Source organism: Clostridium sp. AM28-20LB (assembly GCF_003480665.1).
GTDB classification, from domain to species: domain Bacteria; phylum Bacillota; class Clostridia; order Lachnospirales; family Lachnospiraceae; genus Otoolea; species Otoolea fessa.
Genome location: NZ_QUJN01000009.1, coordinates 1 through 57671 on the forward strand (window position 1 = coordinate 1; position 57671 = coordinate 57671).

Consider the following 57671-nt stretch of genomic DNA (forward strand, 5'->3'; position numbering starts at 1 on the left):
ATTTTTTCTTCTGAAAGTTCTCTTGCTATCTGATAAGGTCCTTTTCCCTCAATAGTCATGCGATAAATTCTGCGGACTACTTCAGCAGCTTCTTCATCAATAATCCAATGGTCGGGGTTTTCGGGGTCTTTCAAATAGCCGTATGGTGGGATATTACTTGTATGAGCGTTGCCGGAAGAACCTCTGGATTTCAGTACAGCTTTAATTTTCTTACTTGTGTCCCTGACAAACCACTCATTCATGATATTCAGAAAAGGGGCAAACTCACTGGTTTCTTGACGGTCACTGTCAATACCATTATTGATTGCTATAAATCGAACTTCCTTTTCTCTAAACAGAATGTCAGTGAAAAAACCTACTTGCAGATGATCTCTGCCGATTCTGGACATATCCTTGCAGATACAGGCAGTGATTTCTCCGTTTTTAACACCTTCAACAAGTCTGTTCCATGAAGGTCTGTCAAAGGTCGCTCCACTCCAACCATCATCGGTAAAATGAACAAGATTCGTAAAGCCATGTTTTATAGCATAATCTTCAAGCATTTGCTTTTGATGAACGATACTGTTACTCTCTCCAGCATTATCATCATCACGAGACAGTCTTTCATACAAAGCAGTAATGCCATTGCTTTTATCTTTTTTTCTTCTCATGCTGAACTCCTTTCTTCAATTCCTATCCACTCCTTACGCTCACAAAATATCACATCGGTAAAGTGTTTAGGGGGAGATGTTTTCCCTTCCTTGATTTCCGTGCCGCTGACGGTCATTTCGTCACCAACGGAAACAGAAGGGAGTGTCTGCACGTTTTCGTCGGATTTTGTCGAATCATTTTTCTGAACCAGAGCTTTCCATCCATCCTGCACAACAGTTTTGCCTTTGGTGGAAAACACGGTACCGCCACAGTCCAGCTCAATAACTGTCTCTGCGTATCGGTGCGGATCGCCAACAGCTACGCACAACCGATTCGAGATCAGTTGCAAAATTGCAAGTTCACCCTTGGGAAGTTCGCTCAGATTGCATTTCTGCAATTCTCTGGTCGGAATGATGGCATGGTGATCTGTGACCTTTTTGTTATTCACAACCTGCTCTGCATGAACTGGTATGTTATCCACATCCTCCACGGGGAATGTGTGGAAAGCCAGCTTTACGAGGTCGGTCAGGCTATGTGCCATATCTTCCGTCAGAAACCTGCTGTCGGTACGGGGATAAGTGACCAGTTTCTTTTCATAGAGGTTCTGCGTGTAGTCCAAGGTCTGCTGTGCCGTGTAGCCAAGCACACGGTTGGCTTCTCTCTGTAAACTGGTCAGGTCATAGAGCGCAGGCGGCTTTTCTGTTTTCTCCTTACATTCAGCTTTCTGAACGATTGCCACCGAACAGCTTTGTTTGACAGCTTCGGCTGCTGCCTTGGTTTTGAAGCGTTCGCTTGCAGCCGTAAAACCATCCAATCCAATCTGAACTGTGTAGAACAGTTCAGGCTTGAATGCGGAAATGGCAGCTTCTCGCATAACAGCCATAGCAAGGGTAGGGGTCATAACACGACCAACATTCAGGGTCTGCCCGTAAAGGGTCGAAAAAAGTCGAGTAGCGTTAATACCAACAATCCAGTCGGCTCGTTCTCGACACAGTGCTGCTTCATACAAAGCATCATATTCCGTTCCAGACCTGAGATTTTCAAAGCCCTCCTTGATTGCTACATCTTCCATCGAGGAAATCCAAAGCCGCTCAAACGGCTTTCTGCACCCGGCTTTGTGGTACACCAACCGAAAGATCAGCTCGCCCTCACGACCGGCATCTGTTGCACACACAAGACTCGCAACATCTTCTCTGGCCATGAGCTTTTTCAGAATCCCAAACTGTTTTTTCGTACCGGCAGAAACCTCATACTGCCAGTCCATCGGGAAGATAGGAAGGTCTGCATAAGCCCATTTGCTGTACTTCGCATCATAGACTTCCGGCTGTGCCAGCTCCACCAAATGCCCTACACACCAGCTGACCACATATCCGTTTCCCTCTAAGTAGCCATCCTCACGCTTGGCAGCACCTAACACTTTGGCAATACTCTGTGCAACCGAAGGCTTTTCAGCCAAAACTAATTTCATTTGCATCTGCTCCTTTCACAAAAAAATAAGCAGCCACACACCGTAGTGCATGACTGCTATGTAAAAAGTTCGGAAAGGATTTTTGCAACCTGATACAATTTTCTGTTCTACAATCTCCGTCATAATAAAAATATCTCCATCATTTCAAAAGAGAATGACGGAGATATTTCACCTTGCTTATTCTTGTAGCAACCAATCGGCTATATCGTGAATTTCGATTCCTTCATAGCTATATTGGGGATGTTTGGTTCTGGCAATAATCATTTTCGGATAAGCGTCTCGAATCTGAAGCAGAGGAGAGCATTCTCTCTCAAATGTTTCCTGCCCGGAAATGTTGTCGCTGACCTGAATATAAATCTTTTCGCTACCTCTCTGAGCAACAAAGTCGATTTCCTTTTGATAGAGCTTGCCGACATAGACATCATATCCACGGCGAAGAAGCTCGATACAAACAACGTTTTCATATACTCTGCCATAGTCTATATTTCTGCTTCCCAGTATTGCATATCGAATACCGCTGTCACACAAATAGAACTTTTCAGAGCTTTCAAGGTATTTCTTGCCTCGGATGTCGTATCTCTTAATATCATAAAATACAAAAGCATTGCACAAATACTTAATGTACTTGCCGACGGTTACATGATTGGTTGGAGTCTCATTTGCTGTCAGTAGCTGACTGACCTTATTCGGAGAAGTCAGGTTGCTGATATTATCCATAAGGAACTCGCTCAGACGTTGTAAAACCAAAGTGTCCGGGAGAGTATATTTCTGTACCAAATCCCTTGTAACAATCGTTTCGTAGACCTCTTTGATATAGTTTGTTCTGTCTTTTTCGGTTCTATAAGCATAGGAACCTGCTAAACCGCCCTTGATAGCGTACTCATCAAAGAGCTTATCTTTGTCACTAATATCATCATAATACTGGCAATATTCCTGGAAGCTGAAAGGAAACACATGAATTTCAATATAGCGTCCGGTAAACAGAGTTGCCAGATCTGCACTCAACAGGAAAGCATTAGAGCCTGTTACATAGATGTCGTATTTTCCCTTAGAGTACAGGCTATTGATTGCCAACTCAAACTTGGGGCACATCTGCACCTCGTCTACAAACAGGTAGTTCGTTTTACCTTCCTGATAATGTTCTTCCACATAGGCGTGTAAGGCATGGTATTCCTTGATTTCTTCATACGCCAAATCCATGAAGTCGATGAAGATAATATTGATGTTTTCAAAATTGCTTTTCAGATACGCAATATACGCCTGCATCAATTTGGACTTACCAGATCGACGAATGCCCGTGATGATCTTGATGTCAGGAGTACCATTCAGTTCAATGATTCTATCGAGATATTTTGCTCTCGTGATTGTTTTCATATAGTCACCCGCTTTCAAAAATTGAAGTTTTTTCATTTCTCGAAACCGCTTCGCTGTACTTATTATACTGTCTGCTAATAGTATATGCAAGATGTCACTTTCAAAAACGCAAATTTTTTTATTTTTTGAAAGCGGAAACTATGTAAAGGCAACCCGAAGGCTGCCCCAGGCATCAAGCCTATCCTGTTTACACAGGTTCATTATCATCTTCATCGACGGAGCTATCTGCATCATCGTTCTCAAACTCCGGATCGTACCCATAGTCCTCGTCATCGTCCACATAATCAGCATCTGGGTCAGGCTTTGCCGCTTCCTGTGCCTTCTTCTTTTCCTGGACTTTCTTAAATACGAAGAATCCACCACCACAGGCAAGCACAATCAGAGTAAGAATCGCCGGGAGCATATTTGTGGATTTCGGCTTTTCCTCCGGTGTCGGTTCTGTAATTTCAGGAACTGTTTCAACTACTTCCGGCTTTGTTTCCTCAACCGGCTTGGTGAACTCTGCAACTTCTTCCTCGTCCATCAGCTTGAGCAGGTCGGCTTCATCCACCTGATTCAGAAAATGCACGGTTTCCTCGCCCTTATCATCACGGTCAATGATGATATAGAAGTAGTTTCCGTTTTTGGTTACAGCGGTAATGAACTGCTTTCCGCTTTTCGTAGGCGAGCCAGCGTCATCAACCAAAGTCAGATTGCCGTCGGGAGTAAGCGGTAGCATCGGCTCCTCCGGCTCTGTTTCGGGAACTTTTTCTTCGACCGCAGGTTCTTCAGTCGCTACGCTTTCATCTACATAGGCAAATGCCGTTGTAGAAAACACGCCAAAACACATTGCACACGCCAGCAATGCGGCTCCAATTTTCTTAAATCTCATTCTGCGTTTCCTCCTCATTCATAGTATTGATCGTATCAGGCTTCGGAGCCATATCCGCAGCAAACATACGGAGCAGCTCGGAAAGCTGTTCGGGATTCAGGTTCGCAGCATGAACCATCTCATGGATTTCGGAATTTTCCTCCTCACGGTATCTGCGTTCCAGGTCTTTCACCTTAGCATCCCATTCTGCCCGTTTCTTACGGGCTTTTTCAAGGTCTGCACCTATTCTGTCTAACTTGGCACTCAATCGCCATCCCTCCTTTAGTTTCTGATTCTGCCGAAGCAGTAAAAATGCTGTTGCCAGTAATTCGATTCGATAGAAGCGTAGGAAATGGGGTTTCCGCAGTGGATCATCATACCATTGCCAACATAGATACCAACGTGTGATGCACCGGAGGTATCATAAGTGCCTTGGAAGAAAATCAAATCTCCCGGTTTGGCAGAGCTTTTCGGGATAATGTCGCATACGCCCATCAAACCGTTTGCGGTCAAACGACCAACACTCCAACCGTTTCCGCAGTGATTGATTACATAGGAAACAAATCCGGAGCAGTCAAAGGAGGTAGACGGGCTGCTGCCGCCCCACACATACGGGTATCCCAGATATTTTTCAGCTTCCCGAATCATATTGGCAAATCTTGTGTCTGTCAGCGCTTCGCCCGGAATATCATAATCGGTGTACTCGCCGCCAGGGGTGGCGTAAATGTCATTTCCGAAAATATCCGGTCTGTTGCCCCTTGTCTGAAGCAAAATTCTATATCGCTCCATATCATCTTCCGACAAGCCGGAATTTGAAATCACACTGTTCAAGCCCTTATTTCTGAGCTTCACATTCAGAATATAATATTCGTAATCTTCTTCCTCTGTTGTTGTCTCTCCCGTTTCGGGATCAGTAGAAGATGTTGTTCGTGTACGAATCTCTACTACTTCCGTCAGGGTCAGCTCATATTGTTGCTCAAATAGCCATTGCAGGGTAGCCTGCACCTCATCTCTGGTGTAATCCTCAAACTTCACCGTCAAATACGCCGCCAGCTCATAAGGATTGTGGTTGATTTCATCAAGGTCATACCGGTACTCGTCATATCCGCTATGAGTACGCTCGATATTATTGATTTTATTGCGGAGCGCAGCTTCCAAAGCCTTGTAATCATTGTCCGCACCAATAATATCTTCCTCTTTTGCAGTAAAAGAAGTTCCCAGAATGATCTGTGTGCCGCCTTGGAACATAGCCGAACAAGACGAGAACATCCCTGAGAGTATCATAAAAAGCAGTCCGGCAATCAAAACAAACAGAATCGTTTTAGAGTGTGTGGTGCAGAACTCCGTTACTCTTTCTGTGATGTTCTTGGCTCCCTGAGCTGCTTTGCCCGTTGCCTTGCCTGCACCCTTAGATGCAGAAGCCGTTGTCGAAGCGGTATTCTTACCGGCTTTGGCGGCAGCATATTCTTTCTTGATTGCCCTTTTCTGTTGCCAACGGGAAAAGGGATTGGAACCGGCATCGGGGTTGTCCTTTTTGAACTTCTCATACAGGGCATTTACATTTGCTTTATCTGACTTCTCAACCAGCTTTTCCGCCTTGTCGTAGGCTTTCAGCTTGTGACTGTAAACGGCATGATCGACGGTATAGACAGTGGATTCAACAGCCTTGGTCGTTTCCTGCACAGCCTGAACGCCGATATTATCATCCTCATATTCTGACACCGCCCGATGTGCTTTGGATGTGAGCGTGACTGCGGCACCACGGCTTGCCATGTGCTTTGCCACAGATGGGCGCTCGATTTCCGTAAACTCCGCTTTTTCAAAACGGAGCTTTGCTTTACGGGAACCGGCTGCATCTGTTTCCAGCTTTAGCTTCGGCTTTGCCTTTTTAGAAGCCAATTTGTCTGCCGCTTTTTCAGCCCTATCAACCGCCTTATCTGCACGGTCGGCAGCTTTCTTCACATGAGAATCTGCAAGGTCATCTTCGGTAAAACGGAGTCGTGTAGGTCTTTTCGCCATACATTACGCCTCCTTTTCCTGTGCCACCTCGTTTAACTTCGTGGTCATAATGCGATACAGTTCCAGATCTGTCGGGAATCGGTCAATGAACGGCAGAATCACATTGCCATAGAACAGAAGTCCTTCGCCCTCACCGGAGTTGGTTACATAGGACAGCTGATGCGGCGAAATGTTCAACCGCTGTGCCAGAATACTTCGGTCATCGCTTGCCTGATTCAGCATATAGATGAAATCAGAGTTTTCGAGGATGTTGGCAATCTCCGGGGAACGAAGCAGGTCTTTGACATTCTGAGTAATACCGGTCGGCAAGCCGCCCCATTTACGGAATCGCTTCCAGATTTCTACGGAATAGGTTGCCGTCTGTTCTTCCTTCAGAAGCAGATGGAACTCGTCAATATAATATCTGGTCGATTTACCGGCAGAACGGTTGGCAGTTACACGCCCCCAGACCTGATCCTGAACGATCAGCATACCGATTTTTTTCAGCTGATTGCCCAGCTCCTTAATGTCGAAGCACACCAGACGATTCTGAATATCCACATTGGTTCTGTTGTTAAACAGTTTCAGAGAACCCTTAACATAGATTTCCAAGGCGGTCGCTACATGGTGGGCTTCCTTTTCGTCCTGTTTCAGAAGGGCATCATACAAATCCTCAAGGATCGGCATATTCTCAGGGGCAGGATTGTCGAAATATCTCTGGTAAATCTGATGCACACAACGGTCGATAACCGTCTTTTCGATAGGCTGCAAGCCATCCTTACTGCCCATAATCAACTCACAGAGGGACAGGATAAAATCAGCTTTCAGTGCTACCGGGTTGTCATCCTCAGAGTAGTTCAGGTTGATGTCCATAGGGTTGATATAGTTGGTACTGGAGGAGCTGATTTTTACCACCTGACCATTGAACTTGTGAACCAGAGCCGCATATTCCGCTTCGGGGTCGCAGATGATAATATCGTCATCCGTAACCAGGAACGCATTGGTGATTTCACGCTTTGCGGAAAAGGATTTACCGGAACCGGGAGTACCCAGAATCAGTCCGTTGGGGTTCTTGAGCTTCTTTCTGTCCACCATGATAAGGTTGTTCGACAGAGCATTCAGCCCGTAATAGAGCGTTTCTCCACCATTCTGGAACAGCTCCTGCGTGGTGAAAGGCACAAAAATAGCCGTGGAACTGGTAGTCAGGCCACGACGAATCTCAATCAGGTTTTGTGCCAAAGGCAGGCTGCTCATCAGTCCGGATTCCTGCTGAAAATCCAAACGACGCAGATTGCAGTTATGCTTCTGGGCGATGCTCTGTGCCTGGAACACATTGTTCTCCAGTTCCTGCTCGGTGCGCCCGGTGTTCAGCACCAGAAATGTCACCATGAACATTCGCTCATTCTGGCTCTGCAATTCTTTCAGAAGTGACTTCGCATCTTTACCATAGGTAGCAAGGTCAGATGGGATAATGTCCATGTCATAGCCAGAACGCACAGCCTTTTTCTGTTCCTCGATTTTGGAACGGTCAAGCTCGGTGATGATTCTCTTGATGGTCTTAATCGCCGCAGTCTGGTCAACCGACTGGATGTGCATGGTCACGATCTGCGTGGATTCCATATCCAGAAAATCCGCCAGCATACGATCAGACAGGTCTGATGCCGTAATTGCCAGATAAGACATCGAACCGAAGATACTGCCCATCTGGAAGGTGCGGTTGGTCTTAAAGGCAAACGCCGTCGGAGCAATGAAGTCCTTTACGGACAGCCCGGATTCCACAAGATACTTCCAATCGAAGAAGAACTTATCATTATCACCCATGTGGAACATAGAGTGCATCAGATGCAGCCGCTCTTTGCCGTTCATGGTAGTGGCAATGACACCCAAACGCCGAAAGTTATTGAGCAGATCGTTTTCGATATGGTTGAGTCTCGGCTTTGCCTGCCGCATGGATTCGGCTTCAATGCCGAATGTCAGGTACTTGGTTTTGGTCAAGCCGTTGTTGCCCTGCGCCAACTGCTTTTTCAGCATCTGGCTATACTCGGCACGGACGGGATTGAAGCTGTCCTTCTTGAACGGGATACGGATACTCTTTTCAAAGCTTTCAGCATCGGTACTCAGGTTCATAAAGGAAAGCTCAAAGTGAATGGAGCTGTCAAAGAAATTCAGGAAACTGCACCACTCATCGAAGATGGCAGTCTTATCTTCCTGCTGTGCCAGCTGATAGTTGATGTCCTGAAACTGAATGGTCTTGGTGTAATAACTGTCAGTGACACGGCAGATGCCATCCGGGAACATTCTCTGAAAGGGAATGGACTGCTGTGCAGTCTGCGGAATACCGTTGTCCTTCTTTGCCCGTTCCACAACAGCTTTAATTTCTCGCTGCTGCTTCCGATTCAGATTTGCAGGCATTTTGATGTTTCTTGCCTGTGGCTTCTTTTTGAAAAACAATTCGTTCAACCTCCTTTTCCAGTTTGTACTGACGCATCAAAGCGTCATAATAGTTGTCCGTCTGATAAGGGCGAACCTTGGGACGAACGAATTTGGTCTGAATGAAGTGTTCTACAACCACTTCCAACGGCTGACTATCCTTTTCATACATTGCCAGAAAGAACAACGGTAACATGACGATCATCATGGACAGTGCTGCAAGGCTCACATTTCCGGTTGCTTTGACCAGAAAGAAAATCGGCACTCCGATGAGCGCCGCCGCACCAAAGCAAAGTAACTGCCGTTTCGTCAGATTGAAGAACACTTTTGTTTTTACCCTCGTCAGGTCACGAGGTACGGGAATATACGCTGCCAAACAATTTCCTCCTTCCCTTAGTGAGCGCTGAATACCCCCTTCGCAAGCGAACCAGTCTTAAACAGGGTGAAGCACAAAAGGACGGTGTAGCCCATAACACCCCAGATAGAACCGATGATGTCATCACTGAATGCGATAGACTGAATCAGCACCGCATAAATGCCCACGCAGATCATAATCAGGAATCCCTGGAATCCGATTGCAAACAGCGAACGCAGATAATTCTGTCCGATATTGCTCTGTTCTCTGTTTCCAAAAGTGGAAAGCGGAATCGGGGCAAGGCTGACCATCAGATAAATTTCAATCATTCGACCGTAGACGATCACAAAGATGATGATTGCCAAAGCGGACATCGTGACCTGCACGATAAAGGATTGCAGGAACAAGCCGAGCAAAGGACCCAAATCCATTGCCATCAGCGTTTCTTCCATTGTTTCCAATGCCGAAGCATCTATGGCAGTATTTCCGGATATGATACCGGCGCTTGCGTTTATAACGTGCTGTGTCACATCAAACACAGCCATCGTGATATTGAATGTGTTTGTGATTAACATGACCGCAACAAAAGTCTTGAACACCCATTTGAAGAAGATCCAGGTTTCAAAATTTGCCAGATTGTTGTGGTCAATAATCATCTGAATTAGCTCATAACAGGCAATGAAGGTCAGAATCAAGCCTGCGATTGGGATAATCACTGACTCGGAGATGTTTCGTACCATGGCAAAGACACCCGGCGAAAAATTCGCCGGGGTCATGCCAACGGAGGTTGCTATCTCGCCAACCTGGTTGTTGACGGACTCAAACATCCCCGACAGATTTCCCATAATAGCTGAAACGAGCATTTCTTTCAGCCAGTCTGTGATCTGTTGGAGTATGCTGTCCAAAGGCGATTACCTCCTTGTTTTGTGATTAACCGAACAGTCCGGAGAGCAGAGGTACAAGGGTGGTGCCGATGAGGGCAACACCGCCGCCAGCCATGAGCTGCTTCATGCCCTGGGACTTTGCTTGTGTGTGATAAAGAAGCATTAGAAGTGTAAAAAATTTTGCCGTTCCTATCCGGCACTTGGCCATTGTGTCGGATAGGTCGGGCGGTTATTCGGGCAAGTCAATCTTGCCGACAAAGCTGTAATAAATCTCAATGTCCTGCCTGCGGGTGCCGTTCTCGTCGTAGCTGCACTCATGCACCACGATTTTCTCCACCATTTCCCGCAAGAGGGTGGGGGTCAGTTCTTCAAAGGCAAGGTGCTTGCGGACAATGCCCATGAATTTCTCGGCGTTGACGGTAGCTGCCTGTGACTTGTCCAGTTCGGCTTGCAGGGCGGCGGCTCTCTTTTTCAGTTCCGCTTGCTCGGCTTCATAGTCCTGTGACAGTTCCATGAAACGCTCGTCGCTGATTTTGCCGTTTACATTGTCCTCATACAGCCGCTTGATAATGCGGCTCACTTCGGCAATGCGCTCCTGCGCCTGTTCAAGCTGCTTGGTGGCCGCAGCGGTCTTTCTCTTGCCGCCGATCTCGTTCTGCTGGACAAGCAGCTTCACAAAGCGGCTCTCATGCTTGGCGGCGTATTCGGTTACTTGCCGGAGATTTGCCAGGACACCGGCGGTCAACAGGTCGGTGCGGATAAAGTGCGCCGTACAGTCGCGGGTGCGCTTCTTATAGCTGCCGCAGATGTAGCAGTCCTGCTTGCGGTCTTTGTTCTGATACCGCTGCTGGTACAGCACATGGCCGCAGTCAGCGCAGAACAGCATACCGGAGAACAGCCCCACTTCATCGTAGCGGTTGGGGCGTTTGCGCTGCTTGCGTAACTCCTGCACACGCTCCCATGTTTCCGTGTCGATAATCGGCTCATGGTGGTCGTGGAAAATCGCCTGTTTCTCTATGGGGTTCTCCACGCTATGCTTGACCTTGTAAGAGGGTTTCTCCGTCTTGAAGTTCACCAGACAGCCGGTGTACTCCCGGTTTTCCAGCAGGTGGACAACGGTGTTGGTCGCCCATTTGCACTCATAGCCGGGGTGATAGCGGCGGGTGCTGCCCGTCCTGCGGTACTCCAGCGTCCCCGGCGTGGGGATTTGCTGCTCCGTCAGCATACGGGCAATCTTGGTCGGGCCGTTCCCAGCAAGGCAAAGCTGGTAAATCTGCCGCACCACCGGGGCAGCTTCCTCGTCAATGATGTAGTTTTCGTCCTCGTCCATGAGATAGCCGTAAACCGGCTTGCTGGTGACGGGCTTGCCGCTCATGCCTTTTGACCGTTTTACTGCTTTGATTTTCTTGCTCGTATCTCTCACCAGCCATTCGTTGAACAGATTTCGCAGAGGGGTAAAATCGTTGTCCATGCCGCCGTTCTCGCTGTCCACATTGTCGTTGACTGCGATAAACCGCACTCCCTTTTGAGGGAACAGCATTTCCGTGTAAAATCCCACCTGCAAGTAGTTGCGCCCTAACCGGCTCATGTCCTTGACGATGACCGTTCCCACTTTCCCGGCTTCAATGTCCGCAAGCATGGCTTGAAAACCGGGTCTTTGGAAGTTCGCGCCGGAATAACCATCGTCGGTGTACCAGCGCAGATTGGTAAAGCCGTTCTGCTTGGCGTAGGCTTCCAAAATCCGCTTTTGGTTGGAAATGGAATTGCTCTCGCCTTGCAGTTCGTCCTCGTGGGACAATCTCGGATAAAGGGCAGTAATGAGGTTTTGGGTGGCTTGTCTTAACATAAAATCCTCCGTTTCCGACAGCCAGCCCCACTATTCCGTAACTTCATTGTACCACGGGTGGGGGCTGGCTGTATAGCGGTAAAACTGTAAAATCTGCTTCTTTATGATTTGTTATATTGCTGGTTTTTGTGTAGCAGCGGCTTCCGCTTCCAGCACCCGCGCCATTTTGTCGGCGGCGGTGGTCGTGGTATCTTTCTTGAAATAGCCGGACACGACAAGGACGGAATTGCCCATGCGGATTTCCGTCACGCAGTCGGGGCGGCGCTCTTGTGGTTTCTTATCTGCCATAGGCAATACTCCCTTCAGCCAACGATCAGTTTCTTCATGCTCTCCATTTTCCGCTGGGCGGCTTCCTGCCGGAAGTTGTCGCCGGTAAAACGCACCGGGACACACATGGAAAGCAGACGGTCATAGATACGGGAATGGGCAGTGTCCTCCGGGTTTCGCAGTCCGTCCAGCGTGAGGTTGGTCGTGACAATCAGCGGCTTGCCGCTGCGGTAACGGCTGTCTATCACATTGAAAACCTGTTCCAGCCCATATTCGGTGCCGCGCTCCATGCCGAAGTCATCAAGGATCAGCAGCGGATAGCGGCAAAGGCGGGAAATGTACTCGTTGCGCCCCTCAAAGCTGGCGGCCAGGTCATTGAGGATAAGGGCAAAGTTCGTCATGTGGACGGGGATTTCTTTCTCCATGAGGGCATTTGCGATACAGCCCGCAAGGTAGCTTTTCCCGATTCCCACGCCGCCCCAGAACAGGCAGCCGATATTGTCGGCTCGCATATCCTCCCAATGCTCCACATACCGGCGGGCAAGTTCGGTCTGTGGGTTTCTGCCGTTGTCGTTCTCAAAAGTCCAGTCCCGCATGGTGGGGTCGGTAAAGCCCCGGCGTTTCAGTTCCTCCACGGTGTCCAGGTGCCTGCGCTGCTCCTCGGCGGCTTCACGCTCAATCCGCTGCGCCCTCTGGCAGTCGCACTCTGTCGGGTGGCGGTCAAGCCCAAACAATGCCTTGCCCTCCGGGAAGTAGGCTTCTTTGGGCTTGCGGCACTTGCCGCAGTACAGCAAACCGTCCTCGCCGGTGTAGTCCTCCTGCTCCGGCGTGGTGGCCGTCATATTCTCCAAAACAGCGTTGATTTCGTTCTTCATAAACTTTCGCCCTCCTTGCATGAGTAGTCGGGTATGCCCATTTTCGGGGCTTTCTTGGCTGCGTCCTCCTGCGCCCATTTGTAGATCGTGGCGGCATGGCTGTGGTATCGCTTGCCGCTGGACGCGATATGGCAGGATAGCCGGTCAATGTAGTAGTTCCATTTGTCGGGCAGGTCTGCTTTCAGCCCGTCCAGTTCTGATTGGGTCAGTAAGACATTTTCATACCGGCCATAGGCGGCGGGGGTGGGCTGTCCCGTGTCTAACTCTCGCTCTCTCTCTTTTTCTATCTCTATCTCTTTCTCTATCTCTATCTCTGGCGGACAAATGTCCGCTTGATATGGTGGACATTTGTCCGCCCCAGCTTTTGGCAAGGCTTTCTGTCCCTGCAAAGCCAGCCTTGCCCGCCGTTTTCGCTCCCCCTCGGTAGAGGATTGGCCGATGAGCAGTTCAATGTTGCTCATGTACAGCGCGCCGTTTTGCAGCGGCTCCACCAGCCCCAGCTTCATAAAAATCTGCAAAGCCCGTTCTACGGTGCCGACTTGCTGGCGGGTAATGGTGGCAATCATTTGTGCGGTCAATGGGATATTTTCGTCAAGCTGCAACTTCCCGCCGTTTTTCAGGGATTTCAGGTACAGCTTCAGCAGTATGTTGGAGTAGAGGATACCGTCCTGCATACTTTCCAGCAGCACAATGGCGTCCTCGTCAAAGTAATTCTCTTTCAGTTTGAGGTAGTAATATTTTCGGTTGTCTGACATAGTTCCTCCTTGGGTGGGTTTGGGGCATTTGTACGCATTTAGAACGGCGTTTTCGAGGGAAAAGGATAAATGTATCAAGTCCCCGTTGAGGGCGGGCAAAAAAGCCTTGATTTACAAGGGTTTGAACGCCCCTAAAGCGTGACATCTCTGCCGTTGTTTCCGCTTTCGCTCGGTGGCTTTGATTTTCTTCATGCGTCCGGCGCAGTCGGGGCAGTATTTCCCCCGGTTGGACTTGGGGACGAAAGCTGCACCGCAGACCGCGCACTGTTTCCGGCTCCCCCGGTACAAGAGGGCTGCGGCCAGTTCCCCGTCAAGGGGTAGGACAGCCACACGAAACCAGCGGCACATAAGGGAATAGGAAATGCTCTGGACGCACACGCAAGGCTCCCCATCGTCCAGCAGCAGGCAGTTCCCCTCATCGTAGTTACAGCACTCATGCACCAGCCGCCGCGCCCGCCGGTGCTGGCGGTAGTCCATGCGGGGCAGCTTATCGTTCATGGCTCTGCTCCTTTCTGCGGTGGGGTTCTTCCCGGCGCAGGATCTGGTCGATATTCCGCTTGACCGTCTGCAACTCGGCAAAGCGCCGCTTCTGTTCCCGGTAGCCGTTGTAAAGCCCGTCTTTCTCGGAAACAAGCTGCTCGATCTCGTCCTGCAACGCTTTCCGGGTGGGCAGCTTGGTAATGCCATGCTCCCGGAAATACCGGGCGGCTGCGTCGGCTATGATAAAATCGCTCTCATGGGCTTGCCGGTATGCTTCGCGGGCTTTGGGGGATTTCTGCGCTTTCAGCCCGTCGCGGGCGGGCTTGGTCTTAGCGTAGGCAAGTACCTGTTGCTGCAACTCCTTTTTCCCTTGCAGCTTCGTTTCCAGCGTTTTCAGCTTGCCGCTGGTCTGGCGCATTTCCTGATAGGCGGTATCAACCGCGGCTTCTAACTGCTCCGGGGAAGTGAAGCCGTATTCCTGATACGCATTCAGCGTCGCGGCCATTTGTTTGAGGTTGTGCATGGTCGCCCAGCGTTCATAGCCCCGGCCTTTGCCCTCGGCTTTCTTCTGCTCAATATCCACAAGCCGCTGCACGCCGTCCTGTTTCGGGGCGGTTCGGGCGGCGTTCTGCTCCAAAACGGCAAGGACAGCGGTGCGGTCAAAGTCGTCGCCCAACTTCCGGGCGGTAATGGGCTTCGTCCTGTCCGGCGTGAGGTAACTAAGCCGCCCCCGGCTCTCCTTGACGGTCACGCCCTCCCGCAGCAGCAGAGAGGAAAATTCGTCAAAGCTGGCGGCGGTGGCAAGGGCTTTCCGTATGGTCTGCCGCAGCTTCTCTTTGTTCGTTTCAAACTTGGTCTGCCGGGGCGTGATACCGCCTGCAATCATGGGGGCGTTCTGCTTGTCCAGCGCGGCCTGTCCCTTTTTCTGCGCCCAATACTCCCGGTCGGTCACGCGGTTCTTGCTGCCGTTCAAGAGGTCGATTTGGTAAAGCCCCTCCCGGTGGCACATCTCCATGACTTCGGACTTGAAGTAGCGCAAGGCAGCGTCGGTACAGCGGTGCTTGCAGCCGGCTTTTGTATCGGCTGGCCTGTCCATGTAGGGCAGGAACGGCACTTCCTCAATCCGCAGGCTGTTAATGACGATATGCACATGGATATTGCCGCTGTGGTTATGGCCGTCCGGGTGGGTGCATACAAGGGCTTGGTGGCCGGGGAAATGCTCGGCGCAAAACTTCTCACCCAACGCCTGCGCCTGGTCTACGGTCAGGCCGTTGTCCGCTGCGTCCCGTGGGTCAAAGCTGATGATGTAGTGGTGGCTTTTCACATCTTCCCGCCGCTGGTTTTTCTCATAGCGGAGATTTGCCCGCATACAGGCAACGGCAAAATCTTCGCCGCCGCAGTTCAGCGTGGCAAGCCGGTAGTCCTCACGGGGGATAAGCCTGCCGGATTCATCAAGGACGGGCTTCATGGTAAACTCGTCATGCTCAAAAAGCAGGTATTGTTCGGCGGCTCCGTAGTCGGCGTTTTTAGAGTTGATATGCTTGAGTGTTGCCAACCGCGTCACCTACTTTCTTGAGGACTTCATACTTGAGGGCGGCAAGGTCGGCTATGGCGGCGTGTACCTCGCCGGACAGCGCATTGTAAGGTGCGCCGTACTCGTTCAGATACCGGGCTATCTGGTTGAGGTTGCCGCCGATCCTGCCGTACTCGGCGGCCAACTTCCCGACAGCGGAAAGCAGTTCATCATTGACCGCCGACACATGGATTACGGGGCGTATGGTCGCCCGCCGTATCGCCTGCCGGAGAAATTCGGACTGGCTGATACCATAGGGCGCAAGCCGCGCTGTGAAGTCGGCGTATTCATCTTCGGACAGCCGGGTTTTCACAACGCGGCTGCGGTGGGGCGTGTTGTATTTCTTTCGCATGGTCGTGACCTCCTTTCTTGCCGCATGAGCGCGGCGGGGATAAGCGGCGTAAGCCGCAAAGCAGGGTTTGGGGAAGGCACTCCCCAACAAGTTTCCCGCGAGGGGCAAAAACCGCAGAATTGCGGATTTTGGCACCGTGGTAGAAACTTGCTCTCCGTAACTGCAAACCCCGGCGCATATGGGGGCTTCTCATTTTCCGCTAATATAACGCTCGAAAAGGGCTTTGCTGCCCGCTGTAGGCGGTCTTTTTTCCTTTCCGCTAAAGATACATTTCAAAGACCGTCATCTACCCGCTGGACGGGGATTTTCTCAAATTTCCTTTTGCTCCTGTAATCCGGGCAACAGCTTTTTGGCAACTGGCGGGGTAGAGAATTTTTCTTTTCACTCACTACTGCAACCGGCAAGGGGCAAAATGGCCGGAAATAGAATAGAAAAAAGCAGTAAATCTTTTTCAAGACTTACTGCTTTCGATGGCCGCCGGTGGGCGGCAAGTATTCAGTTTTTATGGCTCGTCCGGCGGGTAGTCAAATTGGAATTTGAGCAGACAGGCAATCAACCGTTCTTTCACATAGTCCTCAACTTCGGCATTGACTTGCCCGTTCATTTTGGAAAAGTATCGGATATATCCGGCATAGTGGGAAAGAACTGCGTCCACGGCTTCCGGGTCGCCTTCATGGGCTTTGACAATGGTTTCATAGGGAAGTAGCCTACTCATGGCGGCTCACCTCCATTTCCTCCCGTAACCGCTGCAAGGCAAGTTGGATATGCCGCCCCGCTGTGCTGCGTGTTTGACCAAAGTACGCACCGATCACGCGCTGCGGCTGGTGCAGGAAATAGTAGCGGAAGATTTCTTCCTGCGCTTGTTCCGGCAAAGTCGAGAGTGCAGCGGCAAGGGTGACGTTGCAGAGCAGGACGGTCTGGCCGCAGACGATAAAGGGGTGTTCTTCGTCCGGCTCCGGCTCGGCAAACTGGACAAACTTCTCATTTGTCAGATAGTCAAGGGAAATTTCCCGTTCCCATTTCTGCCGCAGCCGTATGATTTTCCCGATGGCGGCATACCGAATAACGGCTTTACAAAAGGCGTTGTGCTTGCACCGGATATACTCTTGATAGGCTTCAATCTCGGTCATGGAAATTCCCCCTCTCTGAATAATAGTACGGGGCGGGCAGCACTCCTTGCTGTCCACCCCTTGATTGCCTGCCAGCAAAGGCGGGCGGGGCTGTCAACGGCGGCGCGTATGCGCCGTTCATCTTAACCGTTGACTGGCTCGACTGGCTTTGCTATTTCGTTATGTTCATTCAGTTGTTGACAAAAGAAATGTAGATACCGAAACTGTCTGGAACATAGCTGATGCTTATCCACTTTTCTTCATTTGACAAAAGTGTTCCGATAGAAACATAGTTTTCTCCCTCGATTTCCTCTGACACATTTTCAATTACGGAAAAGCCTTCTTGGTTCAAAATCTCCATGTACTCGTTATAGTCGTTTTCGCTAACGCCGGTAAGGTTGATACTGCAATTCCCATGTTCTGTATCAAGTGTAGCCCATGCAACCGTACCAGGCGGAACAGGAAGCCCCTCCGTGTACTCATTCGCAGGCCAAACGCCCTCTTCCAATTTTGTAACACTGTTAGATTGTGTATTGCTCTCATTGCTGGTTGGTGCAGATGAGATATTTTGATTAGAACACGCAGCCAAAAAAATCATAAGCATGATTGCGAATACAGAAATATACTTCTTCATTGGTTACCTCCTGTTTTTGTGTATGGTTCTAATAATTAACAAAACAGCAATAGCCGTTGCTACAAACCCAATAGTCAAAAGGATTTGTGAAACATCAAAGGCAAATGCGCCCTCAATCTGTATATTTGTTGTCGCGTCTGCCTGTCCGATTGCTCCTTCTGGTACTTTTCCTGATTGTGCAACAGCATATACCGAAAAGGCAGCAACCGCGATAACAAGCGCAACAAGAGTAGAAATGATACCGTTCCTTTTTTTCAATGTGGTGTTATCAATGCCAAACTGTTCTGCGGTGCTGTCTGCAAATTCTTTTGGTGTGCCCAAACGTTGGATAACCTGTTGCTCTGTTTCTCCATGCTCCATAGCAGACGCAAAAACTTCATTCAAGTCACGCACAACCTCTTTTTTCATTTTGCGTGGTAAAGATAGTTCCTTTTCAACCTGTTTGATATATTGTTCTTTCATTTGGACACCCTCGCTTGTTGATAACTTTCTATAAAGCCGTTTACGCAGTTTTCATAGCTTGACCAAAATAAGATTAGTTCATCAAGTACATTCCTGCCTTTATCAGTTAAAGAATAATACTTTTTTGAGCCGCCATTTGCCGCAGCCGGAGCCAATCGGCATTTGATTAGTTCTGCTTCCTGTAAACGATACAGAATAGGGTAAATGGTTCCCTCTTTCGCATATCCCAAAACAGACGCACTATTGTTCAATTCGGTTATAATTTCATATCCATAAGTTTCCTTGCGTCCGATTAGGCATAAGAGTATCATTTCCAGAGAGCCTTTTTTGAATTGCTGGACATATTTGTTATTCATATCGTCGCCTCTCTTTAGTTTCGCTACTTAGGCTTGCTAAGTAGCAACTATATTATATCTCTTTCGAGGTATCAGAGTCAATAGTCTTAACGAAAAAGTTACAAGATGCGTGCGTAAGGCAATATCGGAATAATGGGCTGCTGTCTATCAAATTCTTGTGTGTTACTTTATGGCACATGAGCATTTGCGCCGGGGTTATCGTTGCCGTAGCCCTCAAGCAGATTGATTGCACCCCAGATGCCAAGACCTGCGCCCAGAGCGATAACGAGAGTCTGAAGAACGGTTACTGCGCTATTGAAAAATGCCATAATATTTTCCTCCTAAAATTTGAAATTGTTTTGAGAATAGAAAAAGCCCTCCGTACTACCGGCATCAAAACCGGACGGAAGGCTTAGTTTACGAGAATCTTTTCAAGGAACTCCTCGACGGTTATCACGCCAAGTTTCTGTTCCATTCTGCTTCTTGCATATTCAGTTTCACAATCATATATATCACCACCACCTTTCATAAGAAACAGCCAATACATTGACTGCAACAAATCTTCACGAGAAGCACAGATTGTCGGTGAAAAAACGACAGGTGAAACCTTCAGAACCTCTGCGAGTTTCGCTGTGGTTTCTGCATTAGGGGTTCGAGCGTTTTTCTCATACTGAGCAATACGGACATCCGCTGTTTTCTCGGAATACCCCATCAGGAGTCCAAGCTCTTTCTGGGTAAGGCGGCGAAATCGTCTAACGAACTTCAATCGCTGCCCAATAGAGGTATCCGTGATCCACCAAGTCATTTTTTTTACACCTCGCTTTCTGCAAATTCTCGATATACAACCTCATTTTTTGCTCTGCGCTTGCCTACGGCTTCACTGGGAGCAAGGTCAGGGTAGGTTGCCTGCACTTTCTGTCTGCTTCTGCGGACAGTTTCAAACCCCGGAAAGCTGCGTCTATCCAGTTCCTTCAAAAACACAGGAACCGTCATGGCATGAATGTCGATGCCACGCAGACCGGAATAGTGTTCCAGTACCATCAGGTACAAATGATTGTCGGTATTTCTTGCCTTGTGGTCGTGTTCCAAGATGTTCTTAACCAGGGCAGATACCGTTTTCAGATTTTCCAAACAGAAACCTCCTTAATCCGCATCGACTACCACAAACTCATCACCTGCCTTGAGCTTCAACCTTCGACTCAGAAACTGCTCAATGTTGAACTCATTTCTCTTATCAAAGTCTGATGTGTACTTATAATTGGGGTGCTGCGTCAGATCGTACTTGTCAGAAAGAAACGGTCTGACACCACGCAACTGCAAAATACACTTGCTGCCATCCAGAACCGCAAGCTCATCTACGCTCGCAAGGTCTTTGCCTAACTTCTGATAATTCAAGCCGTAAGACGGGCTGTTACCTCTGGTGTTGGAGGTGTTGTAGGTGTCGATAGTTTCTTTTCCCAATGCCTGATTCAGTTCTTTGAGCGTGGTTGGCTCAGAACCACCCAGGAAAATTCGGGAATCCATGTTGCCGATGATGGTATCGGCATTGTCTTTATAAATGGCTTTCAGCTGTGATTGTGCCTGGAGAACAAGGCAAGCCGATATTTCACGGCTTCGGATTGTCGCTACCAGTTTTTCCAGATTGGGAATCTGACCGATGTTTGCCATCTCATCAATCAAGCAGCGCACATGAACCGGCAGTCTGCCGCCGTACACATCATCTGCTTTCTCGCACAACAAGTTGAACAGCTGTGTGTAAATCATGGAGATCAAAAAATTAAACGTCGCATCCGTATCTGACATAATCAGAAAGAGCGCCGTTTTCTTATCTCCGAGAGTATCCAACTGCAACTCGTCATAGGCAGTCACATCTCTGACCTCCTGAATATCAAAAGGAGCCAGACGAGCGCCGCAGGAAATCAAAATCGACTTAGCGGTCTTGCCAGAGACGAAAAGTCAAGGACTTTTTCATCAAATTCAAAAAGAAGTTACATTTTGCGGACTTCCTCACGGAGCAGACGCTTGATTTTGTCCTCCATCGTCTCTTTTGCGGTCTGGCTGAAATGCACACGGACGATATAGGTTGTCTTTCCGATCTGCTTTCTGACAGTCGGGCAAGGGGCGGTGTTGGTTGCGGTATTGTTCATTCAAAATCCTCCTGTAAATGAAAAATGCCCGGTGACTGTTCATCATCGGGCGATGTCGGTATGAGGGAACAAGGCAAGGCGGCAACATTAAGGTATCTATAAAAACCTTGCCGTCTTTGCCACGCTTGCCGTGTTCCTGTTGTCAGTCTCGGAGATAGCAGACCCATACTGTGCCGTCTTTCTCGGTCACAAGCCTGTCCCCGATACGGCTCTTTGCCGTTCTCATGGTGCGTGAGGAAATCCCACGCTCATTGACCGTCTTTTCCAGCTCTGCACTTGGCATACGCTTTCCATCTGCCAGCAGTTCCAGAATGAGCATTTGCGCTTGTGCGGTCTTGCTCTCGGTCTTGGCGGTGTCTGTCCCAGCAAGAAGCTCGTCAGCGGTAATGTCATAAGCTCCTATCCATTCAAAGCCTTTCTCGTCTCCCAGAGAAAAGGCAAGGGACTGTCCGGGCGGCGCAAGGGAGCTTTTCTCATGGATAAGCACCCTCGTTGTGGGGCTGTCCTTCAGCTTGCCGATAAAAAGCAGACTGCGGACTGCCGCCGTAATGTCGATAGACCCTAATCCCCGATAGGTGCTTTGCGTTCCTGCGGCTTTGTTCAGGTGTCCGATCAGCACGATAGCGCATCCGGTAGCCTGTGCAATGTCTCCCAGACTACGGAAGATGGGACGGACTTCATTTGCCCGGTTCATGTCCACATCTGCGCCCAGAAACGCCTGCATCGGGTCAATGATAACCAGCCTTGCGTTGTTCTCTCGGATTGCTCTTGCGATGCGCTCATCAGCAAGGGTCAGCGGCGTGTCTCTATCGTCAATAACAAGCACTCGTTCAAGGTCTGCGTCAGCTTCCATCAGCCGGGGCTTAACGGTATCGCCCAGACCGTCCTCGGCGGTCTGATAGATGATATTGAAAGGCTCAAGTGTCTCCATACCGGGTAAGGGCTTTCGGTTGGTGCAAGCCGCCGCAAGACGCATGGCAAAGTAGGTCTTGCCCTCGCCGGGGTTGCCCTGTATGATGGTCAGCTTTCCAAAGGGGATATAGGGAAACCATAGCCATTCCACGCTCGTCAGCTCCACATCTGCCATGCGGAGCATGGGAACAGGCTGGGCGGTGGGCAGCTCTCGCAGCGTGATTGTTTCGGCTATGAATTTGTGGCTCGGAATGTCCTTTTGCCGACGGAGAACATCGTTCCAGTCTTTCCTTGCCGGGACAAGGCGAATGACGGCGATCTCGCTGGGAATGGACTGTGCCAGTCGGGTACAGGCTTCGCTTCCTGCGGTGTCGCTGTCAAGGCAGAGGAACACTTTTTGGGTGTCCTTGCGTTCAGAAAGAAAACGGTCAAGAGCCTTGCCCGAAACGCCGCCCAGGGCAAGATAATTTCTTTTCTGCCAGTCCTGCGGATAAAGGCAGATGAATGATAACAGGTCAATCGGTGCTTCAAAGACAAAGAGCTGATTGCCGTTTCCCTCATAGCGGAACGGATAGGACTTGTCAGCCCCGGCAATGTCCTGTCTGAATGGGTCTGCCGTTCCTCGCACATGGGCGTATCTCGGCGTACCGCTTCGGTCTCTGCCGACAAACACAACATTGTGCCGCTTTGCGTCCTCGTAAATATCCCCGGAAAGAAGAAAAGTCTCAACAAGCGTTTTGTTGAGACCTCGGCTTTCGCAAAGATATTGAATTGCTCTGTCGGCTGTTCTGTTGTGCAAGGGCAAGTGGAACGCTGTGGGCGGTGCTGTGGTGGCTTCGGTCTGCCCCTCGCCGCTTTCGCCGGTCAGGAGCTGGACGGCTTCGGGAAAGGACTTTCCGTAAAACTCCATGACAAAATCAATGGGATAGCCGCCCTTGCTCTGGCTGTGTCGAAACCACTTGTTTCCCCGGACGGTCAGGCTGTCATGTTCTTTCCAGCGGTATTCTCGTCCGCTTTTGATAAGTGTCTCTCCCTGTGTGCGGAGAAAATCTTCCAGACTGACGGCGTTTGCCCGGTCAATCTGTGCTTGGGTGTAATTCATCGGGATAGTTCCTCCTTTTTCTGTCGTGTTTGGGGTCGATTTTGGAGTTTTTGTTCCTCTGTGCGCTCGTTAAATCGGGCGGCAGTATCTACACATGACTTGACCTTCCAAAGGCGGTGTAAATCGTCTCTGACGGTCTTAAACTCGCCATAGGTGGTGTTGTGCGCCTGTTCCAGCTCGTCATACTCGTCGGACAGCTTTTTCATATCCACCTTGCCGTCCGGGAACTCCTCGGTCAGCTTGCGTCTGGCGGTGTAGAACATTTTCAGCTCGTCGGCGTGTTCTGCCTTGTACTTGGCTCTGGACTTCTCAAACTTGATTTTCTGCAAGCCGTCACAGACAGGCTTCAAGCTCTGGAAGGTAGCGGAGTAGTCATAAAGCCGCTTGATTTCTTTCATTCGTGCGGTCTGCCCGTCCAGCGTTTTCTTCAAGCTCTCTGTGGTGGAGCTGTGTTCATTGACATGGCTTTCCAAATCTTCAAGGGTGTAAATGCCGTTTGCCCGGAGATAATTGAAAGTCTCGTTCATCTCCTTTAGGTTGCTGATTTTGCCTTTCTGGGAATAAGCCCCGGCTTTGCGCTGGGTGTAATAGGCGTTCAGCAGAGAAACAAGGTCGGGTGCCTGCGGCTTGGCAAGCTCCGCTTTTGCTTCGGCAATCCAATCGAACAGGAGAGCGATTTTCTTCTTGATGTCTCGGATAACGGCATTGGTTGCCTTGATCCAGCGGTTGAACTCGCCCTTTTCGGTGCGTATGCCTTTCTTCTCCATCGCCCGGACGGTTGCGCCCTCATGGACGGTGGGAAGAAGCTCTACGCCCTGACGCTCATAGCTTCGGTGGTCGATACGAACATCAAGACCTTTTTCCGCAAACTTGGCGTTGCATAGTTCCGCCCATGTCTGACGCCAATGTTCCAGCGTTTCGGGACTGCCCCAGTCGGTAGTGGGAACGGCGTTGAACACAAACTTTCCGTTTGCGTCTCGAATACGGTTGCCGTCCTCGTCCAGCTCGTACACCCGGCGTTGCTTTAGTCCCCATTTGCCGTTCTGCTCGATGGGGCGGATGGGGCAAAGCACATGAAAATGCGGATTGGGTATGCCGCCGTCCTCCCGGTCTGGCTGGTGTACGGCGAAGTCAACCACCATGCCCCGGCTCACAAAGTTCTCCAATAAAAATTGCCTTGCAAGAGCGATGTTTTCCTCAAGGGAAAATTCATTCTGCAAGGCAATGTCAAAGCTGTATGCAAGCTGGGCGTTCTTTCCACGCTCGGCTTTTTCCACGGCGTTCCATAGGGTTTGGCGGTCTGCGTATTCTGGCGGTGCATGGGACGGCAAGAGAATGTCAGAGCAGATCACGCCGCCCTTGCGGGTGTAGTCGCTGTATTCGCCGTAATACTCGCTATACAATCGCTCCCCGGCTCGGTAGGCAGCAGAAGCGATAGCGGACTGTCCTGCGCTTCGCTTAGTCTGCGTGACGCTCAGATGAAATAGTGCCATCGGCTCTCAACTCCTTTTCTCTGTTTGCTTGGCTGATGTGGGTAATCGTCATGTGACGGACGGCTCGCTGGACTTCGGACAAAGAAAAGATTTGTTCCATCAGCTCTGTCATTTCGGTGCGTGTGAGATCTTTGACCTCCGGGGCAAGGCTCTCAATCGTGCCGCCCAGATTGCAAAGACGGTGGGTGCGCTTTTGTCTCTCGCCTTTCTCCAGATACTTCTTTCTGTTCTCCAGACGCTCCAGCTTGTGCTGTTCCTGTGCAAGCTGTGTCTCGACCTGTTCCTTTTCGGCTCGGAGCTGTTCAAGGTTTTTCGGTTTTGCCATTTTTCGTGACCTCCTTTTTTGAAAATGGGGATAAAAAAAGACCGTCAACTTTTCGCAGATTGCGACCAGTCAACGGTCAGTTTTTCGGTATTCAGTTGTTGTGTTCAGTTCGGTAAATTGAAGTTGGTCAAAGTTGTTGGCGAAGATATTCCACAACATTTCCATTCGTATCATAGAAACAGATGTTTCCTACATTGAGGGGCAGGACAATGGCGAAAGGCTTGCCACTATCAATATCAATCACCTGAATGCCGTTGCCATCATCTACTTCAAGTCGAACAATATTTTGGGTATTCATTGAGATAAATGCCCTTTCGTTATTTCCCTCAACAACAAACTCTGCAATGTAATCATCAACCTCAACTATATCTCCACCACCACGGAAGAAATATCCAAAAGACAAGCCAGGGCGATTTACATAGACAGAAAAAGTGTGGTCTGTCTTGTCCTGTGGGTAAGAAATAAATGCAGCCATTGTGTCGGAAATGCTTCCATCAACAATCCAATCATCCAAAATTTTTTGAGATTGGCGAATGTCTGCTTCTAAACTGTTTGCGGTTTTACCAATGTCATTGTTTGCATAAAGGAAACCGAAAACCAACACACAAGCCAAAATAACACCCAAGAGGATTATGGGTAATTTCTTTTTCATAGAATCACACTCCTTTATCAAATTAAGATTCTTGATTTTCAAACTTGCTGGCGGCGAACGGTTTGTCAAAACCGTTTGCGGACGGCAAGTCCACAGGGGATAGCCGCTTTAGCGGCGCAAGGGGGTGTAGCCACCTTGACGGAACGAAGTGACGCAACATTCTCGGTCATGCAGTTTTCTTCTGCTGACGGAGAATGAAGCTCCGCAGGACGCACTACTCTCGACAGAGAGTATAGAAGTGCGCCCTTAGAGTTCTAAGGGTATTTTTAGATAATTGGGAATGTTTCTTTGTCAAACTGCGTAACATTGAACACGATACGCCACTCGACATCATCACCAACCGGTTCAAAGTGCAGAGCAGAACAAGCAGCATGAAGTTTTTCTTGTGAATTTGTTCCATATATAACTGCTGTCGGACCATCTGCACCACCAATAACACCAACAACAAAACAGGAACTACTGCCAACTGGACGGAACGAATGATCGTCTGGTGTAACTTCTATCGGTCTATCGCCTTCATCACAGTCAAAAACCGAAATGTTCTCCATCGGTTCAGGGGTAAGTGTATAACTCATGGCAATATAATGTGTCGGATAAATCCAGCGATCAGAACCAAAACTATTTTGAGGAACTGTCTGCTGTTCTATTTCCTGCACGGTCAGTGTATGGGTTATTCCGCTAACAGGATGGGAAAACATAAATGAATCTCCGGGTGCGTGAACTTTGAAATGTGAGCCTGGAACTTGTCCTGGTTGCTGCTCCATTGTAAGAAAAAGTTTATTGATTTCAGGGTGATGCTTGGTTCCCCAAGGAAATACGTCTCTGCATATGACCCAGCCATAAGTACTATCCAGCCCATAATGGTCGATTGCCCATTTTGCTTCCAACTCATTGATAACGCCATCTGGCAGACAAGGATTAAAGCTCACAGCGCAGCCATGGGTTGTCTGTAATATTTTCTCGTTTAACTTCAAGCAAGGTTTGAAGTTAAAACAAAGTGGGTTTTCCCATTCCATCTGCATCTGTTGCTCACGGGTAAAATTTTCACATGAGTCATTTTCCCAGTCCAGATTCCATTTTTTCATGAAGTCACGGATGCTTTCTGAATCAACTCGCATACAAAAATCAACGACAAGTCCTTTGCTACATGAATAAGCTGCCGGAATTACCCAATGATATCCAGCCCAATCGAATTGTTTATCCAGCTTGATCTCTTTTCCGGCACGGTCTTTACCTCGATGTCCCCAGAAATCTCCATCAAAGTAGACCTTCCATTCAGGGGCAACCAATTCTGCTTCTGAAGTCATATCATTATCGTAATAATCTTCTGTGTATTTAATCTGACTGTAATCAAAGGAAGATTGCAGGTTTTTGATATATGTCCACGGTTGTTCCATAGGCAACAAATTCATCTTCTCTGAAATTTCCGATAAAGTTTGCTGTTGTTCCTGGGTTGTAGGGTTTTCATTGAGAAAGGCTTCAAACTGTGCTTCGTTCCACATCCACGCTTGTTCCACTGCCGCCACATCACCACAAGCCAGTATAAGCCGCAGAAAGTCGGTAAAATTTTCAGCTACTGGATGAACATAATCAGGAGAAGTATTCATGGGGCTGACAGAGAAAACCATCTCTCCAAATCCACGAATGAAACAGAAGTGGATACCATCTATCCCTGCCCATCCAAAAACCGATGCCCCTTTTGGGGTACAAAAATAATTTGTATTATCCTCACGGAGTTCAACTCCCACAGGACTTAAATCGACACCCCGCTGTAAAAATTTTTTCAAAATTCTATTCATTAAGCATCCCCCCATAAAATTAGTGCTATCACGCTCTTGATTGTAGTAAATTTTATCACAAGAGTGTGAATAAATCTACTGGCGAATGCTGAAACCGCCCGAACAGTTTCTTTCTGCTCAGGCGGCTTTCTTCATCCATTTTTCTTTCTTCTGCTGCACTTGTTCATGGGCTTCCTGCTGAACATCAGCCCAGCGGAAAAGCCATACTTGAAGTGACTTTCACTTTCTTCACATTGGGCGATTGCTGTCTGCGCCCGGAGTTCCTGCACCAGCTCATAGTCCTCTTTGCTGAGCCGCTGGGACAACTGCTCCATGAGCTTTTCACAGGCTATGACTGCCTTTCGGTATTCCGGTGATGTAGGTACAACTGTCTCGCAGGGATAAAACTCCCCATTATACATGGCTTCCAAAATCATAGCTTTACCTCTCTCAACAGTAGATTAGTTCCGTCTTGATGATTTCCTCTGCCCGGCAGCGGATGGAGTTCATTGACTGCACCCATAACATCTGATTTTCCGCTTTCATGGCTTCGGTCACGCCCTCGGCTTTCATCATCTGCCGGATAATCAAGTCCAGCCTGTCTGCCGCCTGCTCGTTCAGATCGGCAACGACGGTGTGGAGGCTGCCGGACAAAATTAGCTCGTTGTAAAGCATGGGACGGTGCAATTTCAGATAGGACTGGTGCAAGCGTCCCCAATGCCCAATAGGTCGGCGTTCCTCCGGCAGCTTCAAGTCCGGCACATAGTAGTCGCCCACCAACACATAGTCCATACCGTTCTCATGGATTCTCGGTTTCAACTCTTTCATAAAATCACGCTCCCTTTCTCGGTCCCAGCTGCGGCAAACTGCTCACCGGGATAAATACCCCTCTGGCAATATCCTCGGTGCGGATTGCCTGTTTTCTGGCTTCAATCTCCGCTTTTTTCTTGGCTTTCGTGCGCTCCTCATACTCTTTCTGTTTACCATTGGCTTTCCGCTTCAAGTAGTTCTGGTGGAGCCTGTCCTTGCGTTCCTCACGCTTGCGGATTTCCTCTAATTCCTCCGGGGTAAGCTCCACTTCGCCAAACGCAGGGGGAACGAAACGACCCACGAAATTGAAGTAAATCTCGACCTCCTGTGTGGTCTGAATACTGCCCTTGCGGTCACGCTCATGCACAAGGATTTTCTCAATAAACTCATTGAGCATGGCAATCGTCAGCTTGTCGAAGTTCTCATACTTGTCAATCAGAGCGATAAAACGGTCAGCGTCCTTTTCGTGCTTCTCGTAGCTCTTGATAGCCTTTTCCAGATCGGAGATTTCAACGGTAAGCTCGGACTGTTCCTTTTCGTATTGAGCGTCCAGAGTGGCGTATCTGCTGTCGGACAGCTTTCCTAAAATGTTGTCCTCATAGATTTTGCAGAGCAGGACTTCCAGCTCGGAAACTCTCTGCTTTGCGGTGGCAAGGCGTGTCCGCTGTTTCTTGACCTCTGCCGTCTGCTGGCTGGACTGCGCTTCCTGCACCACACGGACAAACTCGGCTCGGTCATGCTTCGCATACTCGGCAATGGCTTTCAGCATTTCAGAGACAAGGGACAGTACCACATCTTCATTGATACGGTGCTGTGTCGTGCAGAGCTTTCCAACTGGGACTTTGCTGTATTGGGAACAGGTATATTGAGAAATACGCTTGCCGTTGTTGGTGCGGTGGACATACATCTTGCCACCGCAATCGGCGCAATAGAGCAAGCCCGTGAGGGGAGCTGCTTCGCCCCAGCCGTCTGGGTAGCGTCTGACATTCCCACGGATTTTCTGCACAAGGTCAAAGGTCTGCTGGTCAATGATAGGCTCATGGGTATTCTCGAAAATTGTCCATTCGTCCTCCGGGACATAATGGCTTTTCTTGTCCTTGAAGTGCTTTCGGGTCTTGAAGTTGATGGTGTGTCCCAGATATTCACGCTTTTCAAGAATGTTGCAGATGGTGGAAGAACCCCAGCCGTACACATCTTTGAAGGCCTTATTTTTGTTCACGCCCTCGCCGTGCCGGGCAAGGTAAGCGGACGGAATGAGGACTTTTTCTTCTTTCAGCTTGCTGGCGATCTGATACGGACCGTAGCCCTCAATCGTCATGGCAAAGATGCGCTTGACCACCTCGGCGGCTTCGGGGTCAACCAACCATTGGTCTCTGGCTTCGTTCCAAAGATAGCCGTAAATGACCGTGCCTGTGAGGTGCTTGCCGGACTTGCCTTTGGACTGGAAAGTGGAACGGATTTTACGGCTGGTGTCTCTGGCGTAGTATTCGTTCATAATGTTGCGGAAAGGGGTAAAATCATCGTCCCCTCTGGCACTGTCCACGCCGTCATTGATGGCGATAAGGCGAACGCCACGCTGACGCAGGATTTCCATAATCTGACCGACTTTCAGATAGTCACGACCCATGCGGCTCATGTCCTTGATACACAGGTACTCCACATTCCCGGCTTCCACTTCTTTCATCATTGCCAGAAATCCGGGACGGTCAAAGCAAGTACCACTAATGCCATCGTCCGTGAAATGGACAATGTTCGTAAACCCCTGCCGTGCGGCGAACTCCTCCAACATAGCCTTTTGATTGGAAATGGAATTGCTCTCACGCTGCTGGTCATCATCTTTGCCAAAGTCATCACGGCTCAATCGCTCGTAAAGAGCTGTGATTTTCTCGTTTTTTCTCATAACTTGCGCTCCTTTCTTCGGTTTTAGGTTGTGTGTTCTAAGAGACTTCCCAACCGCTTGATTAAGAAGTCTTTTAGAGCATACAACACCGGCAGCCAGCTTGTATTTTTTATACTGACGGACTGCAAAGTGATTCGGCTTTTTCTTTTCCAGGGCTTCAAACATCAGATCCACCGGGTTCTGGAACTCCTCATCATCTTCCCGCACCTCCATTGCGTTCAGGAACTCAATCAGGGTGGAGAAATTCTGTTCCTCAACCGGAGCTTCATAGTGGATATATCCGATCAAGGCACAGTAGAGCAGCGTTTCCGCCTTCGTCCAGAACTCATCACCGGCTTTTCCATCACCCTTTGTGTTGGCAATCAGCGTTGTCACCAGTTTCAGAATGTCTTTTTCTGAATGGATATAGGCAAATGGGTTATAGTGCATCGACTTCTGAAAGTTGATGGTGTTGAAAATCTTGATGGTGTAGCCATGCTTCAAAAGGGCGTTGCCGCACTCAATCACGATGCTGCCTTTCGGGTCAGTGACCACATAGGAACTGTGCATCTGGAGAAGGTTTGGCTTCAACCAAAAGCGAGTTTTACCGGAACCCGAACCGCCGATAATCAGAACATTCTTATTTCGGGCATTGGCAGGATTCTTCGGGCGATTGCTCATCATCAGCCGCTCCGTTTTCGTCAGGATCACATTGTCCTCGAACTTTGGTGCAATAAACGGCTCAATATCTTTTGCCGTTCCCCAACGAGCAGAACCGTACTCAACATTGTGTCGGTACTTCTTTGCGTTTTTGCCTTTTAGATAGACAGCCAGCCGAAGTCCTGCGCCGCAGAGAATACCAATCAGCAAATCCAACGGGTGAAAGCTGGGAAACGGATTGTTCAGGGCTATCGGAAGGGCATGAAAAAAGCTGAGGATTTTCGCAGATGAATCTGCCCCCTCAGCCAATCTCCATGCTTCTCCTAAATTCGTAGCGAACAACCCTACCAGAAAATACGGTAAATTCAGAATCAGGAGCTTTTTCATTTTTCTCTTATCCATCACAGATCACGCTCCTGTTTCTTCTCTCGAACCTTCTTCGGAATCGCTGCGACAATTTCCTTGAACTTCTTCAGCTGCGCCAGAACGCTCGGCTTTTCATTCTTGGTTAATGCCCTTGCCTGATGTTCCTTGCAGATTGCATCCAAAGCATCTGCATCTTTAGAACGGACAAAAACAAGAAACCGGGGAGGATCAACGGACTTATCTTTTCTTACGGCAAAGTCCACGCCATACTTCTTGGCGAGCTTTTCAAAATCACGGATACTCTCTTTGTCGATCTCAACATTCGTAGCACCCTGATTCTGTCCCAAAAGCTGTTTCACGGATTGCTTTCCATGAACGGCAGGGTCTCGTGCCTTTTTCATCTTCACTTTTTCCCGGTGCTGCAAATACTTGCGGATACCGGCAATGATAGTGCGCCCCGTCAGCTTGGTTGTGCTGATCGCCAGGTTTACTGTTCTGTTTTCAACTTCTTCCTGCATGATTCATCACCTCCTGCAAGCAGTAGAGTGAACAGATTATCGTGCCATATCTCTGTGGTCGTAATACAGATTGCCCTTGGCAACTGCGGCATGGCTGATAATCTTGATATTGCCAGCTTTCTGGTTATCCAGAGCCTTCTGATAACCCACATCGCTCAAATACAGGCGATTTCTTTCGCCTTTCCAACCGACAGGCGATTCATCGGTCAGCACATCGAAAATAATCATGTGCTTGGTGGCGTCATCAAATCGTGCCAAGTCCATATAGGTATGTCCCTGGTACTCCTTGGCACCATCCTGAATCCGCTTTCGCTCCATCAGCTCTCCAATCGTCGAATTTCTTTGCATAAGAACCTCCTTACAGAACATCTCGGTCAGGGTTACTTTTGTGGGGAACCGAATCAGCTTTGACAGGTGCATCTTCTTTCTTCACCATGTCATCCGGCAGGGGAAGCGCCATAATGCTGCGCCCCATGCGTACAAAAGTCTCAGGCTGATGAAAGTGTTCCTCAAACTGCTTCATCAGTTCCGGGGACAGAGAACAAAAATCATCCTCGCCCAATCCCACAACCAGAAAATCACCGGCGATAATGTCATAAATATCGCCGTCATCATCACGCAGCGCACGGTTCAGTTCTTTGCCTACGAGTTTACCTTCGTCGTGCATCACCAGTGCAACCGGCTCATTGAACGGATAAGTTGCCTCAATATCGCCACCTACGGCTTTCTGCAAATCCTCCAGCTCACAGCCGATCTGCACAGCCTGCGGATACATGAACGGCTTTACCAGCAACACATTCATGGTATCTGCCTGTTCTTTCTGAACCTCCCGTTCCTCGGTCGTGCCGAACGCAACACCGGTAAAGTTTTCGGAGTCCAGAATGTACTCCGAATTGTAATAAGCGGCTCTAACCTGTTCCTCTGCCGCATCGTGAGATTCTGCTTGCACCGTAACCGTTTTCTCCAAGGTTTCGGTGATCTTCACATCGTATTCTTTCAAGTTTCGATACCTCCGTTTCTTTGGAAATAAGAAAAGCGACCATCCATGAACCTGTTACAGTTCATAAATAGTCGCATCCACATCGGCTAAAAGCTCGAACAAGCAAATATCGTCCAGTTCGCAAATCAGGGAACCCATGTCGAAGAAAATATCGTCCTCGCATTCCACCGTAGTAACCACGCTGCGGTGTTCGTTAAGACAAATGGCTTCTTCCTTGTCCATCGTGATCGTAGACATACAGGACACCACATAGAATGTCATATCTTCTGCTAACCACAGCTCCTTGCTCTGAATCGTGCGAACTTTTTCATCGCCGCTCATATCTTCTACATAGGACAGAAGCCGCACGGCTCTGCTGTTCAGAAGTACCTTTCCCTGATAGTCGATACCCTCACCAGCAGAGGACAATACTCGATACTCGCTAATCATCTCGGCATTTTTCTGAAACGACTTTGCCAGAAGCGCAGGAGAAATATCATCGAACTCCTCACTGTAGTTTACGAGCATATCTACCATATAATCAGGATCGCAAAGGTCGTAGAGTTCTTCCAAAGCGCCCTGAATGTTTTTGGGTGTAAACATTTTTTACCTTACCTTTCCATTGATTTTTCTCTTTTTTTCTGCCATTGCTCCAAAAGCTGAATGATTTTATCCTCCATCTGCTTGTTGGTATAGGACTTCGGGAAGTATTTTCGCAACGAATCCGTTTTGAAGGTTACTCTGTCCAGCTCTCCCTTCTTGATTTCATTCATAATCTCGCACATCGCATCCAGCGTACACTCGCCCTCCTGTGCGAGCTTTTTAATTCGCTGTGCTTGCGAAAGGGAAGGAGCTGCTTGAGCATAATCCATTGCAGAAAGAAAATCCTTCTGTTCTTCACTTGCCAGATAGGAAAGCTCCACCGCAGGATTGAATTTGATCTGACCCGTATCTACCATATCCAGCAGTTCCGGAATCAGTTCGGTCAGACGGATATAACGGTGTACCTGATTTCTGCTTTCTCCTGCCTCCTGACCGACTATATCCATTGCCTGCAACTTCATCCCAACTTGGGATGAAGTTAAATCGGTGCGTTGACCTTGATGTTTAATCGCATCCAGCTTCATCTTATAAGCAAATGCTCTTTCACTCGGCAGGATACTCTCCCTCTGCAAATTCGCATCAACCATCAAAATAATGGCTGCATCATCGTCCAGGTCACGAACAATCGCAGGCATGGTTTCCTTACCCGCAAGCTCCGATGCCCGGTGCCGCCTGTGACCAGAAACGATTTCATAACCACCGTCGGGGTCAGGACGGACAATCGCAGGAGTGAGAACTCCGAAATCTCGGACGCTCTCTGCCGTTTTCATCATTTCTTCATCATCAACCACACGGAAGGGGTGTCCCTCAAAGGGGTGTAGCTCAGAAAGCGGAATTTCCTGCACACGCTCCTGCTGGGCTTCAGCTCTGGATTGATCGGTGGAGAAAATATCATCGTACCCCTTCAAGCTGATGTTTGCGCCTTTTTTCTGCATTGTTTAACACCTCCTTCGTCAGAATTTTATAGGCTTCGGCAACTTTGCCTTTGGGATCATGCTTGAAGATACTGGTTCCCTCTGCGCTGATTTCCTCTGCACGGACAGAGCGGGGAATGTCGGTCTTGTAAACCTTCAGCTTTCCGCCGTAGCTCTCCCGAATCAGATTGCTGATGTCTTTGGAGTAGTTGGTGCGGCTGTCCACCATCGTCAGAAGAATCCCTTCAATCCTCAGTTTCGGGTTGATTTGCCTCTTGACCTTGTTGATGGTTCCAAGCAGCTGTTCCAGACCCTTTGCAGGAAGGTATGCTGCCTGAACCGGTATCAGCACATTGTCGGCAGCTGCCAACGCATTGACGGTCAGCATACCCAAAGACGGCATACAGTCAAGAAGAATGTAATCATAATTCTGTTTGACTGTATCCAGGTATTGCCGGAGAATGGTTTCCCGGCTCATGGCATTGACCAGTGCTACCTCCATACCTGAGAGTTCGATGTTGGACGGCACCAAATCAACGCCCTCCGGATGATGAAGAATCCCTTCATCGGGAGTAATAGGGTTTTCCATCATAATCTTTCCCATCAGATCGGAAAGTGTCGGAGACAGATCATCCGGGCAGGGATTGCCCAAACTGACCGTCAGGGAAGCCTGGGGATCGGTGTCTACCAGAAGCACCTTTTTTCCTTCAAGAGCCAAGCCAACGCCCAGATTCTCGGTGGTGGTGGTCTTTCCAGTGCCTCCTTTCTGATTGACCACCGCAATGATGGTTGCTTTTTTCGACATTTATCGTCACTCTCCTTCCTCTCGCTTCATTTTCAATTTCTTAAATCCTCCTTCCAAATATCCGTGTGACATATCGTGCCGAACAAGAGCATCGTAGTAGGTGTCTATTGTCGTCGGCGCATTGTATATCGTAGTCAGCATATACTGACGGATATTTCTAATCTTTGTGGTGTTCTCCTTGAAGCAGTCCATAACATATCGAATGTGTTCGGCATTCAGTTTCATAAACCGACTGCGGACAATTTCTGCCGGACGCTCCTCTGCACCAATGCGAATCAACGGTCGCTTCGTGCAAACTGTTTCAACGATCAACTCCAGAATGTTATCCAGCATTTCGGAATCGTAAGGGTAATCCTTCTTCAACAAATCCATACTGAGCTGATCCGAGAAATAATCAAAGTATTCTTGATACCGGTCATTCTCGTCCATCATTCCACCATTTCCGGAAGGAAAGATAGAATCAGTATCACTAAATTCAGTATTTTTAATATCAGTATTATTACATTGTGATTTCGGAAGTTCTTGAGTTGTGATTTCCATTGTTCCAGAATTGTGATTTTCACAATTCAAGAGTTGTGAATCCACAGCAGAGATAAAGTTCTTCACATAGATCAGGTTGGGCTTTCCCAAACCCTGGCGCTTACGTTCAATCAATCCTGCTTTCTTCTCAAGTTCACTGAGCAGCTTGATAGCCTTTTGTTCAGCACAGTTCAGAGCCATCTTCGCTTCGTCGATTGTAAAAATGATATACACTCTACCGTTTTTATCTATCCAACCATTCTTGGCAGACAGGCTCATGCGGTCAAGCAAAATGCCATACAGCATCTTGGCATCGGCAGAAATATTCCAGAACCTCTCGTTCGTGAACAACACCTTCGGAACTCGATAGAATGTGAATAGATCGGATTGCTGACCGTAAAAATAATCAAAACTCACACGGCTTCACCACCTTCTTTCTGCGGAAAACTTTCTGTTGTCAGCGGAATGCTGCGGAAAGTCGTATCCGTCTTTTCGTAAGGACATCGGGCAAAATAGTAGAAGCGGTATTCCTGTTCATACACATCCATATCAACGAAGCCCCACTTCACGCATAACCTTCTTCGTACACCAACCAATGCACGGGTGATCTCGCCCATAGGGACAGCCATCACATTCCGACTTGGGTTTCGGCGGCAAAGAGATTAAGTAGTAGCAATTATTTCTACCCAGACGGCAGCCCTTTCTGCCATTCGTCCAGAAGTAGCAGTAATGACAGTCGCTCGGCTTGTCTGCGGTATAAACAGGCTTGCTCAAATAAAACACCTCCAATCTCTTGTATTTGCCCATGGGTTTGGGCATAAAAAAAGAGCGCCTATCCATCCCCAATGCGGGGCAAATAGACGCTCTATGTACATAACGATATTTAATTTTATCTGCTATAACTGCATGGTATTCAAAACATCCGCCTTTTTTGATTAGCTGGATTTTTGGCACGATTTTGGGGCTGATTAGCAGGAAGGGCATTTTCATTAGCAAGAACAGCCCGTTTTCTGCTAAAAATTAGCTGGCGATTTTGTCTTATAACAACCGTTCGATTCTGGAGGGGTTGTCAAAAATCAAATTTTGGAGTAGAATTTTATCTCATACAGTGAAAGAGCTTTTTCGTAGCTTTTTATATAAGAAAAGCCGAAAACCCTTGAAAACAAAGGCTTTCGGCGTTGTTCACTGGCGTCCATAAGAGGATTTGAACCTCCGACCCCACGCTTAGGAGGCGTGTGCTCTATCCAGCTGAGCTATATGGACGTGTCTGATATATGATTATAGCCCGATCAAAGTCGAACTGCAATCCCTTATTTAGTTTTTTTTGAGGTGGCCGTTGTAACGCAACCTTAGGAGGCGGTCGCTCTATCCAGCTGAGCTACGGAAACATCTTTAAAATCTATTCAATTTTAGTCTTAAACTTACTCAATGTCAATCGCCTTTGCCCGAAAGGCGGTCGTTATAACATATTCTTAGGAGGCGCTTGTTATATCCATTTAACTATGGGAACAAATGCCGTATTTTCGGGCTTTTTCAGCCTTTTCGGTCACGGCGACCAACTTTATGAACTCAATCACTTTCGTGATGAATTATCTCTTTCTTATCTCTTCTAATTTTTCAGATTTCGCTTCCTTAAGTGACCCTCAAACGCTACCCTTTTTCTTCAAAAAGGTTCCGCCATGGTTCTACCTTAGGAGGCGAATACTCTATCCTACTGAGCTACAGAGATTTATATGTTTCACGTGAAACATATATCGTATTTTCATACTGCATTTTATTATAATTCATTTTCATGTGTTCCGCAACTATTTTCTCTTCCTGCCTGCTCCGTATGTAATTTCTGTGTAACTGTTCACGGGTAGGCACTTTTGGAACCGACGATTTTTTATAGACCTTTACGCAAAATGAGCCGTTCCCATCATCCATATTTTTCCTTTAAACCGACGTCCCGGAAGCGGTTCTCCAAGCAGGTCTATCTTATTGATACCTACGCGGAAATACAGCTCGTTGCATTCCACCTTGAGATCATAGATTTCCTCGCCGGTAAACCGGTTTTTCTTACATACAACCTCTTTGATCTCGCCTAAAATCGAATACTGATCGCACTCGATCCCGCTTGGCATAAAAGTTGTATCGACGATCGAATAAATATCCTCTCTCGTCGCCCGGCGCGATGCCATCGAATAGAGATCCAGATCCTCGATTGTTAAGGACTCCATCGCATCCTCGTCGCCATTTTTTGCCGCTTCCAAAAGTTCATCCCGGTTTTTCGCCGCCACTTTGGCTTTTTCAATCTGCAGCGCCGTCTTTTTGATCGGAAGAAGCACCTTGCCCCGATTGGCAAATCCTGCCAGGCTGACCGAAGTCACCTGTAAGCGCTCGCGCTCTTTCCGGTAACACTCCCTGTATTCGATCGGATTCAAGAGATAAAAGATCAGCGAAAGCCCTACCTTATACTCATCCAGAAGCCCCGCATAGGTTTCCTTCTCCGTATGACGCTGAATGGAACATTCTGCCCGCGAGGTTACCTCCTCGTTCAGGATATAGGGATAATAATACTCTATCTCCATCTCATCCTGCTCATTCAGCTCCCCATACATCGCCACGCCGATCCCCGGCGCAACTTCTGTCTTGATCTCATATAATTCGGTCTCCCTGTCAAGCTGAAGACAGCTGGAGGTTCCCGCCTCTCTCGCCAGACAGCGAAGCAAGGCACGGATGTCCTTCTTCTTCTGATACATACTAAATCCGGCAGCTCGCAAAAAACGATGCATATTGACTCCTTCTAACTACAATCCGCAGCTGCTGCCAACACATACAGCCGCCTCATTTCTATCCTTTATTTTCCTTACTTATACCCAAGCGCACGCTCCAGTGCTTCCTTCTCTTCACTTCCTAAAAGCACCTCGGTCTTGCCCTCTACGACATCCTTCAGATACAGGTAACAGCCTTCACGGCTGTGAACAGAATTCAGCACAAATCCCGTGTTGTTATCATCCAGCATGGCAATGACAAAACTCAGATTGCCGCCCATGCCCTTAAACGCATTGTACTTGACAATACCGGTTTTCTGGTATCCAGCCTGCGCCTTGGAGACAACCGAATCCACCAGGCGTTTTGTATCTCCGTCCTTTGCCCGCAGATACTCGGTCTCATCCACCAGTTCCATGATCGTGTCTTCGAGCGTCTCCGCATCTTTTCCCCGCATAAACATATCATATCTGCGATACAACTTCCTATACTGCGAAAAACAGATGACGGACGCAATAAATGATATGAGTGTCAGGATCGCCAGAACGATCACGATAATCCCCGGATCGATGCCAATCCCGCTAAAAATACTGCTCTCCATCTTTCATTCCTCATTTCCCATCATCCGTCCCCTGGGACGAATTTTGTGTGATTACTGTCTTAATGACTCCAAAAGCTCAATCAGACGTTCCAGTTCCGCTGATGAATAGTATTCGATCTCGATTCTGCCTTTATTCTTATCCTTGCGGTTGATCGAAACCTTCGTTCCCATGACCCCTTTCAGCTTCTCTTCCAGATCCTTGAAAAAGACCTCCATATCGCGTTCCGGATCTGCTTTCTTTTTCACCTTTTTCGGCTTCAAAAGCTCTTTCACCAAACGCTCGACCTCGCGGACGCTCAAATGATTTTCTACTGTTTTAAGCGCCAACTGGTACTGTTTTTCACCATCTTCCAGCGAAAGAAGCGCTCTCGCATGACCTCCGGTAAGCCGATCCTGAATCAGCATCTCCTGCACTCTCTCATCCAGTTTCAAAAGACGCATGCTGTTCGTGATCGTCGCACGGTTCTTCGCTACGCGCTCTGCCACGTCCTCCTGACGCAGCCCAAACTCCTGAATCAGCATCTGGTAGGCTTTCGCCTCCTCAATCGGATTTAAATCTGCACGCTGTACATTCTCGATCAGGGCGATCTCCATCGTCTGCTGTCTCGTATACTCGCGCACGATCACCGGAACTTCCCGAAATCCTGCCAGTTTGGCAGCTCTCCACCGGCGCTCTCCGGCAATCAGCTCATAACGATCGCCCTTTTTCTGAACCAGAAGCGGCTGCAGCACGCCGTAACGGCGGATGGATTCTGCCAGCTCTCCGAGCTGTTCTTCATCAAACATCTTACGCGGCTGGCTAACATTTGGCTCAATCTCCGAAATATTTAGAAATTTCTCTTTTTCCACCTCGACGATCTTTACGACCGGCTCCGCTTTTGCCGTCTGTGTCTTCGATTTTGCCGCCGTCTCCCCGGCTGTGCGGGTTTTTCCTTCTGTCGTCGTCTTTCCGGATGCCTTTGCAACTCCCACACGGCTGCCTTTTCCCACTGTTTTCGCAGCTGTCTTTCCGGCAGACGCCGATTTTTTCTGTTTTTTAGATCCCGGAAGCACCATATCCAGCTCTTCCAGGCTCTTTTTCTCTATCTCCTGTTCCGTCTCACGAACGGAAGTCTTTTTTCCGGCTTCATCCGATGGCTTTGCGCTGCTTTTTCCCGCTTCTGCATCCTCGTAATCATTTCCAAAAAAAGCTCCCAGTCCTCTGCCAAGCCCCGTTCTCTTTGACATTTCCTTCCTCCTCACGAACCTCCCGACGCCCCCCGGCAGGCATCCTTTCTGAATTTCACTTCACCGTTATTTTCCTGCCTACAGCTCTTCTCCCCGGCTGATCACCTCTGCTGCCAGCAGACGGTAGCTCTCTGCACCGGTCGAACGGCTGTCGTACAGGTTGATCGGCATTCCGTGGCTCGGCGCCTCCGCCAGTCGCACATTTCTCGGTATGATCGTCTTGTAAATCCGCTCATTTAAGTTCTGTTTTACATTCTCTACGACCTGCAGGGAGAGATTCGTTCTCGCATCATACATGGTAAATACCACGCCCTCCAGCTCCAGCGACGGATTCATCTTTTTCCGGACCAGTCCGATCGTCCGGAGTACCTGGCTCAGTCCTTCCAGCGCATAATATTCGCACTGGATTGGCACCAGCACCGTATCTGCCGCTACCAGCGCATTGATCGTCAAAAGACTCAGCGACGGCGGGCAGTCGATGATAATAAAATCATACTGATCGCGGATTGTCTCCAGATAACCGTTTAACACCGACTCTTTATTTTCCACATCCAGAAGTTCAATCTCAGCTCCTGCCAGATTCGAATCCGAAGGAAGAACATCCAGATTTTCCTGAACATCGCGCATCAGACAGTCCTCCAGTGTGCAATCGCCCAAAAGCAGCTCATAGACTGTATCTTCAATCTGTTCTTTTTCCAATCCCAAACCAGTGGTTGCATTTCCCTGCGGATCAAAATCGATCGTCAGAACCCTCTGTCCCGCCTCTGCCAGGCATGCCGACAGGTTGATCGCCGTTGTCGTTTTACCTACGCCGCCCTTCTGATTTGCAATCGCAATCGTTCGTCCCATACCGTATTCCTTCCATTTCCTCGGTTTTATCTCACATGAAAGACAGGAAAAAGCCTTCCCGCAGGCATCCGCACAGCGATTTCCAGCTTTTTCCCGTTCTTGTCTTGCCTAATAGTATAACACACTTAAAACTCATTTCCTACTTTTTTAGAAAAATTTCATTTAAAATGTTTCACGTGAAACATCGGCTCCACCGTCTCCCCCAGAGCACACCATTTATCTGCCAGACACACAATCCATGCCTCGCGGCACTGAGGCGGCACCGGTATCAGCGGAAACATATGACGTGCGATGATATTTTTTTCCTTCCAATTTAAATGGTAATCTCTCTGTGCATTTCCAAGCGCTGTTTTCGGGTGACGGAAGCCGTGCAGGCGGTGCGAGGAATCCTTCTGATGCCAGTCATACAAAAAATAATCGTGCAGCAGTGCCCCTCTCACAAGTGATTTTGGTTCCAAGCGAATCTGCCACCGTTCCATCATCCAAAGGCTTGTGTAGGCAACATTGAGGCTGTGGCGGTAAATGGATGTCGTACCATGCTGCATCGCCAGCTTCTCCTCGTCTAAGCGCCCTTCCAGCTTCAGTTCGCGTATCGTTTCCGCCAGCAGCCGCTGCCTGCCCGCCGACAACTGAAAAGATTTCTCTGTCTTCCGTTCCATACGATGCTGAAAGCATAACTTATTTTCCTTCTTTATCATATCGCGCATTTCTTTCCCCATCGATTGATTTTTTGATACGTGAACATTATAATGAATTTAATATCGATTTTCAATGAAATTTTGTTTACATAAAATGTCATATTCATAACTATTCACAGGTAGAAATTTTCTGAACTGAAAATTTCGAACGCTACAGTTCTGGTTGCAGATTTTTCCAATTTGAAATGCGAAGCATCGGCAAAATCCCGTTACTTGGGCACACATCTGTGAACAGATATTCTGTGAAAAATACGCTGGAAATAGCTGAACTGGAATACAGGAAAATATGATATAATGAGCGCAAGTGGGCCAGAAAGCTGCTTGCAGATTTATGGCGAACGGCGAATGGTGATCACGATAGCTGCGTCAGCAGCGGTAAGCATCGAAGATGCGAATCGTGATATAATGTGAACACTTGACGAGGTATTTTCGAGTCTAGTGAGAACATATACCTGACCACTTAATGAGGTGTTTCACGAATTTAGTGGTCATGGTATAATGAGCGCAGAAGAAAAGAATGCGGCTGCGAAGCAGACATATTCTTTTCTTGCGCCATTAACGAACGAACAGCCATGCGAAGCAGGGCGGTAGAGCGCGATAGCGCGGGTTCGTGAGTGGACGGGTGAGAATACGTTCATATGATATATATGAACACTTAGCGATGCATTTTCGATCCTAGTGCGAGTCATACCTAAATACTTAATGAAGCCAAGCCAAAGGCGATAGCTGAATTTAGTATTTATGGTATAATAGAATTACTTGATGAGATATTTTCGAGTTTAATTTTTCGATTCAAAAGGAGCTTTCTATATGAACACAAAAAACAAGATCATGACCTGCCTGATGCTGTCCGCCGGCGGCGCAGTTTCACTGGCACTTTTAAATAAATATATTCAATTTTCTGCCACCTCCCGCGGTCTGACCCGGGAAGAGAATTCTCTCTGTTACAAATGGCGGCTGGGAAATATCTACTATACAAAATGCGGTTCCGGCAAACCGCTTCTGTTAATTCACGATCTGCACTTTGCATCGAGCGGCTATGAGTGGGAATCCATCCGCGAACAGCTCAGCCGCTCCTACACCGTCTACACGCTCGACCTTCTCGGCTGCGGACGCTCCGAGAAGCCGAACCTGACCTACACAAATTACCTGTTTGTCCAGCTGATCTGTGATTTTATCAAATCTGAGATCGGACATCGGACCAACATTCTCTCCACCGGTGATTCAGCGGCACTGTCCATCATGGCGTGCAGCAACTCTCCAGAACTGTTTGATCAGATCATGCTCATCAACCCGAGCAGCCTTACCGACTGTTGTCAGCTTCCGGGTAAAAATGCCAAGCTTTATAAGCTTCTTCTGGATCTCCCGCTGGCTGGAACGCTCATTTACCACATTGCGTGCAGCCGCTCTATGATCGAAGAGGCATTCCGCACCAAATATTTTTACAATCCGTATACCGTAAAACCGGTTCAGATCGACCGCAGCCACGAAGCCGCACATCTCGGTGAATGTCCGAAAGCGATCTTCTCCAGTATTGAATGCCGCTATACCAAGTGCAATATTTCCAATGCTCTCAGGAAGATCGACAACAGCATCTTCATCATCGGCGGTTCCGAGGAACCGATGATCGAGGCGACGATTCAGGATTACAAGATTTATAATTCCGCAATCGAGTCCTCTATCATCCCAAAGACCAAACATCTGCCGCAGTTAGAACAGCCGGATGCCGTGATGGATGCGATCCATATGTTTTTTTCTTAAAAAAGGATAATGCGTATGCATACCGCGGAGCGTTTTTTCGTCATAGGACGAAGCTTATTACTGTTCACGCATACGTGCCCAGTAACGGAATTTGCCGTGGCTTCGCATTTAAATACGGCAAATTCCTGCTGCCACCACGTTTTCTTACGGCACTTTCGGTTCCAAAAGTGCCTACCCGTGAACAGCTACTCTCTCTTTCCCACATCTCCATAAAAATTGCTTTTTCATACTCATGCCATGATGCAGATACCATTTTTCCAGTATCTTTCATATTCACAGCGTCATCCTTCCGTACGCCTTGTTTGTTTCTTCTTGATAGGAACGGTCCTAATGTTTCATCCAGGTCCCGCCGCACTATCTATATACAAACAAAACCCCCGGAATGCTCCTCTTTATTCTACATTATTCCCACTCGATCTCTTCGACTTTCGCACAAAAAAACTATATTCTGTAACGAAAACTCAAATTTTATAAATTTTCCCTATTATTTCCAGCTCTGCCATCGCCTCTACCCGCTTCTCCAGATTTCCTCTGTCATATGCCTGATACGGCTTCTGGAACACAATCTTCCAGAACAAATATTCAGTCATACATTTTTGTTTAAACCCCGCCTATATGAAAAAGAAAGACTGCATATCCTACGTGTTCCATATACAGTCTTTCTCTATCTACCTTTTGATTGCTTTATTTCAGCGGCTCCCGCGACGGCGTTCCCGCTTTTCTCGGATACTTCTTTCCCGTCCTCTCTGTCTTATGAATCCGGACCAGGTTACGCTCATCCTCATTGGCAAGGTGGAAGGAAATCACATCCTCCAGCTCGCCGCCCAGCTTGCGGATCGCACCTTTTCCCGTCTTCATCTCTTCCTCCAGTTTGCCCGATTTGTACGGCACAAACCAGCCACCCACCTTGACAAACGGCAGGCAGTATTCCGACAGCGTGGACAGATTTGCCACCGCGCGTGAAACGCAGAAATCAAATGTTTCACGTGAAACATTATCATGTGCCGCATCCTCCGCCCGTCCGTGAACCGCCTGAATTTTTTCCAGTTCCAATGCCTGAATTACCTCGTTCAGAAAGTTGATCCGCTTATTTAAAGAATCGAGAAGCGTGACCTTTAAATTTGGAAATGCAATCTTTAACGGGATACCCGGAAATCCAGCTCCCGTTCCAACATCGATCAACGTATACTCTTTCTCTGCCAGATCCGGCACCGCTTTCACAAGTGCCAGACTATCCGAAAAATGTTTGGTCACAACTTCCTTCTGTTCCGTGATCGCTGTCAGATTCACCATCGTATTCCAATGAATCAACAGTTCATAGTAATCGTAGAACTGCTTGATCTGGTGTTCATTTAACGTGACGCCCATCTCCTGCGCTTCTTTCTGAAGCTGCTCGGTAAAGTCTGCCGGAGGCAGAACCACACCGCTTTCTACTTTATTTTCTTCTGCCATAAATATATCCTTTATGATATGTTCTATTTTTTCTCAGGTTCTTATCAATCTTACATTTTGAGTTGCTGCAATGCGTTTACCTGTTTCCATGCAGTCTCTGACTCGTTACTGTTCACGCATACGTGCCCAGTAACGGAATTTGCCGTGGCTTCGCATTTAAATACGGCAAATTCCTCCTGCCACCAGGTTTTCTTACGGCACTTTCGGTTCCAAAAGTGCCTGCCCGTGTACAGTAACTCTGAATCCGCTCGTTTCTATATTTACAGTTCTTTCTTCTCTTCCCCATGTCCCGCATGGCGGCTCTGCTCTAAGTGTACCAGCAGCACCGAAATATCCGCCGGTGACACGCCCGCGATTCGGGATGCCTGACCGATATTTGCCGGTTTATAGAGATTTAATTTCTGTACTGCCTCACGGCGCAGGCTTCCGACCGTGGAATAGTCGAAGTTTTCATCCAGCTTCCGGCTCTCCATCTTCTTGAACTGTGCAACCTGCTGCAGCTGGCGGCGGATATAGCCGTCATACTTGATGTTGATGTTGATCTGCTCGATCACATCTTCCGGAAGTTCCGGACGGTTCGGATCCAGCTCTGCCAGTGCTTCATAGCTTAACTCCGGACGGCGTACCAGCTCTGCCAGCGTTGCCGCGGTCTTGAGCGGGGTGCTTCCGTGGCGCTCTAAAAATTCCTGCACTTCTTTTCCAGCGCCAATGTTGATCTTCTCCAGACGCTTTGCCTCTTCCTCGATCATTTTTTCTTTCCAGAGGACACGCTCATACATCGCATCACTGACCAGTCCAATCTCATGCCCGATCGGGGAAAGACGCAGATCCGCGTTGTCCTGACGCAAAAGCAGGCGGTATTCCGCACGCGACGTCATCATCCGGTACGGTTCATGGTTTTCTTTGGTAACCAGATCGTCGATCAAGACACCGATATATGCCTGGGAACGGTCGAGGATGATCGGTTCTTTTCCCAGCACTTCGCGCGCCGCATTGACACCCGCCATAAAGCCCTGTACCGCCGCTTCCTCATAACCGGAGCTTCCGTTAAACTGACCGCCGCTGAACAATCCCCGGATCGCCTTAAATTCCAGCGATGCCTTTAACTGGCGTGCATTGATACAATCGTACTCAATTGCATATGCATTTCGAACAATTTTTACATTTTCGAGTCCCGGCACGGTACGGTACATCGCGTACTGCACATCCTCCGGCAGGGAACTGGACATACCGCCCAGATACATTTCATTCGTATAAATTCCCTCCGGCTCGACAAAAACCTGATGACGGTTCTTATCTGGAAATTTTACCACCTTATCCTCGATCGATGGACAGTAACGCGGACCTGTTCCCTCGATCGCGCCCGAAAAGAGGGGCGATCGATCCAGGTTGTTGCGGATGATCTCATGTGTTTTCTCATTGGTATAGGTCAGCCAGCAGGACACCTGCTCCTTCTGCACCGACTCCGGATCGGTGGAAAAAGAAAATGGCACAACCCTCTCATCGCCGAACTGCTCTTCCATCTTAGAAAAATCGATGCTGCGCTTATCGACACGCGCCGGTGTGCCCGTCTTGAAACGGAACATCTCGATTCCCAGCTTTTTCAGGGAATCTGTCAGATGGTTTGCCGCCTGCAGACCATTCGGTCCGGTCGGATTGCTCACATCGCCATAGATACATCTCGCTTTCAGGTACGTTCCCGTTGCCAGCACCACCGCCTTGCAGTAATACGTCGCGCCGGAGTACGTTTTCAGTCCTTTGATCTGACCTTCTTCCACGATCAGCTCTGCCACCTCTCCCTGACGGATCGTCAGGTGATCGGTATTTTCCATGGTACGGCGCATCTGGCGGGTGTATTCCTGCTTGTCCGCCTGCGCGCGGAGCGAATGCACCGCCGGTCCCTTAGACTGGTTGAGCATCTTGGACTGTATAAAGGTTTTATCTATATTTTTTCCCATCTCGCCGCCGAGCGCATCCAGCTCGCGCACCAAGTGGCCCTTCGAGCTTCCGCCGACATTCGGGTTGCACGGCATCAGGGCGATGCTGTCCACGCTGACGGTAAACACGATCGTCTCAAGTCCCAGTCTCGCGCTTGCCAGCGCCGCCTCACAGCCGGCGTGTCCCGCCCCGACGACCGCTACATCATAATTTTCTGTTAAACAGGGCATATTTCCTCTTTCCTCTCTATCTCTGCGTTCTATTCAAGTCGAACGTCCGTGAGACTTGGCGCGTGATTCTGGTCAGCGTAAGCTGACATATTCTTTACAGAATCACTGCGCATGAACCGCAGCCGATTTTACTGCAGCTGCACATTTCAATTCGATCAAACGCCTTATATTCTTTCTTGTTTTCAGATCCACCCTATCATACCACAAGGAAAGAAACCTTGCAAAAAAATTGATCTATTTCCCCATACAAAAATGGCTGAAAATCTCATTCACCAGATCCTCTTCCAGTGATTCCCCAAGGATCGTTCCAAGATGTTCATAGGCATCCATCAGATCAATCGAGAAAAAATCCTCCGGCATCGCATTGTCGATGCTTGTCTCGACCAGACGCAGGCTTTTCAGCGCCTGCTCCATCGCCGTCTTGTGACGGACGTTTGTCAGCATGACCTGATCGTTGAAATTCAGGTTTCCCTGCAAGAACATCGTCTGAATTTTTTCCTCCAATCGATCAATTCCCTGCTGTTCTTTCGCCGATACCGGGATCACTTCCTGCCCGCACGCTTCGCGAAGCGCTTCTTCTGTGAGAACCGGTTCCAGATCTGTCTTATTTAAGAGGACGATCACCTTCCGTCCCCGGATCAAATCGAGGATCTGACGGTCATTTTCATCCAGCTCCCTTGATCCATCGACCACATACAAGATCAAATCTGCCTCATCCGCAATCTTTCTCGCCCGTTCCACGCCAATCTTTTCAACGATATCCTCCGTTTCCCGGATGCCCGCCGTATCGATCAAATTTAAGCTAAGCCCGCGCAGACGGATATTTTCCTCCAGCGTATCGCGTGTCGTACCGGCGATCTCTGTCACAATCGCGCGCTCCTCTCCCAGCAGTACATTCATCAGGGACGATTTTCCTGCATTCGGCTTACCTAAGATCACGGTTTTGATCCCCTCCGTCATGATACGCCCGTTGTCAAACGTCCCGATCGACGCCTCCAGTTCCATCTCAATCGGCTGCAGCGTCTCCCGAAGGCGCTCCGGGTATCCGTCCAGGGAAATATGCTCCGGATCATCAAGTGCGGACTCAATAAAGGCGATCTCATAGATTAGTTTTTCGCGGAGTTCCCGCACTTTCCGCGACATTGAACCGCTCAACTGGCTGACCGAAGACTGCAGCGCATACTCATTTTTCGACTGGATCACATCGATCACGGCTTCCGCCTGCGAAAGATCAATTCTGCCATTTAAAAACGCCCGCTTCGTAAATTCGCCTGGTTCCGCCAGCCGCGCCCCACATTTTACCGCCAGCTCCAGAATCCGCTTCATCACCAGCACGCCTCCGTGACAGTCAATCTCTACCGTGTCCTCCGCCGTATAACTGTGCGGACCGCGCATCAAAAGAAGCAGCACTTCATCGATCCGTTCCTCTCCATCCCGAATATATCCATAATGAATCGTATACGTTTTCTGCTCTGAAAGCCTCTTCCCCGCCACCGCCGGTTCAAACATCCGCTCCGCCACCGCAACAGCGTCCGAACCGCTAATCCGGATAATCCCAATCCCCGAACTCGAAAGCGCCGTCGCGATCGCGGCGATTGTATCTGTATATACCATATATATATAAATCCTTCCTTGCTTTTTATCTTCTTATTCTATACCATATGGAAGCATTTTCCCATCTTTATTTACAAATCTAGTCTAATATTTATTTCTTTTTTCATGTTTTCACGATAAACCTCTCGCGCTCGATCCCCCACAAAAAAGAAGGTCTAGATACCTCCAGACCTTCTTCGTCACACTTATTTACTTCTCATATCTCCCATACCCGTCACTTCTCTCGCGTCTGCCCTCGCGCTTCAGCGAAATAATCACATGCCGGAACGGATCCTCGCCCTCGCTGCGGGTGGTGACATACTTGTCATTCTGCAGCGCTGCATGAATGATCCGTCTCTCATACGGGTTCATCGGCTCCAAAGATACGGAGCGTTTCGTTCTCTTTACCTTGTAAGCAATGTTCTTTGCCAGTGTCTCAAGCGTCTCTTTCCGTCTCTCGCGGTAATTCTCGGTATCGAGCTTCACGCGGACGTAATTCTCGCTCTTCTTGTTGACAACCAGGCTGACCAGATACTGGAGAGAATCCAGGGTCTGACCTCTCTTACCGATCAAAATACCCATATCCTCGCCGGAGAGGTCAATGTTCATCTCGCACTCTTCCTCATTGAAAGCCGCTGCGATCTTCACATCTAAGTTCATCGCATCAAATACCTGGCTTAAAAAGTCGATCGCACGATCCTCGAGCGTCTCTTTTTTCTTAGCACGGATGATCGCCGGTTTCGCGCCGATCCCCAGAAATCCGGCGCTTCCTTTTTCGACCACTTCGTACTCTAATTTATCACTGGTGGTTTCCAGTTCAATCAGTGCCTTTGTTACTGCCTCATCGACTGTCTTAGCGGTAACCGTAATCATATCCATCCTGCGCCCTCCTTCTATTTTTTCGCGTGCTTATCGTTGTACTTCTGCACCATCTTGGCCTTGGAAGCCAGACTGCCCGGCTTCGGATCGGAATTGTAAAATGCTTCAGACGCCTCCATCTGCTTTTTATTGCGGGAGATCTTGTCCTCTTTCGCCTTGCTTTCCGCATCCTCGCGTGCCTGAAGCGCCTTTAAATTCACGCTTGCCTTCTCGCTGACATTGGCCGGCGGCAGACCTTTTCTCGCTCTCTTCTTGTTCATCTTCTCCACGTTGCGGCGGATCAGATCATCGACATCGATCTTGTTCATATGTGCATTTACGATCAGCTGCTGAACGAGCTGGAATGCACCCTGAACGACCCAGTAGATACCGATCGCGGACGGCAGGGAGAAACAGAAGAATACGGACATCAGCGGCATCGTGATCATCATGCTGTTCATCATGCTCGCGCCCGGCGCGTCCTGATCCACCTGCTGTAAATTGGAAATCAGCTTGGTGGAGAGCCACTGGGTCAGACCCGCAAGGATCGGGATGATCCATGCGATCGTGATGTGGTTAAAACCGGTAAACGGCGGAGTTGCCAGATTGATGCCGAAGAAATAGTTCATCTGCTCAATCTTGCTCGCATTTTCTGCGATCGTCGAAGAGATCTGCGGGAATAAACTTTCCAGCGTATCCCATCCAGCCGGTGTCAACTTATATAACATATCTACGACTTTGTTTGCCACGGTGTAGTCTACCTTGTCCACCGCCATGCCGACACCGCTTGCCAGCTCGGAAATCTTGTTGATGTAATCCGGCTGCCCCATCAGCGGGTTCGCTACGTTGTCAAAAAAGACACGTACTGACGGTACGTATGCCGGAATGTTGTAGATAACCCGGTACAAAGCGAAGATAATCGGAAGCTGAATCGCCATCGGCAGACATCCTGCCATCGGATTCGAGCCATATTTCTCATAGACTGCCTGCATCTCGACCTGTTGTTTAGCCATCGATGCCTGATCGGTTTTTCCCTTATACCTATTCTGAACCGCCTTGATTTCAGGGTTCATAAGCGACATAAGTTTTGACGATTCCTGCTGTTTGATCGTCAGAGGAAATAACAGTAACTTTGTGATAATGGTAAACAGGATGATACACAGACCGATATTCATGATCCCCATGCTGCTGGTAATCCGGAATAAAAAGTCCATGATATAACCAAACACGCTGGCGATCGGTCCCATGATCGAACCTGCCTTTGTCGCAACTAAAACGCTAACGTCCAATGAACTACCTCCTCATCCTTTACGGAACTGGATCATAACCGCCTTCTGCAAATGGATTACAGCGAAGAATCCGCTTACATGCCAAAATCATACCTTTTACAGCGCCGTACTTTTTAAGTGCCTGGATGGCGTACTCCGAGCACGTCGGCGTGTACTTGCAGTGAGGTCCTGTCATAGGGGAAATATAGAGCTGATATCCCCGAATCATCTTTATCAAGATCTTCTTAATCAATATTCTCACTTCGATTCTCCAGAATGTTATGCAGTCCGCATAAGTGCAGGTATGCACTCTCAATTTTTTTGAAGTCTGCTTCTTTCGCTGCCGGTCTGGCAACGACTACGATGTCTAATCCGAGTCTGACTCTGTCCTTATTTAACCGATAGCTCTCCCGTACCAACCTTGTCACGTGATGGCGGACCACGCTGTTTCCAACCTTTTTGCTGACGGAGATACCGATCCGAGGCTCCTTCCCGTCATCCACCCGCTTCACGTACATAACCAGAAGCTTATTGGCATAGGATTTCCCTGTCTTGTAAACCTTTTGAAATTCGCTGTTCTTCTTAATTGAATTAAAACGCTTCATTAAAATCACCAATGATAAATAATATAAAATAGAATCCGGCTCGCCGGATTCACGCACCGAGGTGCGATTGCATTAGCAATCATTTTCCCCTGCAGCGAGTGTGCATCGCAGAGCTTTTCTTAATATTCATAGAACTTTTTCTATGAATATTAAGAAAGGCCACAATCTATAACTCGATTGCGGCCTCGTTCATTAAGCAGATAATTTTGCTCTACCTTTTGCTCTTCTGGCAGCCAGAACTTTTCTTCCACCTGCGCTGCTCATTCTCGCACGGAATCCATGAACTTTTGCTCTCTGTCTTTTCTTCGGCTGAAATGTCATCTTCATGTCTGCATACACCTCCTCATCCATAATATAGTAAGAGAAATCCACGCTTCCTCCGGCTCACGCCGAAATCCGCATTCTTCTCAACATAGTTAGACTATTGTAATTAAACATCTTCTCCATTATATAGAAGAATTCCGCATTCGTCAACCACTATTTTGATCTTTTTAATCCCCATAGAACAAGGAATTTCTGTGGTTTTTCCACCATTTCGATCCTGCGTCCCCACAGATCGATCGTCGATTGCTGTCGAGGCACCTTATTGTATACAGTATACACACCGGGACGTTTCCATTTTGTGGATAAAAAAATCCTTATTTTATCAGCATTCCCGCCACCTATTCACAGCTTATCCTCCACTTATCCACATTTTGGGGATAACTTGTGGAAAAGCCGTGGACTACGATCTGGATAAGCTTCTGATTGTTCACACCCATTCACCAAAAAGCCTTATTTTTCGGCGTTTTTTCCACGTGGATAACTGAATTTCACTTATTCACATTGCGGGTTTTTATTGAAAAATGTGGACAAATCATGTAGAATAGAACTTAGATTGGGTTATTTTGCAGTTTTGGCTGCTTTTTACGTTTAGGAGACACAGTATGATAGAGAAAATTAAGGAAAAATGGGATGAAATTCTCCTCCATATTAAAGAAGAACACGAACTGACGGACGTTTCTTTCAAAACATGGCTGCTTCCGACGCAGCCTTATTCCATGAAAGACGGCACCCTTCAGATCCTGGTTCCGGATGTGCAGTTTCTCGGCTATATCAAAAAAAAATACGGACTTTTGATCCAGATTACCATCGAAGAACTAACCGGAATCGAGTGTGAGGTCGATTTTGTCACCATCGAACAGGTCGATGAGCCGCAAAAAGAGACGGACAAAAGCCATCTGATCAACCGCCCGTCCGAGGTCAGCCGCCAGCTCATCCAGGATGCGAACTTAAATCCGCGCTACACATTCGACACCTTCGTCGTCGGCGCGAACAATAACTTAGCGCACGCCGCTTCCCTCGCCGTGGCAGAATCTCCGGGTGAGATCTACAACCCTCTCTTCATTTACGGGGGTGTAGGTCTGGGAAAAACGCATCTTATGCACTCGATCGGACATTTTATCTTAAAAAACAATCCAAAAGCGAAGGTTCTCTACGTTACAAGTGAGAAGTTTACGAACGAACTGATCGATGCGATCCGGAACAAAAACAATATTTCCACCACGGAGTTCCGTGAAAAATACAGAAACAACGACGTCCTCCTCATCGATGATATCCAGTTTATTATCGGTAAGGAATCGACACAGGAAGAATTTTTCCATACCTTCAACGCACTCTATGAAGCGAAAAAACAGATCATTATCTCCTCAGATAAGCCGCCGAAAGAGATCGAGACGCTGGAAGAACGGCTTCGTTCCCGTTTCGAATGGGGCTTGACCGTCGATATCCAGTCGCCGGATTATGAAACCCGTATGGCGATCCTCCGCAAAAAAGAGGAACTCGAGGGCTACAATATAGATAATGAAGTGATCAAGTACATCGCCACCAACGTCAAGTCCAACATCCGTGAGCTCGAGGGCGCCCTCACCAAGATCGTCGCCCTTTCCAAGTTAAATAACAAGGAGATCACGACGGAGCTGGCGGAGGAAGCGCTCAAGGATCTCATTTCCCCGAACGCGGAGAAAGAAGTGACCCCGGAGCTGATCATCCAGGTCGTTGCTGATCATTTCGGTATCACTCCGCTTGACATCTCCTCCCAGAAGCGCAACAAGGAGATCGTATTCCCGCGCCAGATCGTGATGTATATCTGCCGTTCGATGCTCGGAACTTCCCTGCAGAATATCGGCAAATATTTAGGCGGTCGGGATCACACGACGATCATCCACGGTCACGACAAGATCGCTGCCGATATGGAGAAAAACGAATCGCTTCGCAATACAGTGGAAATCTTAATGAAAAAGATCAGCCCACAGTAGGTTTCTTCCACAATTTCGCGTGGAAAAGTGGTTGAAAACCTGTGGATAACTTTTCCCACATTTTGCTCCATTTCAGGGCTGTGGATAATTCAAAAGTTATCCAGCCGGTTCCGGACAGTTTTACACAGCCTTTTTAACCATTTAAAAGGAGTCTGAACCCCTGTATTTTCAGGGCTGTCCGGAGAATTCCACATATTCACAGTCCCTACTACGATTGCGACGGAATTTATATATATCTTTTCTTTCCGTTCCACGTTATTTTTAGCAAAGGAGTTATCAACAAACATGAAGCTTTCATTTGAAAAAGATCATTTAATGAACGGCATCAACATTGTTCTGAAGGCCGTTCCTTCCAAAACCACCATGCCGATTCTCGAATGCATCCTAATCGATGCTGTTTCGGATGAGATCAAACTGACCGGCAACGATATGGAGCTGGGAATTGAGACGAAGGTCGAAGGAACGATCCTGGAACGTGGAAAAATCGCTCTTGATGCCAAGCTTTTTTCCGATATTATCCGCAAGCTCTCCGGTGAAAATTCTACGATCACGATCGAATCGGATGAAAAATACAACACGACGATCACCTGTGACAAGGCTATTTTCCAGATTCAGGGCAAGGACGGCGATGAATTTTCTTATATTCCCCACATTGAGCGAGATAAATTCATCACACTTTCCCAGTTTACCTTAAAAGAGATCATCCGCCAGACGATCTTCTCGATCTCGCCGAACGACAGCAACAAGATGATGACCGGTGAGCTGATGGAGGTCACCGGCAATGAACTTAAGCTCGTTTCCCTCGACGGACATCGCATGTCGATCCGCAAAGTTGCATTAAAAGAACAGTACGATGATATAAAAGTCATCGTTCCTGGCAAGACTTTAGGTGAGATCAGCAAGATCTTAAACGGTGACAACGACTCTGAGGTACAGATTTTCTTCAGCACCAACCACATCATGTTTGAATTTGACGACACGATCGTGTTATCCCGCCTGATTGAGGGCGAGTATTTCCGGATCAATCAGATGCTTTCCTCCGATTATGAGACGAAAGTTACCTTGAACCGCCGTGATTTCATGGATGCGATCGACCGTGCGAGCATTCTCGTCCGTGAAAATGATAAGAAACCTTTGATCTTAAACTTTACCGATGAAGAAATGGAATTAAAGATGCATTCCGCCTTCGGTACGATGGATGCACGTCTGGCGATTACCAAGTTTGGAAAAGACCTGATGATCGGCTTCAACCCGAAGTTTTTGGGTGATGCGCTGCGAATCATCGATGATGAGGAAGTGACTCTGTACATGATGAATCCGAAATCCCCGTGCTTTATCCGGGACGAGGAGGAGACTTACATCTATCTGATCCTGCCGGTCAATTTCAATGCGGCAGCGATCTAACCTGCCATTTTTTGACATGGCAGGTGCAGGCAGACAGTGACAGAAAGGATCTGAAATAAGATGGAGATAAAACTGAGAGATGAATTTATAAAACTGGGTCAGGCGCTTAAGGCAGCCGGTCTGGTAGAGTCCGGCGTGGATGCTAAATTTGCGATTCAGGACGGGCTTGTGAAGGTCAATGGCGCGGTGGAGATGCAGCGCGGCAAGAAGCTTTACGACGGGGACAAAGTCGAGTATGACGGAGAGACCGTAACAATCACCAAATAAAGGATGGTTTCATGTTTATCGAATCGATCGAACTCAAAAATTACCGCAATTACGGGGAATTACATATGGATTTTGATCCGGGGACGAATGTTCTCTACGGGGACAACGCGCAGGGTAAAACCAATATTCTTGAAGCGGTCTACGTGTGTGCGACGACCAAGTCCCACCGCGGCAGCAAGGACAGGGAGATCATCGAATTCGGAGAGGACGAGTCCCACATCAAGATGCAGCTTCGCAAGGACGATGTGCCGTACCGGATTGACATGCATCTAAAGAAAAATAAGACGAAGGGCGTGGCGGTCAACGGGATCCCGATCCGGCGGGCGAGCGAGCTTTTCGGCATTGTTAACGTGGTGTTTTTTTCGCCGGAAGATCTGAATCTCATTAAGAACGGACCGGCGGATCGGCGCCGTTTTATTGATCTGGAATTATGCCAGTTAAACCGGCTCTACGTACATTCGCTGGTGCAGTACAACCGGGTGGTGATACAGAGAAATAAGCTCTTAAAGGAGCTGTTTTTCCATCCCGAGTACGAGGAGATGCTGGATATATGGGATATGCAGCTTGCTTCCTATGGGCGGGAGGTGAGCCAGTACCGGCGGGAATTTATCGGTGAATTAAACGAATTGATCCGTCCGATCCATCAGAAATTGTCGGGTGGAAAGGAAGAACTCGTCATCCAGTATGAGCCGAACACGGAGGCAGATCAGTTGGAAGCGGCAGTCAAAAAGAGCCGCGAGGCGGACCGGAAGCAGAAGACGACGCTGGTCGGACCACACCGGGATGACTTAAGTTTCTATGTCAACGGAATTGACATCCGGCGCTTCGGTTCACAGGGACAGCAGAGGACGGCGGCATTATCGCTCAAACTGGCGGAGATTGAGCTGGTTAAAAAGATCAAAAAGGAGTATCCGATTCTGCTTCTCGACGATGTTTTGTCGGAGTTAGATGGGAAACGGCAGGATCATCTGCTCGCCAGCATCCGTCATATACAGACGATCATTACCTGTACAGGCTTGGATGATTTTATCAGCCACAGCTTCCAGATAGATAAGACCTTTCGGGTCGTGAGCGGGACGGTCACCTGTGAACGTCCAAACAAGACAACTAGTCAGACATAAAACAGCAAGTGAAGGAGGAACTATGGGTTCAGAATACAGTGCAGATCAAATACAGATATTGGAGGGATTGGAGGCGGTCAGAAAGCGTCCTGGTATGTATATAGGCAGCACATCTGTAAGAGGCCTCCATCACCTGGTGTATGAGATAGTTGACAACTCCGTAGATGAGGCATTAGCCGGATTCTGCAGTCACATCGAGGTGCAGATCAATGCGGACAATTCCATCACGGTACAGGATGACGGTCGTGGCATTCCGGTTGATATTCAGAAAAAAGCCGGACTTCCGGCCGTTGAGGTTGTATTTACGATCCTGCATGCAGGCGGTAAATTCGGCGGTGGCGGATATAAGGTATCAGGCGGACTTCACGGTGTAGGTGCATCGGTTGTAAACGCTCTTTCCGAGTGGCTGGAGGTTGAGATCTGCCGGGATGGAAAGGTATATAAGCAGCGCTATGAGCGGGGCAAAACCATGTATCCGCTGAAAGTAGTCGGTGAGTGTGCTCCGGATAAGCACGGCACACGGGTTGTATTCCTGCCGGATAAGGAGATTTTCGAGGAAACGGTCTACGACTATGATACGTTAAAAGTACGCCTGCGTGAGACGGCATTCCTGACGAAAAACCTCCGGATCACGCTGCGTGATGACCGCGAGGTAAAGCATGAGAAGACTTTCCATTACGAGGGCGGTATCAAGGAATTTGTCACCTACTTGAACCGGAGCAATGAGAAGCTCTATGAGCCGGTTATTTACTGCGAGGGCATCAAGGACAAGGTATTTGTCGAGGTGGCGATGCAGCATAACGATTCCTACACGGAAAATATCTACACATTCGTCAACAATATCAATACCCCGGAGGGCGGTACGCATCTGGCTGGTTTCAAGAGCGCGCTGACGAAGACTTTTAACGATTATGCAAAGAAAAATAAGCTTCTCAAGGAAAATGAACCGGCGCTCAGCGGCGAGGATATCCGCGAGGGCATTACAGCCATCATCAGCGTCAAGATCGAGGAGCCTCAGTTTGAGGGACAGACGAAGCAGAAACTCGGCAACAGCGAGGCCCGCGCGGCGGTTGATGCGATCGTGAGCGAGCAGCTGACGTATTTCTTAGAGCAGAATCCGGCGGTTGCCAAGATCATCTGTGAGAAATCGATTCTTGCCAAGAGAGCCCGCGACGCAGCCCGCAAGGCCCGCGAGATGACGAGACGTAAATCAGCGCTCGATGGCATGGCGCTTCCAGGAAAGTTAGCCGACTGTTCCGATAAGAATCCGGAAAACTGCGAGATCTACATCGTAGAGGGAGATTCCGCGGGCGGTTCCGCCAAAGAGGCGAGAAATAAATCCAATCAGGCTATCCTGCCTCTTCGAGGCAAGATCTTAAACGTAGAAAAAGCAAGACTTGATCGAATTTACGGCAATGCGGAGATCCGTGCGATGATCACGGCATTTGGTACCGGTATTCATGAAGATTTTGATATTTCAAAACTTCGTTACAACAAGATCATTATCATGACCGATGCCGATGTGGATGGTGCACATATCAGTACCCTGCTTCTGACGTTCCTGTATCGTTTTATGCCGGATTTGATCCGGGAAGGACATGTATATCTGGCA

Annotated in this window: 59 protein-coding genes, 1 tRNA gene and 4 pseudogenes (1 of these 64 running past the window's edge); 6 read left to right on the top strand and 58 right to left on the bottom strand. The window is 48.4% G+C overall.

Annotated features, from left to right (window positions below):
• The 49 genes and pseudogenes from DW739_RS13470 to DW739_RS13720 form a co-directional block, all read right to left on the bottom strand.
• Positions 1-650, bottom strand: a 650-nt coding sequence (locus DW739_RS13470; RefSeq protein ID WP_182428002.1) for a recombinase family protein, incomplete at its 3' end; no start/stop codon positions are given.
• 53 nt (positions 651-703) lie between these two features.
• A pseudogene (locus DW739_RS13475) lies at positions 704-2098 on the bottom strand (DNA topoisomerase); the annotation flags it as partial.
• Positions 2099-2275: 177 nt separating this feature from the next.
• Positions 2276-3508, bottom strand: coding sequence for an ATP-binding protein (locus DW739_RS13480; protein WP_002304383.1), 1233 nt, complete (start codon positions 3506-3508; stop codon positions 2276-2278).
• A gap of 151 nt (positions 3509-3659) precedes the next feature.
• Positions 3660-4343 carry a DUF4366 domain-containing protein gene (locus DW739_RS13485; protein ID WP_118743211.1) on the bottom strand — a complete coding sequence of 228 codons (684 nt, stop codon included), beginning with the start codon at positions 4341-4343 and terminating at the stop codon, positions 3660-3662.
• Positions 4333-4590, bottom strand: a complete 258-nt coding sequence (locus DW739_RS13490) for a DUF4315 family protein (RefSeq protein WP_002304378.1) — start codon at positions 4588-4590, stop codon at positions 4333-4335. Before DW739_RS13490 ends, DW739_RS13485 begins: the two co-directional genes overlap by 11 nt.
• A 14-nt stretch (positions 4591-4604) precedes the next feature.
• Positions 4605-6341 (bottom strand): C40 family peptidase, encoded by a 1737-nt coding sequence (locus DW739_RS13495; protein ID WP_002304377.1) that lies wholly within the window; start codon positions 6339-6341, stop codon positions 4605-4607.
• A gap of 3 nt (positions 6342-6344) precedes the next feature.
• Entirely contained in the window at positions 6345-8732 is a 2388-nt protein-coding gene (locus DW739_RS13500) for a VirB4-like conjugal transfer ATPase, CD1110 family (protein WP_002588967.1), read from the bottom strand.
• Positions 8692-9126 (bottom strand): PrgI family protein, encoded by a 435-nt coding sequence (locus tag DW739_RS13505; RefSeq protein ID WP_002304375.1) that lies wholly within the window; start codon positions 9124-9126, stop codon positions 8692-8694. The genes DW739_RS13500 and DW739_RS13505 overlap by 41 nt, the downstream gene beginning before the upstream one ends.
• A 17-nt stretch (positions 9127-9143) precedes the next feature.
• Positions 9144-10010, bottom strand: coding sequence for a VirB6/TrbL-like conjugal transfer protein, CD1112 family (locus tag DW739_RS13510; protein ID WP_002304374.1), 867 nt, complete (start codon positions 10008-10010; stop codon positions 9144-9146).
• Positions 10011-10035: 25 nt separating this feature from the next.
• A pseudogene (locus DW739_RS15375) lies at positions 10036-10131 on the bottom strand (Maff2 family protein); the annotation flags it as partial.
• An 87-nt stretch (positions 10132-10218) separates the two neighbouring features.
• The gene (locus DW739_RS13520) at positions 10219-11835 is read right to left on the bottom strand and encodes a recombinase family protein (protein ID WP_118743213.1); all 1617 of its coding nucleotides are present in this window, start codon (positions 11833-11835) and stop codon (positions 10219-10221) included.
• Positions 11836-11946: 111 nt separating this feature from the next.
• The gene (locus DW739_RS13525) at positions 11947-12123 is read right to left on the bottom strand and encodes a transposon-encoded TnpW family protein (protein ID WP_118515687.1); all 177 of its coding nucleotides are present in this window, start codon (positions 12121-12123) and stop codon (positions 11947-11949) included.
• A 14-nt stretch (positions 12124-12137) separates the two neighbouring features.
• Entirely contained in the window at positions 12138-12977 is an 840-nt protein-coding gene (locus tag DW739_RS13530; RefSeq protein ID WP_118743214.1) for an ATP-binding protein, read from the bottom strand.
• Positions 12974-13732, bottom strand: a complete 759-nt coding sequence (locus DW739_RS13535; RefSeq protein ID WP_118743215.1) for a phage replisome organizer N-terminal domain-containing protein — start codon at positions 13730-13732, stop codon at positions 12974-12976. The genes DW739_RS13530 and DW739_RS13535 overlap by 4 nt, the downstream gene beginning before the upstream one ends.
• A gap of 111 nt (positions 13733-13843) precedes the next feature.
• Positions 13844-14230, bottom strand: coding sequence for a cysteine-rich VLP domain-containing protein (locus DW739_RS13540; RefSeq protein ID WP_118743216.1), 387 nt, complete (start codon positions 14228-14230; stop codon positions 13844-13846).
• Positions 14220-15767: a relaxase/mobilization nuclease domain-containing protein gene (locus tag DW739_RS13545; protein ID WP_118743217.1), complete on the bottom strand. Its 1548-nt coding sequence runs from the start codon at positions 15765-15767 to the stop codon at positions 14220-14222. The genes DW739_RS13540 and DW739_RS13545 overlap by 11 nt, the downstream gene beginning before the upstream one ends.
• Positions 15739-16137 carry a plasmid mobilization relaxosome protein MobC gene (gene mobC, locus DW739_RS13550; RefSeq protein WP_118515678.1) on the bottom strand — a complete coding sequence of 133 codons (399 nt, stop codon included), beginning with the start codon at positions 16135-16137 and terminating at the stop codon, positions 15739-15741. The genes DW739_RS13545 and mobC overlap by 29 nt, the downstream gene beginning before the upstream one ends.
• Positions 16138-16639: 502 nt before the next feature.
• Entirely contained in the window at positions 16640-16852 is a 213-nt protein-coding gene (locus DW739_RS13560; protein WP_117946832.1) for a helix-turn-helix domain-containing protein, read from the bottom strand.
• Positions 16845-17267, bottom strand: coding sequence for a sigma-70 family RNA polymerase sigma factor (locus tag DW739_RS13565; protein WP_117946833.1), 423 nt, complete (start codon positions 17265-17267; stop codon positions 16845-16847). Before DW739_RS13565 ends, DW739_RS13560 begins: the two co-directional genes overlap by 8 nt.
• 169 nt (positions 17268-17436) lie before the next feature.
• On the bottom strand, positions 17437-17880 hold the full coding sequence (locus DW739_RS13570) for a DUF6591 domain-containing protein (RefSeq protein WP_117946834.1): 444 nt from the start codon (positions 17878-17880) through the stop codon (positions 17437-17439).
• A 3-nt stretch (positions 17881-17883) separates the two neighbouring features.
• A complete protein-coding gene (locus DW739_RS13575) occupies positions 17884-18342 on the bottom strand; it encodes a DUF1700 domain-containing protein (RefSeq protein WP_117946835.1) in 459 nt (152 codons plus the stop codon).
• On the bottom strand, positions 18339-18698 hold the full coding sequence (locus DW739_RS13580; protein ID WP_015534245.1) for a PadR family transcriptional regulator: 360 nt from the start codon (positions 18696-18698) through the stop codon (positions 18339-18341). The genes DW739_RS13575 and DW739_RS13580 overlap by 4 nt, the downstream gene beginning before the upstream one ends.
• 179 nt (positions 18699-18877) lie before the next feature.
• Positions 18878-19006, bottom strand: a pseudogene (locus tag DW739_RS13585) (Maff2 family protein); the annotation flags it as partial.
• Between the two features lie 83 nt (positions 19007-19089).
• Positions 19090-19482, bottom strand: coding sequence for a helix-turn-helix transcriptional regulator (locus DW739_RS13590; RefSeq protein WP_002304334.1), 393 nt, complete (start codon positions 19480-19482; stop codon positions 19090-19092).
• A 5-nt stretch (positions 19483-19487) separates the two neighbouring features.
• Entirely contained in the window at positions 19488-19808 is a 321-nt protein-coding gene (locus DW739_RS13595; protein ID WP_002304332.1) for a hypothetical protein, read from the bottom strand.
• A gap of 12 nt (positions 19809-19820) precedes the next feature.
• Positions 19821-20624: pseudogene (locus DW739_RS13600) on the bottom strand (TraG/TraD/VirD4 family protein); the annotation flags it as partial.
• 41 nt (positions 20625-20665) lie between these two features.
• Positions 20666-20824, bottom strand: a complete 159-nt coding sequence (locus DW739_RS13605; protein WP_009243220.1) for a transposon-encoded TnpW family protein — start codon at positions 20822-20824, stop codon at positions 20666-20668.
• Between the two features lie 142 nt (positions 20825-20966).
• Positions 20967-22838 (bottom strand): AAA family ATPase, encoded by a 1872-nt coding sequence (locus tag DW739_RS13610; protein WP_118743218.1) that lies wholly within the window; start codon positions 22836-22838, stop codon positions 20967-20969.
• Positions 22835-24331 (bottom strand): MobQ family relaxase, encoded by a 1497-nt coding sequence (gene mobQ / locus DW739_RS13615; RefSeq protein WP_118743219.1) that lies wholly within the window; start codon positions 24329-24331, stop codon positions 22835-22837. The genes DW739_RS13610 and mobQ overlap by 4 nt, the downstream gene beginning before the upstream one ends.
• Complete coding sequence (locus DW739_RS13620) at positions 24297-24656, bottom strand: DUF3847 domain-containing protein (RefSeq protein ID WP_118296913.1); 360 nt, start codon at positions 24654-24656, stop codon at positions 24297-24299. Before DW739_RS13620 ends, mobQ begins: the two co-directional genes overlap by 35 nt.
• Before the next feature lie 127 nt (positions 24657-24783).
• The gene (locus DW739_RS13625) at positions 24784-25308 is read right to left on the bottom strand and encodes a hypothetical protein (protein ID WP_015516227.1); all 525 of its coding nucleotides are present in this window, start codon (positions 25306-25308) and stop codon (positions 24784-24786) included.
• A 266-nt stretch (positions 25309-25574) separates the two neighbouring features.
• Positions 25575-27107 carry a hypothetical protein gene (locus tag DW739_RS13630; RefSeq protein WP_015573038.1) on the bottom strand — a complete coding sequence of 511 codons (1533 nt, stop codon included), beginning with the start codon at positions 27105-27107 and terminating at the stop codon, positions 25575-25577.
• 131 nt (positions 27108-27238) lie between these two features.
• Positions 27239-27523 (bottom strand): DUF6809 family protein, encoded by a 285-nt coding sequence (locus tag DW739_RS13635; RefSeq protein WP_021630766.1) that lies wholly within the window; start codon positions 27521-27523, stop codon positions 27239-27241.
• A gap of 13 nt (positions 27524-27536) precedes the next feature.
• Entirely contained in the window at positions 27537-27914 is a 378-nt protein-coding gene (locus DW739_RS13640) for a TnpV protein (RefSeq protein ID WP_021630767.1), read from the bottom strand.
• Between the two features lie 4 nt (positions 27915-27918).
• Positions 27919-30837 (bottom strand): DUF4368 domain-containing protein, encoded by a 2919-nt coding sequence (locus DW739_RS13645; RefSeq protein ID WP_118743220.1) that lies wholly within the window; start codon positions 30835-30837, stop codon positions 27919-27921.
• The gene (locus DW739_RS13650; RefSeq protein ID WP_002304320.1) at positions 30837-31319 is read right to left on the bottom strand and encodes a PcfB family protein; all 483 of its coding nucleotides are present in this window, start codon (positions 31317-31319) and stop codon (positions 30837-30839) included. The genes DW739_RS13645 and DW739_RS13650 overlap by 1 nt, the downstream gene beginning before the upstream one ends.
• A gap of 36 nt (positions 31320-31355) precedes the next feature.
• A complete protein-coding gene (locus tag DW739_RS13655) occupies positions 31356-31667 on the bottom strand; it encodes a DUF5720 family protein (RefSeq protein ID WP_002304317.1) in 312 nt (103 codons plus the stop codon).
• Positions 31668-31677: 10 nt separating this feature from the next.
• Entirely contained in the window at positions 31678-32319 is a 642-nt protein-coding gene (locus DW739_RS13660) for a DUF3846 domain-containing protein (RefSeq protein ID WP_002588969.1), read from the bottom strand.
• A 54-nt stretch (positions 32320-32373) separates the two neighbouring features.
• The gene (locus DW739_RS13665; protein ID WP_002304315.1) at positions 32374-32901 is read right to left on the bottom strand and encodes a hypothetical protein; all 528 of its coding nucleotides are present in this window, start codon (positions 32899-32901) and stop codon (positions 32374-32376) included.
• 8 nt (positions 32902-32909) lie between these two features.
• Entirely contained in the window at positions 32910-33836 is a 927-nt protein-coding gene (locus DW739_RS13670; protein ID WP_002304314.1) for a ParB/RepB/Spo0J family partition protein, read from the bottom strand.
• Entirely contained in the window at positions 33793-34620 is an 828-nt protein-coding gene (locus DW739_RS13675) for a ParA family protein (RefSeq protein WP_002304313.1), read from the bottom strand. The genes DW739_RS13670 and DW739_RS13675 overlap by 44 nt, the downstream gene beginning before the upstream one ends.
• 6 nt (positions 34621-34626) lie before the next feature.
• Positions 34627-35556, bottom strand: a complete 930-nt coding sequence (locus DW739_RS13680; RefSeq protein WP_002304312.1) for a DUF6017 domain-containing protein — start codon at positions 35554-35556, stop codon at positions 34627-34629.
• A complete protein-coding gene (locus DW739_RS13685; RefSeq protein WP_223385014.1) occupies positions 35553-35756 on the bottom strand; it encodes a hypothetical protein in 204 nt (67 codons plus the stop codon). Before DW739_RS13685 ends, DW739_RS13680 begins: the two co-directional genes overlap by 4 nt.
• 569 nt (positions 35757-36325) lie before the next feature.
• Positions 36326-36402: transfer RNA gene (locus DW739_RS13695), tRNA-Arg, on the bottom strand.
• A 632-nt stretch (positions 36403-37034) separates the two neighbouring features.
• Positions 37035-37913 (bottom strand): DUF3881 family protein, encoded by an 879-nt coding sequence (locus DW739_RS13700; RefSeq protein WP_118743221.1) that lies wholly within the window; start codon positions 37911-37913, stop codon positions 37035-37037.
• Between the two features lie 74 nt (positions 37914-37987).
• Complete coding sequence (locus tag DW739_RS13705) at positions 37988-38491, bottom strand: DUF4446 family protein (RefSeq protein ID WP_117796781.1); 504 nt, start codon at positions 38489-38491, stop codon at positions 37988-37990.
• Between the two features lie 51 nt (positions 38492-38542).
• Positions 38543-39718, bottom strand: coding sequence for a ParB/RepB/Spo0J family partition protein (locus DW739_RS13710; protein WP_118743222.1), 1176 nt, complete (start codon positions 39716-39718; stop codon positions 38543-38545).
• Between the two features lie 78 nt (positions 39719-39796).
• Entirely contained in the window at positions 39797-40567 is a 771-nt protein-coding gene (locus DW739_RS13715; RefSeq protein ID WP_107000951.1) for an AAA family ATPase, read from the bottom strand.
• Between the two features lie 158 nt (positions 40568-40725).
• Positions 40726-41265 (bottom strand): HD domain-containing protein, encoded by a 540-nt coding sequence (locus DW739_RS13720; protein WP_243023785.1) that lies wholly within the window; start codon positions 41263-41265, stop codon positions 40726-40728.
• Between the two features lie 810 nt (positions 41266-42075).
• Here DW739_RS13720 and DW739_RS13725 point away from each other — a divergent pair.
• On the top strand, positions 42076-43026 hold the full coding sequence (locus DW739_RS13725) for an alpha/beta hydrolase (RefSeq protein ID WP_022358786.1): 951 nt from the start codon (positions 42076-42078) through the stop codon (positions 43024-43026).
• A 461-nt stretch (positions 43027-43487) separates the two neighbouring features.
• Here DW739_RS13725 and DW739_RS15315 read toward each other — a convergent pair whose 3' ends face one another.
• The 9 genes from DW739_RS15315 to rpmH all read right to left on the bottom strand — a co-directional run bounded on the left by DW739_RS15315 (position 43488) and on the right by rpmH (position 51297).
• Complete coding sequence (locus DW739_RS15315) at positions 43488-43616, bottom strand: hypothetical protein (RefSeq protein WP_279221049.1); 129 nt, start codon at positions 43614-43616, stop codon at positions 43488-43490.
• 94 nt (positions 43617-43710) lie between these two features.
• Positions 43711-44478, bottom strand: coding sequence for a 16S rRNA (guanine(527)-N(7))-methyltransferase RsmG (gene rsmG / locus DW739_RS13735; RefSeq protein ID WP_118471741.1), 768 nt, complete (start codon positions 44476-44478; stop codon positions 43711-43713).
• Positions 44479-44738: 260 nt separating this feature from the next.
• Positions 44739-46646 carry a tRNA uridine-5-carboxymethylaminomethyl(34) synthesis enzyme MnmG gene (mnmG, locus tag DW739_RS13740; protein ID WP_118493311.1) on the bottom strand — a complete coding sequence of 636 codons (1908 nt, stop codon included), beginning with the start codon at positions 46644-46646 and terminating at the stop codon, positions 44739-44741.
• A gap of 234 nt (positions 46647-46880) precedes the next feature.
• Positions 46881-48260, bottom strand: coding sequence for a tRNA uridine-5-carboxymethylaminomethyl(34) synthesis GTPase MnmE (gene mnmE, locus DW739_RS13745; RefSeq protein WP_107000955.1), 1380 nt, complete (start codon positions 48258-48260; stop codon positions 46881-46883).
• A gap of 189 nt (positions 48261-48449) precedes the next feature.
• The gene (gene jag, locus DW739_RS13750) at positions 48450-49118 is read right to left on the bottom strand and encodes an RNA-binding cell elongation regulator Jag/EloR (protein WP_107000956.1); all 669 of its coding nucleotides are present in this window, start codon (positions 49116-49118) and stop codon (positions 48450-48452) included.
• A 14-nt stretch (positions 49119-49132) separates the two neighbouring features.
• A complete protein-coding gene (locus tag DW739_RS13755; protein ID WP_347501752.1) occupies positions 49133-50386 on the bottom strand; it encodes a YidC/Oxa1 family membrane protein insertase in 1254 nt (417 codons plus the stop codon).
• A gap of 19 nt (positions 50387-50405) precedes the next feature.
• Positions 50406-50618 (bottom strand): membrane protein insertion efficiency factor YidD, encoded by a 213-nt coding sequence (gene yidD, locus DW739_RS13760; RefSeq protein WP_107000957.1) that lies wholly within the window; start codon positions 50616-50618, stop codon positions 50406-50408.
• Positions 50611-50970, bottom strand: coding sequence for a ribonuclease P protein component (rnpA, locus tag DW739_RS13765; RefSeq protein WP_107000958.1), 360 nt, complete (start codon positions 50968-50970; stop codon positions 50611-50613). Before rnpA ends, yidD begins: the two co-directional genes overlap by 8 nt.
• A gap of 192 nt (positions 50971-51162) precedes the next feature.
• Positions 51163-51297, bottom strand: a complete 135-nt coding sequence (gene rpmH, locus DW739_RS13770) for a 50S ribosomal protein L34 (protein WP_087225913.1) — start codon at positions 51295-51297, stop codon at positions 51163-51165.
• Between the two features lie 599 nt (positions 51298-51896).
• Between rpmH and dnaA the strand changes: the two genes are divergently transcribed.
• The 5 genes from dnaA to gyrB form a co-directional block, all read left to right on the top strand.
• Positions 51897-53267 (top strand): chromosomal replication initiator protein DnaA, encoded by a 1371-nt coding sequence (dnaA, locus tag DW739_RS13775; RefSeq protein WP_022358493.1) that lies wholly within the window; start codon positions 51897-51899, stop codon positions 53265-53267.
• A gap of 285 nt (positions 53268-53552) precedes the next feature.
• The gene (gene dnaN, locus DW739_RS13780) at positions 53553-54671 is read left to right on the top strand and encodes a DNA polymerase III subunit beta (RefSeq protein WP_118524027.1); all 1119 of its coding nucleotides are present in this window, start codon (positions 53553-53555) and stop codon (positions 54669-54671) included.
• Positions 54672-54731: 60 nt separating this feature from the next.
• On the top strand, positions 54732-54938 hold the full coding sequence (locus DW739_RS13785) for an RNA-binding S4 domain-containing protein (RefSeq protein WP_107000960.1): 207 nt from the start codon (positions 54732-54734) through the stop codon (positions 54936-54938).
• Positions 54939-54949: 11 nt separating this feature from the next.
• Positions 54950-56059, top strand: a complete 1110-nt coding sequence (gene recF / locus DW739_RS13790) for a DNA replication/repair protein RecF (RefSeq protein ID WP_117796771.1) — start codon at positions 54950-54952, stop codon at positions 56057-56059.
• Between the two features lie 22 nt (positions 56060-56081).
• A protein-coding gene (gene gyrB, locus DW739_RS13795) for a DNA topoisomerase (ATP-hydrolyzing) subunit B (protein ID WP_117796770.1) crosses the window boundary here: on the top strand, positions 56082-57671 show its 5' portion. The gene runs 324 nt beyond the window's last position; only the first 1590 of its 1914 coding nucleotides appear in the window; the start codon lies at positions 56082-56084; its stop codon lies off the right edge, out of view.

Coding starts and splice junctions, on each gene's coding strand:
- DW739_RS13710 (WP_118743222.1), bottom strand. CDS start 39,718: ATGTCAAAGAGAACGGGGCTTGGCAGAGGACTGGGAGCTTTTTTTGGA.
- DW739_RS13705 (WP_117796781.1), bottom strand. CDS start 38,491: ATGGAGAGCAGTATTTTTAGCGGGATTGGCATCGATCCGGGGATTATC.
- DW739_RS13655 (WP_002304317.1), bottom strand. CDS start 31,667: ATGCAAAGAAATTCGACGATTGGAGAGCTGATGGAGCGAAAGCGGATT.
- DW739_RS13525 (WP_118515687.1), bottom strand. CDS start 12,123: ATGGCAGATAAGAAACCACAAGAGCGCCGCCCCGACTGCGTGACGGAA.
- DW739_RS13620 (WP_118296913.1), bottom strand. CDS start 24,656: ATGGCAAAACCGAAAAACCTTGAACAGCTCCGAGCCGAAAAGGAACAG.
- DW739_RS13675 (WP_002304313.1), bottom strand. CDS start 34,620: ATGTCGAAAAAAGCAACCATCATTGCGGTGGTCAATCAGAAAGGAGGC.
- DW739_RS13565 (WP_117946833.1), bottom strand. CDS start 17,267: ATGACCGAGATTGAAGCCTATCAAGAGTATATCCGGTGCAAGCACAAC.
- recF (WP_117796771.1), top strand. CDS start 54,950: ATGTTTATCGAATCGATCGAACTCAAAAATTACCGCAATTACGGGGAA.
- DW739_RS13640 (WP_021630767.1), bottom strand. CDS start 27,914: ATGAAAGAGTTGAAACCGAGAATCCATGAGAACGGTATGGACTATGTG.
- DW739_RS13500 (WP_002588967.1), bottom strand. CDS start 8,732: ATGCCTGCAAATCTGAATCGGAAGCAGCAGCGAGAAATTAAAGCTGTT.
- DW739_RS13570 (WP_117946834.1), bottom strand. CDS start 17,880: ATGAAGAAGTATATTTCTGTATTCGCAATCATGCTTATGATTTTTTTG.
- DW739_RS13485 (WP_118743211.1), bottom strand. CDS start 4,343: ATGAGATTTAAGAAAATTGGAGCCGCATTGCTGGCGTGTGCAATGTGT.
- DW739_RS13580 (WP_015534245.1), bottom strand. CDS start 18,698: ATGAATAACAAATATGTCCAGCAATTCAAAAAAGGCTCTCTGGAAATG.
- DW739_RS13700 (WP_118743221.1), bottom strand. CDS start 37,913: ATGCATCGTTTTTTGCGAGCTGCCGGATTTAGTATGTATCAGAAGAAG.
- rnpA (WP_107000958.1), bottom strand. CDS start 50,970: ATGAAGCGTTTTAATTCAATTAAGAAGAACAGCGAATTTCAAAAGGTT.
- rsmG (WP_118471741.1), bottom strand. CDS start 44,478: ATGGCAGAAGAAAATAAAGTAGAAAGCGGTGTGGTTCTGCCTCCGGCA.
- DW739_RS13610 (WP_118743218.1), bottom strand. CDS start 22,838: ATGAATTACACCCAAGCACAGATTGACCGGGCAAACGCCGTCAGTCTG.
- DW739_RS13630 (WP_015573038.1), bottom strand. CDS start 27,107: ATGAATAGAATTTTGAAAAAATTTTTACAGCGGGGTGTCGATTTAAGT.
- mobC (WP_118515678.1), bottom strand. CDS start 16,137: ATGCGAAAGAAATACAACACGCCCCACCGCAGCCGCGTTGTGAAAACC.
- DW739_RS13560 (WP_117946832.1), bottom strand. CDS start 16,852: ATGAGTAGGCTACTTCCCTATGAAACCATTGTCAAAGCCCATGAAGGC.
- DW739_RS13715 (WP_107000951.1), bottom strand. CDS start 40,567: ATGGGACGAACGATTGCGATTGCAAATCAGAAGGGCGGCGTAGGTAAA.
- DW739_RS13650 (WP_002304320.1), bottom strand. CDS start 31,319: ATGCAGGAAGAAGTTGAAAACAGAACAGTAAACCTGGCGATCAGCACA.
- DW739_RS13480 (WP_002304383.1), bottom strand. CDS start 3,508: ATGAAAAAACTTCAATTTTTGAAAGCGGGTGACTATATGAAAACAATC.
- DW739_RS13625 (WP_015516227.1), bottom strand. CDS start 25,308: ATGAAAAAGAAATTACCCATAATCCTCTTGGGTGTTATTTTGGCTTGT.
- DW739_RS13540 (WP_118743216.1), bottom strand. CDS start 14,230: ATGAACGATAAGCTGCCCCGCATGGACTACCGCCAGCACCGGCGGGCG.
- DW739_RS13605 (WP_009243220.1), bottom strand. CDS start 20,824: ATGAACAATACCGCAACCAACACCGCCCCTTGCCCGACTGTCAGAAAG.
- rpmH (WP_087225913.1), bottom strand. CDS start 51,297: ATGAAGATGACATTTCAGCCGAAGAAAAGACAGAGAGCAAAAGTTCAT.
- mnmG (WP_118493311.1), bottom strand. CDS start 46,646: ATGCCCTGTTTAACAGAAAATTATGATGTAGCGGTCGTCGGGGCGGGA.
- mnmE (WP_107000955.1), bottom strand. CDS start 48,260: ATGGTATATACAGATACAATCGCCGCGATCGCGACGGCGCTTTCGAGT.
- DW739_RS15315 (WP_279221049.1), bottom strand. CDS start 43,616: ATGACTGAATATTTGTTCTGGAAGATTGTGTTCCAGAAGCCGTATCAG.
- DW739_RS13725 (WP_022358786.1), top strand. CDS start 42,076: ATGAACACAAAAAACAAGATCATGACCTGCCTGATGCTGTCCGCCGGC.
- dnaN (WP_118524027.1), top strand. CDS start 53,553: ATGAAGCTTTCATTTGAAAAAGATCATTTAATGAACGGCATCAACATT.
- DW739_RS13535 (WP_118743215.1), bottom strand. CDS start 13,732: ATGTCAGACAACCGAAAATATTACTACCTCAAACTGAAAGAGAATTAC.
- DW739_RS13520 (WP_118743213.1), bottom strand. CDS start 11,835: ATGTTAAGACAAGCCACCCAAAACCTCATTACTGCCCTTTATCCGAGA.
- mobQ (WP_118743219.1), bottom strand. CDS start 24,331: ATGGCACTATTTCATCTGAGCGTCACGCAGACTAAGCGAAGCGCAGGA.
- DW739_RS13575 (WP_117946835.1), bottom strand. CDS start 18,342: ATGAAAGAACAATATATCAAACAGGTTGAAAAGGAACTATCTTTACCA.
- dnaA (WP_022358493.1), top strand. CDS start 51,897: ATGATAGAGAAAATTAAGGAAAAATGGGATGAAATTCTCCTCCATATT.
- jag (WP_107000956.1), bottom strand. CDS start 49,118: ATGGATATGATTACGGTTACCGCTAAGACAGTCGATGAGGCAGTAACA.
- DW739_RS13720 (WP_243023785.1), bottom strand. CDS start 41,265: ATGATAAAGAAGGAAAATAAGTTATGCTTTCAGCATCGTATGGAACGG.
- DW739_RS13665 (WP_002304315.1), bottom strand. CDS start 32,901: ATGTTTACACCCAAAAACATTCAGGGCGCTTTGGAAGAACTCTACGAC.
- DW739_RS13670 (WP_002304314.1), bottom strand. CDS start 33,836: ATGCAGAAAAAAGGCGCAAACATCAGCTTGAAGGGGTACGATGATATT.
- DW739_RS13635 (WP_021630766.1), bottom strand. CDS start 27,523: ATGATTTTGGAAGCCATGTATAATGGGGAGTTTTATCCCTGCGAGACA.
- DW739_RS13685 (WP_223385014.1), bottom strand. CDS start 35,756: ATGGGCGAGATCACCCGTGCATTGGTTGGTGTACGAAGAAGGTTATGC.
- DW739_RS13590 (WP_002304334.1), bottom strand. CDS start 19,482: ATGACTTGGTGGATCACGGATACCTCTATTGGGCAGCGATTGAAGTTC.
- DW739_RS13785 (WP_107000960.1), top strand. CDS start 54,732: ATGGAGATAAAACTGAGAGATGAATTTATAAAACTGGGTCAGGCGCTT.
- DW739_RS13495 (WP_002304377.1), bottom strand. CDS start 6,341: ATGGCGAAAAGACCTACACGACTCCGTTTTACCGAAGATGACCTTGCA.
- DW739_RS13530 (WP_118743214.1), bottom strand. CDS start 12,977: ATGAAGAACGAAATCAACGCTGTTTTGGAGAATATGACGGCCACCACG.
- DW739_RS13645 (WP_118743220.1), bottom strand. CDS start 30,837: ATGGATAAGAGAAAAATGAAAAAGCTCCTGATTCTGAATTTACCGTAT.